The 55,733-nt window shown below is 74.9% G+C and carries 52 protein-coding genes and 1 pseudogene (1 of these 53 running past the window's edge); 29 read left to right on the top strand and 24 right to left on the bottom strand.

Annotated features, from left to right (window positions below; translation table 11 throughout):
• Positions 1-128: 128 nt before the first annotated feature.
• The gene (locus tag ACFVN3_RS18195) at positions 129-1,034 is read right to left on the bottom strand and encodes a hypothetical protein (protein WP_378234365.1); all 906 of its coding nucleotides are present in this window, start codon (positions 1,032-1,034) and stop codon (positions 129-131) included.
• A gap of 180 nt (positions 1,035-1,214) precedes the next feature.
• Between ACFVN3_RS18195 and nhaA the strand changes: the two genes are divergently transcribed.
• On the top strand, positions 1,215-2,534 hold the full coding sequence (gene nhaA, locus ACFVN3_RS18200) for a Na+/H+ antiporter NhaA (RefSeq protein ID WP_378234366.1): 1,320 nt from the start codon (positions 1,215-1,217) through the stop codon (positions 2,532-2,534).
• 126 nt (positions 2,535-2,660) lie between these two features.
• Here nhaA and ACFVN3_RS18205 read toward each other — a convergent pair whose 3' ends face one another.
• The gene (locus tag ACFVN3_RS18205) at positions 2,661-4,154 is read right to left on the bottom strand and encodes a PHB depolymerase family esterase (RefSeq protein WP_378234367.1); all 1,494 of its coding nucleotides are present in this window, start codon (positions 4,152-4,154) and stop codon (positions 2,661-2,663) included.
• 260 nt (positions 4,155-4,414) lie between these two features.
• Here ACFVN3_RS18205 and ACFVN3_RS18210 point away from each other — a divergent pair, with 260 nt between their 5' ends.
• Genes ACFVN3_RS18210 through ACFVN3_RS18275 form a run of 14 tightly spaced genes read left to right on the top strand, consistent with a single transcriptional unit; the run spans position 4,415 to position 19,268 of the window.
• Positions 4,415-5,629, top strand: a complete 1,215-nt coding sequence (locus tag ACFVN3_RS18210) for a substrate-binding domain-containing protein (protein WP_378234368.1) — start codon at positions 4,415-4,417, stop codon at positions 5,627-5,629.
• Between the two features lies 1 nt (position 5,630).
• Positions 5,631-6,443, top strand: a complete 813-nt coding sequence (locus tag ACFVN3_RS18215; RefSeq protein ID WP_378234369.1) for an ABC transporter ATP-binding protein — start codon at positions 5,631-5,633, stop codon at positions 6,441-6,443.
• On the top strand, positions 6,440-7,237 hold the full coding sequence (locus tag ACFVN3_RS18220; protein ID WP_378234370.1) for an ABC transporter ATP-binding protein: 798 nt from the start codon (positions 6,440-6,442) through the stop codon (positions 7,235-7,237). The genes ACFVN3_RS18215 and ACFVN3_RS18220 overlap by 4 nt, the downstream gene beginning before the upstream one ends.
• Complete coding sequence (locus ACFVN3_RS18225) at positions 7,234-8,109, top strand: branched-chain amino acid ABC transporter permease (protein WP_378234372.1); 876 nt, start codon at positions 7,234-7,236, stop codon at positions 8,107-8,109. Before ACFVN3_RS18220 ends, ACFVN3_RS18225 begins: the two co-directional genes overlap by 4 nt.
• Positions 8,106-9,263, top strand: a complete 1,158-nt coding sequence (locus ACFVN3_RS18230) for a branched-chain amino acid ABC transporter permease (RefSeq protein ID WP_378234373.1) — start codon at positions 8,106-8,108, stop codon at positions 9,261-9,263. Before ACFVN3_RS18225 ends, ACFVN3_RS18230 begins: the two co-directional genes overlap by 4 nt.
• On the top strand, positions 9,260-10,876 hold the full coding sequence (locus tag ACFVN3_RS18235) for a class I adenylate-forming enzyme family protein (RefSeq protein WP_378234374.1): 1,617 nt from the start codon (positions 9,260-9,262) through the stop codon (positions 10,874-10,876). Before ACFVN3_RS18230 ends, ACFVN3_RS18235 begins: the two co-directional genes overlap by 4 nt.
• Positions 10,873-11,571: a TetR/AcrR family transcriptional regulator gene (locus ACFVN3_RS18240; RefSeq protein WP_378234375.1), complete on the top strand. Its 699-nt coding sequence runs from the start codon at positions 10,873-10,875 to the stop codon at positions 11,569-11,571. The genes ACFVN3_RS18235 and ACFVN3_RS18240 overlap by 4 nt, the downstream gene beginning before the upstream one ends.
• The gene (locus ACFVN3_RS18245; protein WP_378234376.1) at positions 11,568-12,362 is read left to right on the top strand and encodes a 3-hydroxybutyrate dehydrogenase; all 795 of its coding nucleotides are present in this window, start codon (positions 11,568-11,570) and stop codon (positions 12,360-12,362) included. The genes ACFVN3_RS18240 and ACFVN3_RS18245 overlap by 4 nt, the downstream gene beginning before the upstream one ends.
• A complete protein-coding gene (locus ACFVN3_RS18250; protein ID WP_378234377.1) occupies positions 12,359-13,468 on the top strand; it encodes an alpha/beta fold hydrolase in 1,110 nt (369 codons plus the stop codon). Before ACFVN3_RS18245 ends, ACFVN3_RS18250 begins: the two co-directional genes overlap by 4 nt.
• A complete protein-coding gene (locus ACFVN3_RS18255; RefSeq protein WP_378234379.1) occupies positions 13,465-14,349 on the top strand; it encodes a CoA transferase subunit A in 885 nt (294 codons plus the stop codon). The genes ACFVN3_RS18250 and ACFVN3_RS18255 overlap by 4 nt, the downstream gene beginning before the upstream one ends.
• 3 nt (positions 14,350-14,352) lie before the next feature.
• Positions 14,353-15,057, top strand: coding sequence for a CoA transferase subunit B (locus ACFVN3_RS18260; protein ID WP_378234380.1), 705 nt, complete (start codon positions 14,353-14,355; stop codon positions 15,055-15,057).
• Positions 15,054-16,226, top strand: coding sequence for an alpha/beta hydrolase (locus tag ACFVN3_RS18265; protein WP_378234381.1), 1,173 nt, complete (start codon positions 15,054-15,056; stop codon positions 16,224-16,226). The genes ACFVN3_RS18260 and ACFVN3_RS18265 overlap by 4 nt, the downstream gene beginning before the upstream one ends.
• Positions 16,223-17,452, top strand: coding sequence for an acetyl-CoA C-acetyltransferase (locus ACFVN3_RS18270; protein ID WP_378234382.1), 1,230 nt, complete (start codon positions 16,223-16,225; stop codon positions 17,450-17,452). Before ACFVN3_RS18265 ends, ACFVN3_RS18270 begins: the two co-directional genes overlap by 4 nt.
• 55 nt (positions 17,453-17,507) lie before the next feature.
• Positions 17,508-19,268: an alpha/beta hydrolase gene (locus ACFVN3_RS18275; RefSeq protein ID WP_378234384.1), complete on the top strand. Its 1,761-nt coding sequence runs from the start codon at positions 17,508-17,510 to the stop codon at positions 19,266-19,268.
• Here ACFVN3_RS18275 and ACFVN3_RS18280 read toward each other — a convergent pair.
• Positions 19,222-20,742, bottom strand: coding sequence for an MFS transporter (locus ACFVN3_RS18280; RefSeq protein ID WP_378234385.1), 1,521 nt, complete (start codon positions 20,740-20,742; stop codon positions 19,222-19,224). The two genes, ACFVN3_RS18275 and ACFVN3_RS18280, sit on opposite strands and share 47 nt — an antisense overlap.
• Positions 20,743-20,832: 90 nt before the next feature.
• On the opposite strand from ACFVN3_RS18280, the gene ACFVN3_RS18285 reads away from it, so the two are divergent.
• On the top strand, positions 20,833-21,519 hold the full coding sequence (locus tag ACFVN3_RS18285) for a helix-turn-helix domain-containing protein (protein ID WP_378234386.1): 687 nt from the start codon (positions 20,833-20,835) through the stop codon (positions 21,517-21,519).
• Positions 21,520-21,549: 30 nt separating this feature from the next.
• Here the strand turns inward: ACFVN3_RS18285 and ACFVN3_RS18290 are convergent, their stop codons facing one another.
• Positions 21,550-23,046 (bottom strand): helix-turn-helix domain-containing protein, encoded by a 1,497-nt coding sequence (locus ACFVN3_RS18290; protein ID WP_378234387.1) that lies wholly within the window; start codon positions 23,044-23,046, stop codon positions 21,550-21,552.
• A 180-nt stretch (positions 23,047-23,226) separates the two neighbouring features.
• On the opposite strand from ACFVN3_RS18290, the gene aceA reads away from it, so the two are divergent.
• The 4 genes from aceA to ACFVN3_RS18310 all read left to right on the top strand — a co-directional run bounded on the left by aceA (position 23,227) and on the right by ACFVN3_RS18310 (position 29,579).
• On the top strand, positions 23,227-24,654 hold the full coding sequence (gene aceA, locus ACFVN3_RS18295; RefSeq protein ID WP_378234388.1) for an isocitrate lyase: 1,428 nt from the start codon (positions 23,227-23,229) through the stop codon (positions 24,652-24,654).
• Between the two features lie 133 nt (positions 24,655-24,787).
• Complete coding sequence (gene aceB / locus ACFVN3_RS18300) at positions 24,788-26,551, top strand: malate synthase A (RefSeq protein ID WP_378234389.1); 1,764 nt, start codon at positions 24,788-24,790, stop codon at positions 26,549-26,551.
• Positions 26,552-26,906: 355 nt separating this feature from the next.
• Positions 26,907-27,701 carry a hypothetical protein gene (locus ACFVN3_RS18305; protein ID WP_378234390.1) on the top strand — a complete coding sequence of 265 codons (795 nt, stop codon included), beginning with the start codon at positions 26,907-26,909 and terminating at the stop codon, positions 27,699-27,701.
• 102 nt (positions 27,702-27,803) lie between these two features.
• Complete coding sequence (locus ACFVN3_RS18310; protein ID WP_378234391.1) at positions 27,804-29,579, top strand: SulP family inorganic anion transporter; 1,776 nt, start codon at positions 27,804-27,806, stop codon at positions 29,577-29,579.
• A 52-nt stretch (positions 29,580-29,631) separates the two neighbouring features.
• Here ACFVN3_RS18310 and ACFVN3_RS18315 read toward each other — a convergent pair whose 3' ends face one another.
• Positions 29,632-30,072: a winged helix-turn-helix transcriptional regulator gene (locus ACFVN3_RS18315; RefSeq protein WP_378234393.1), complete on the bottom strand. Its 441-nt coding sequence runs from the start codon at positions 30,070-30,072 to the stop codon at positions 29,632-29,634.
• A 154-nt stretch (positions 30,073-30,226) separates the two neighbouring features.
• On the opposite strand from ACFVN3_RS18315, the gene ACFVN3_RS18320 reads away from it, so the two are divergent.
• A complete protein-coding gene (locus tag ACFVN3_RS18320) occupies positions 30,227-30,592 on the top strand; it encodes a DoxX family protein (RefSeq protein WP_378234394.1) in 366 nt (121 codons plus the stop codon).
• 68 nt (positions 30,593-30,660) lie between these two features.
• Here the strand turns inward: ACFVN3_RS18320 and ACFVN3_RS18325 are convergent, their stop codons facing one another.
• From ACFVN3_RS18325 to ACFVN3_RS18355, 7 genes are all read right to left on the bottom strand, one after another.
• Positions 30,661-31,521 (bottom strand): phosphotransferase, encoded by an 861-nt coding sequence (locus ACFVN3_RS18325; RefSeq protein ID WP_378234395.1) that lies wholly within the window; start codon positions 31,519-31,521, stop codon positions 30,661-30,663.
• A 56-nt stretch (positions 31,522-31,577) separates the two neighbouring features.
• On the bottom strand, positions 31,578-32,363 hold the full coding sequence (locus ACFVN3_RS18330; protein ID WP_378234396.1) for a YidC/Oxa1 family membrane protein insertase: 786 nt from the start codon (positions 32,361-32,363) through the stop codon (positions 31,578-31,580).
• Between the two features lie 122 nt (positions 32,364-32,485).
• The gene (locus tag ACFVN3_RS18335; protein ID WP_378234397.1) at positions 32,486-32,770 is read right to left on the bottom strand and encodes a DUF6412 domain-containing protein; all 285 of its coding nucleotides are present in this window, start codon (positions 32,768-32,770) and stop codon (positions 32,486-32,488) included.
• A 40-nt stretch (positions 32,771-32,810) separates the two neighbouring features.
• A complete protein-coding gene (locus ACFVN3_RS18340; protein ID WP_378234398.1) occupies positions 32,811-33,245 on the bottom strand; it encodes a DUF779 domain-containing protein in 435 nt (144 codons plus the stop codon).
• Between the two features lie 108 nt (positions 33,246-33,353).
• Entirely contained in the window at positions 33,354-34,877 is a 1,524-nt protein-coding gene (adh, locus tag ACFVN3_RS18345) for an aldehyde dehydrogenase (protein WP_378234399.1), read from the bottom strand.
• A gap of 170 nt (positions 34,878-35,047) precedes the next feature.
• Positions 35,048-36,364, bottom strand: coding sequence for a transcriptional regulator (locus ACFVN3_RS18350; RefSeq protein WP_378234400.1), 1,317 nt, complete (start codon positions 36,362-36,364; stop codon positions 35,048-35,050).
• A 60-nt stretch (positions 36,365-36,424) separates the two neighbouring features.
• Positions 36,425-37,378 carry a LysR family transcriptional regulator gene (locus ACFVN3_RS18355; RefSeq protein ID WP_378234401.1) on the bottom strand — a complete coding sequence of 318 codons (954 nt, stop codon included), beginning with the start codon at positions 37,376-37,378 and terminating at the stop codon, positions 36,425-36,427.
• Between the two features lie 107 nt (positions 37,379-37,485).
• Here ACFVN3_RS18355 and ACFVN3_RS18360 point away from each other — a divergent pair, with 107 nt between their 5' ends.
• The gene (locus ACFVN3_RS18360) at positions 37,486-38,874 is read left to right on the top strand and encodes an aspartate aminotransferase family protein (RefSeq protein WP_378234403.1); all 1,389 of its coding nucleotides are present in this window, start codon (positions 37,486-37,488) and stop codon (positions 38,872-38,874) included.
• Positions 38,875-38,885: 11 nt separating this feature from the next.
• Here the strand turns inward: ACFVN3_RS18360 and ACFVN3_RS18365 are convergent, their stop codons facing one another.
• A complete protein-coding gene (locus ACFVN3_RS18365; RefSeq protein WP_378234404.1) occupies positions 38,886-39,413 on the bottom strand; it encodes an SAM-dependent methyltransferase in 528 nt (175 codons plus the stop codon).
• A gap of 76 nt (positions 39,414-39,489) precedes the next feature.
• On the opposite strand from ACFVN3_RS18365, the gene ACFVN3_RS18370 reads away from it, so the two are divergent.
• The 3 genes from ACFVN3_RS18370 (at position 39,490) to ACFVN3_RS18380 (ending at position 41,522) form a co-directional block, all read left to right on the top strand.
• Positions 39,490-39,882, top strand: a complete 393-nt coding sequence (locus tag ACFVN3_RS18370; protein ID WP_378234405.1) for a hypothetical protein — start codon at positions 39,490-39,492, stop codon at positions 39,880-39,882.
• 111 nt (positions 39,883-39,993) lie between these two features.
• Entirely contained in the window at positions 39,994-40,905 is a 912-nt protein-coding gene (locus ACFVN3_RS18375) for a sulfurtransferase (RefSeq protein WP_378234406.1), read from the top strand.
• Between the two features lie 158 nt (positions 40,906-41,063).
• Positions 41,064-41,522 carry a SufE family protein gene (locus ACFVN3_RS18380; protein WP_378234407.1) on the top strand — a complete coding sequence of 153 codons (459 nt, stop codon included), beginning with the start codon at positions 41,064-41,066 and terminating at the stop codon, positions 41,520-41,522.
• A gap of 25 nt (positions 41,523-41,547) precedes the next feature.
• Here the strand turns inward: ACFVN3_RS18380 and ACFVN3_RS18385 are convergent, their stop codons facing one another.
• The 6 genes and pseudogenes from ACFVN3_RS18385 to eda form a co-directional block, all read right to left on the bottom strand.
• Entirely contained in the window at positions 41,548-42,531 is a 984-nt protein-coding gene (locus ACFVN3_RS18385; RefSeq protein ID WP_378234409.1) for a bile acid:sodium symporter family protein, read from the bottom strand.
• 21 nt (positions 42,532-42,552) lie between these two features.
• Positions 42,553-43,321: pseudogene (locus ACFVN3_RS18390) on the bottom strand (SDR family NAD(P)-dependent oxidoreductase).
• Between the two features lie 25 nt (positions 43,322-43,346).
• Complete coding sequence (locus ACFVN3_RS18395) at positions 43,347-43,820, bottom strand: zf-TFIIB domain-containing protein (protein WP_378234411.1); 474 nt, start codon at positions 43,818-43,820, stop codon at positions 43,347-43,349.
• A gap of 98 nt (positions 43,821-43,918) precedes the next feature.
• Positions 43,919-44,314, bottom strand: a complete 396-nt coding sequence (locus ACFVN3_RS18400) for a hypothetical protein (RefSeq protein ID WP_378234412.1) — start codon at positions 44,312-44,314, stop codon at positions 43,919-43,921.
• 86 nt (positions 44,315-44,400) lie between these two features.
• Positions 44,401-45,534, bottom strand: coding sequence for a PfkB family carbohydrate kinase (locus tag ACFVN3_RS18405; protein WP_378234414.1), 1,134 nt, complete (start codon positions 45,532-45,534; stop codon positions 44,401-44,403).
• 3 nt (positions 45,535-45,537) lie between these two features.
• Positions 45,538-46,197: a bifunctional 4-hydroxy-2-oxoglutarate aldolase/2-dehydro-3-deoxy-phosphogluconate aldolase gene (gene eda / locus ACFVN3_RS18410; RefSeq protein WP_378234415.1), complete on the bottom strand. Its 660-nt coding sequence runs from the start codon at positions 46,195-46,197 to the stop codon at positions 45,538-45,540.
• A 70-nt stretch (positions 46,198-46,267) separates the two neighbouring features.
• Here eda and ACFVN3_RS18415 point away from each other — a divergent pair, with 70 nt between their 5' ends.
• The gene (locus tag ACFVN3_RS18415; protein WP_378234416.1) at positions 46,268-47,149 is read left to right on the top strand and encodes an IclR family transcriptional regulator; all 882 of its coding nucleotides are present in this window, start codon (positions 46,268-46,270) and stop codon (positions 47,147-47,149) included.
• Between the two features lie 45 nt (positions 47,150-47,194).
• Positions 47,195-47,578, top strand: a complete 384-nt coding sequence (locus ACFVN3_RS18420) for a universal stress protein (RefSeq protein ID WP_378234417.1) — start codon at positions 47,195-47,197, stop codon at positions 47,576-47,578.
• Between the two features lie 63 nt (positions 47,579-47,641).
• On the opposite strand, the gene ACFVN3_RS18425 is transcribed toward ACFVN3_RS18420, so the two are convergent.
• Complete coding sequence (locus ACFVN3_RS18425) at positions 47,642-48,520, bottom strand: SDR family oxidoreductase (RefSeq protein WP_378234418.1); 879 nt, start codon at positions 48,518-48,520, stop codon at positions 47,642-47,644.
• A 140-nt stretch (positions 48,521-48,660) separates the two neighbouring features.
• Between ACFVN3_RS18425 and ACFVN3_RS18430 the strand changes: the two genes are divergently transcribed.
• Complete coding sequence (locus ACFVN3_RS18430) at positions 48,661-49,071, top strand: winged helix-turn-helix transcriptional regulator (protein ID WP_378234419.1); 411 nt, start codon at positions 48,661-48,663, stop codon at positions 49,069-49,071.
• Positions 49,072-49,113: 42 nt separating this feature from the next.
• Here the strand turns inward: ACFVN3_RS18430 and ACFVN3_RS18435 are convergent, their stop codons facing one another.
• Together ACFVN3_RS18435 and ACFVN3_RS18440 are read right to left on the bottom strand one after the other, a co-directional pair.
• The gene (locus tag ACFVN3_RS18435) at positions 49,114-50,190 is read right to left on the bottom strand and encodes a hypothetical protein (protein ID WP_378234420.1); all 1,077 of its coding nucleotides are present in this window, start codon (positions 50,188-50,190) and stop codon (positions 49,114-49,116) included.
• Positions 50,191-50,192: 2 nt separating this feature from the next.
• The gene (locus tag ACFVN3_RS18440; protein ID WP_378234421.1) at positions 50,193-51,362 is read right to left on the bottom strand and encodes an SPFH domain-containing protein; all 1,170 of its coding nucleotides are present in this window, start codon (positions 51,360-51,362) and stop codon (positions 50,193-50,195) included.
• A 247-nt stretch (positions 51,363-51,609) separates the two neighbouring features.
• Between ACFVN3_RS18440 and ACFVN3_RS18445 the strand changes: the two genes are divergently transcribed.
• Complete coding sequence (locus ACFVN3_RS18445) at positions 51,610-52,281, top strand: NTP transferase domain-containing protein (protein WP_378234422.1); 672 nt, start codon at positions 51,610-51,612, stop codon at positions 52,279-52,281.
• Between the two features lie 51 nt (positions 52,282-52,332).
• Here ACFVN3_RS18445 and ACFVN3_RS18450 read toward each other — a convergent pair whose 3' ends face one another.
• Both ACFVN3_RS18450 and ACFVN3_RS18455 read right to left on the bottom strand, forming a co-directional pair.
• Positions 52,333-55,332 carry a molybdopterin-dependent oxidoreductase gene (locus ACFVN3_RS18450; protein ID WP_378234423.1) on the bottom strand — a complete coding sequence of 1,000 codons (3,000 nt, stop codon included), beginning with the start codon at positions 55,330-55,332 and terminating at the stop codon, positions 52,333-52,335.
• Positions 55,329-55,733, bottom strand: the end of a protein-coding gene (locus ACFVN3_RS18455; RefSeq protein WP_378234424.1) for an FAD binding domain-containing protein. It continues 462 nt past the right edge of the window; the window shows 405 of its 867 coding nt (coding positions 463-867); its start codon lies beyond the right edge, outside the window; it ends in the stop codon at positions 55,329-55,331. Before ACFVN3_RS18455 ends, ACFVN3_RS18450 begins: the two co-directional genes overlap by 4 nt.

Genomic DNA, 55,733 nt, shown 5'->3' on the forward strand with positions numbered 1-55,733 from the left:
GCCTGGCGGGAGCCGCGAGGAACGAGCGGCGGATGGTAGACGCGGCACCACCACCCACCCCGACCACCCAGGGCGACCACACGCCGTCGAGCACAAGAACCAGGGTTCTACCTCGCGCGACCAGGGCTCTACCTCGGCGGGGTGGCCGGGCGCCAGTGCTGGACCTTGTCGACGTCGCGCACGACGACGTCGAGGCGGGCGAGCTCGCGCCGCAGCTCCGCGGCGTCGGCCGTCTTGTCGGACCGGAGCATGGCGGCTCGGGCGCGCAGGACGGCGTCGGCGCTCGGCGGCAGCGACGGGTCGCCGGGGACCCAGCGTCGGAACTCGTCTGCCCACGGGTCGTCGTCGTGCCACGGCCAGCCGTGCGAGCGGAACGCGGCGGCGAGACGGCCGGTCGCGAGCTCGGTGCGCACGTGCAGGAGCTCGACGACCGGCACGTCATGAGGGGTGCCCTCCGCGGTGCCGGCATCAGAGGTCGAGGCGGGAGCCGCGGGCGACCGGGGCGACGCCTGCCGGTCGGTAGGGGCCGGCGCACGACGGCCGAGCACGACGAGGTCCTTGCGGTCGACGAGGACGGCGGTGACGTGGTCTCGGTCCAGCTCGGCGCGGTCGTCGCGCAGGATGACGGTCACGTGCTCGGGGTCGACGGTCACGACCGCGATGTCCCGCACCGCGTGCGCGGCGAACGCCAGCCCGGCGACCGCTCCGACGGCGAGGCAGATCCCGGCGCCGAGCGCGCCGCGCTCGCCGAGGAGCTCGTCGATGGCGCGCGCGAGACCTTGGAACGGCGCCCACGGCAGGCCCGCCACCCATCGGGCGAGGTGCAGCACCCCGAACGCGACGACGGCCCCCACGACCGGCGACCCGCCCCACAGGAGCCAGCGGTCGAGCGCCGTCGGTCCGACGGCGGTCGGCACGTCCGGCGATGCCGACCCGTCCGGGGACGACGTCGGGGGAGGTGTCGTGGCCGGAGCAGAGCCGGCGTGGGCTGCCGGCGTGAGGTCGGGCGCGGGGCGAGGGACGGCGTCGGGCACCCGCAGATCCTCACGTGCGCTGGCCGCGCACGGCGTCGCCCGAGAGGATGATCGCGAGCCGGGCACGTCGGCCGCGAGGGGTACGCCCCCGTAGAATCGAGGACGGTGTGCCGGGAAGTCTGGTCGGCCACGGTCTCGCGTCCGCGGGCCGTGCGACGCGACAGCGACCCCGGGAGCACGATGACCCACGCCACCCCGCCCTCCGGCACCCACCCCACCCCGCCGGCCGATCGGCCGTCGCCTCGGGCGCGGCTGCGCCGCTGGGTAAGCCGCGAGACGACGGGCGGCGCGCTCCTCATCGGCGCGGCGTTGCTCGCGCTGCTGTGGGCGAACTCGCCGTGGCGGGACGCGTACACGACCCTCTCGGAGACGGTGGTCGGGCCGGCCTCGATCGGCCCGCTGCCTCTGCACCTCGACCTGAGCCTCGAGACCTGGGCCGCCGACGGGCTGCTCGCGATCTTCTTCTTCGTCGTGGGCGTCGAGCTCAAGCAGGAGTTCGTGGCGGGCAGCCTGCGGAGCCCGCGCCAGGCCGGGGTACCGATGCTCGCCGCGGTCGGCGGCATGGCGGTGCCGGCGGTGATCTTCACGACGGTGGTGCTGCTCGCGGGCGACGACGGCGCGCTGCACGGCTGGGCGATCCCGACGGCCACGGACATCGCGTTCGCGCTCGGCGTGCTCGCCGTCTTCGGGCGCGGGCTCCCCGCCGCGATCCGCACGTTCCTCCTGACGCTCGCGGTCGTGGACGACCTGCTCGCGATCGTCGTCATCGCGGTCTTCTACACGGCCGACCTGCGCATCGGCTTCCTCGGCCTCGCGCTCGTCGCCGTCGCGCTGTTCGCCGTCCTCGTCCGGTCCCGACGCACGCGCTGGTGGCTCCTCGTGCCCGTGGCGGTGGTCGCGTGGGTGCTGGTCCACGAGTCCGGCGTGCACGCGACGATCGCGGGCGTCCTGCTCGGGTTCACCGTCCCTGCGCTCGTGATGCACGGCGAGACCGAGTCGCGCACGCACCGGTTCGAGCACGCCCTGCGCCCCTTCTCCCAGGGGATCGCCCTGCCCGTGTTCGCGTTCTTCGCCGCGGGCGTGACGTTCGTCGGCGGCGGGGGCGACGTCCTCGGGCAGCCGGTCGTGCTCGCGATCGTCCTCGGCCTGGTGCTGGGCAAGCTCGTGGGCGTGCTCGGGGTGACGGCGCTCGTCACGCGGTTCACGCCGCTGCGCCTGGCGCCCGGCATCGGGGTGCGCGACCTGCTGCCGGTCGGCCTCCTGGGCGGCATCGGGTTCACCGTCTCGCTCCTCATCGCGGAGCTGTCGTTCCCGGACTCGACGCACACCGACGCGGCGAAGATCGCCGTCCTCGCCGCGTCGACGATCGCCGCCGCCCTCGCGGCGGTCGCGCTGCGCTGGGACGCCCGGCGTGCGCGCACCAACGACATGAACCTCGACGACCTGCCGGACGACATCACGGATCACATCGGCGACGCGAAGGACCGCCTCGAGCACTGACCCGACCGCCCCTGCGCCGGCCGTCCCGCGGCACCGGGGCGCGCTCCGGCGTCGCCGAACCCGGGGTTGCAGGCGAGAGAACCGGCCAGCCTGCCCGTATCCCCGGGTTCGGCACAGAGGGGCCCGTCAGCAGGTCGTCGCGACCTCGTAGCGGCCCGGCGCGGCCTCGCGCAGCGTGGTGACCGTCGCGTCGCCCTGGCCGAGGTACGCGAGCGATCCCACCGCGTAGTACGGGTTGTACGGGTTCACGCCGTAGGAGATCGCGCGGCCGGCGGCCTGGTGCTGGGCGTTCGTCGCCGTCCCGCACCACGGGCCGGACGGCGCCTGGACCGTGACGGTGACCTGCGCCGTCGTCGCGTTGCCCGCGGCGTCGACGGCCCGTGCGGTGACGACGTGCGCGCCCGCGCCGAGCGCCGCCGTGTCCCAGTCGTACGTGTACGGGGCGGTGCGCAGCGTCGCGAGCGCCGCGCCGTCGACGCTCAGCTCGACCCGGTCCACGCCGCGGTCGTCCGACGCCGCGACACCGACCCGGACGGTCCCGGTCACGGTCGAGCCCGCGGCCGGCGACGTGATCGCGACCGTCGGGGCGACGACGTCCGGGTCCGGTCCGGTGCCGGGGTCGCGCTCCACCCGGCGGTTGTTCGCGAACAGGAAGCCGGTGAGGTACGCCGGGTAGTCGACGCTGTTGGTCGCGACGTACGACCCGCCCGGGCCGCCGCCCGCGGGCCACGCGTGGGCGAGCCCGGTGTTCCGGATCAGCGAGACGCGCGGGCCGTCCGCGTCGGACCACAGCGAGCCGGAGCCCGCGGTGTTCGCCCCCGCGAGCCCGGCGAGGGAGAACGACGACGTGGCCCCCGCGCCGTAGAGGTCGGCCATGACCTGGGCGTTGAGCGTCCCGTACCCGGTCGCGACGGTCGTGTCGGCGCTGCCGAAGACGACGGACGTCACCTGCGAGCCGAAGTCTGCCGCGTGCGTCCCGGCGAACGTCCGGCACGTCGTGCGGGCCTGTGCGAGCGATGTCGCCACGCTCCCGATCTGGCCCGACGTCGTCCCGACGGTCGGACCGGCCGCGATGCCGACGCCGGCGAACACGTCGGGGGCGAGACAGCCCATGACCATCGCCTGGCCACCGCCGGACGACAGCCCGCTGACGTAGACCTGGTCCGGGTCGATGCCGAGCGAGGTGTCGGCGAGGAGGGCCGAGGCGAGGTCGAGCAGGTTGTCGTCGTGCCGCGCGGGGTTGGTGCGGCTGTGGTTCGTGTCGTAGTAGTCCCAGCAGCCGAGCAGCACGCCACCGTTCGGCGCGGCGGGGATCGCGACGACCATGCCGTGGTCGTCGGCGGTCGCGGCCCAGTTGCCCGCGTTCTTGATCACCTGCGAGGTCTGGACGCAGCCGTGCAGCGAGATCATGAGGGCCCGACCGCCGGGGAGGGCGGGCTCGGTCGTGGGCCGGTACAGCTCGACCGTCATACCGCCCGCCGAGCGCTGGGACCAGGAGCCGGCCGCGGACGCCGGCGCCGTGACGAGCGGCGCGAGCACGACGGCGAGCGCCGTGCCGAGCGCGAGCGCGGCCGCGGACCGGCGGGCGCGACCCTGGCGCCTGAGGGAGTGCCTGACCATCTGAACCTCCACGTCGAGGTCGGGTCGCCGTCGGCGCTGGAGGCACCGCGGCGCGCACCGTCGCGCGCCGGACCCGGGCGAGACCGGACGTTACGTGTGACCTGAATCACCTGTCAACATCCCCTCGTCGGCCCCGTGGCCGGATCGTGACCGGCGCGGGTTGACACCGCGTCGGTCGCGGATCCATGATTCCCGCAACCTGAATCGCCTCTCATGTTTGAGCGGCGCTCCCCCAGGACCACCCAACGAAGGGCGAAGTCATGCGGACGAAGAAGTCCCAGCGGCCGGCACTCGCCGTCGCCGCGCTCGCGGCCGCGAGCCTCGTGCTCGCCGCGTGCGCGCCGACCGACGCGACCGGCGGCGACACGACCGGAGGCGAGAGCAGCGCGAGCGCCGACCCGGTCGACGTCGGCATCATCTACTCCAAGACCGGGCCGCTCGCGGCCTACGGCGAGGCCTATTACGAGGGCTTCCAGGCCGGACTCGACTACGCGACCGACGGCACCGGCGAGGTCGACGGCCGCCCGGTCAACGTGACGTTCCACGACGACGGCGGCGACCCCGACAAGGCGGTCGGCCAGGCCAAGGACCTCATCGGCAAGGGCTACCAGATCCTCGGCGGCACGGTCGTGTCCGGCGTCGCGCTCAAGCTCGCCGAGCAGGCCGAGCAGAACAAGGTGCTCTACATCTCCGGCCCGGCCGCGGTCGACGCGCTCACGGGCATCAACGACTACACCTTCCGCTCGGGGCGCCAGTCGCTCCAGGACGTCGCGACGGCGGGGACGTTCGTCGACCCCGACGGCGCGAAGGTCGTCGTGTTCGCGCAGGACAACGCGTTCGGCCAGGGCAACCTCGCCGCGGTCGAGGCGGTCCTCGGCGCGCAGGGCGCCGAGGTGACGAGCGTGCTCGTGCCCGAGGACGCGACGGAGTTCACGCCGTTCGCCCACCAGATCGTCGACGCCGCGCCCGACCTCGTGTTCGTGGCGTGGGCCGGGGCGACGTCGGGCGCGATGTGGCAGGGCCTCGACCAGCAGGGCGTGCTCGACTCGACGACGGTCGTCACCGGCCTCGGCGACGTCGCGACGTACGGCGCGTACGGCGGCGCCGCGAGCAAGGTCGACTTCCTCAACCACTACTTCCCGGGCGCGGCGGGCACCGAGGTCGAGGCCGCGATGCTCGCGTCGGTCGAGGAGGCCGGCAAGCAGGCGGACCTCTTCACGCCCGACGGCTTCGTCGCGGCGCAGATGATCGTCCACGCGATCGAGGAGGGCGGCGACGACGTCGAAGGCATGGTCGACGCGCTCGAGGGCTGGAGCTTCGAGGGCCCCAAGGGCACGACGACGGTCCGCGCGTCCGACCACGCCCTGGTCCAGCCGATGTACCAGGTCAAGCTCGTGGCCGACGGCGACGCCTGGGTCCCCGAGCTCGTCACCGAGGTGCCGGGCGAGGACGTCGCGCCGGCCGAGGCGGGCTGACGTGGGCGAGCCGCACACCCTCCCCGCGCTCGAGGTCCGCGACCTCGGCCTCCAGATCGGCGGCGCGCGCATCCTCGAAGGCGTGAGCCTCGCCGTCGGGCGGGGCGAGATGCTCGGGGTGATCGGGCCGAACGGCGCGGGCAAGACGACGCTCTTCAACCTGGTCTCGGGGATCCACCGCCCGACCAGCGGGTCGGTGCTCCTCGAGGGCGCGGACGTGACGACCACCTCGGTGGCCGCGCGCGCCCGCGCCGGGCTGGGCCGCACGTTCCAGACGTCGAGCCTGTTCCCGCGCCTGAGCGTCCGGGAGAACGTGCGGCTCGCCGCGCAGGGGCGCCTCGGCGGCGCCCTGTCCGTGCTGCGCTTCCCGCGCCGTGGCGACGCCGCGACGCGGGAGGCGGACCGGCACCTGGAGACCGTGGGCCTCACCCGTCGCGCCGAGGTCGCCGCGGGCGACCTGTCCCACGGCGACAAGCGCAAGCTCGAGATCGCCGTGCTGCTCGCGACCAAGCCGCGCGTCGTGCTGCTCGACGAGCCCATGGCGGGCGTGTCGTCGGCCGACGTGCCGGGACTCGTCGAGGTCATCCGCGACCTGCACGCCACGGGCTGCACGGTCCTCATGGTCGAGCACCACATGGACGTCGTCCTGGGGCTCGTGGACCGCGTCGCCGTCATGCACCACGGCGAGCTGCTCGCGTGCGACACCCCCGACGCCGTCATGGCGGACCCGAAGGTGCAGAGCGCCTACCTGGGCGTCACCGCCGGGGAGAGCACCACCGAGAGCGTCACAGAGAACGCAGGAGACGCCGCATGAGCGCCACGACACCCGCAACCACCTCGGGCGCAGACCCGGGCACCACCCCCGCCGTCGACCCCACGCCGGTCCTCGAGGTGCGCGGGCTGTCCGCGCGCATCGCCGGGCAGCAGGTCGTCGAGGACGTGACCTTCTCGGTCCCGTCGTCGGGCGTCATGGCGGTGCTGGGGCGCAACGGCGTCGGCAAGACGTCGACGCTCAAGGCGGTGCTCGGCCTGATCGAGCGCCGGGGCGAGGTGCGGCTCGCGGGCGAGCGGGTCGACGGCGAGCGCACGGATCGCATCGTGCGCCGCGGCGTCGGGTACGTGCCCGAGGACCGCGAGGTGTTCGCCGGCCTCACGGTCGCGGAGAACCTGCGGCTCGCCGAGCGCGACGCGCACCCGCGCCGCGAGCTCGTCGCCGAGCTGTTCCCCGACCTCGTGCAGCGCTCCGCGCAGCGCGCGGGGACGCTCTCGGGCGGCCAGCAGCAGATGGTGTCGCTCGCGCGCGCCCTGCTCAACGCCAACCGCCTGCTCCTCGTCGACGAGCCGACCAAGGGCCTCGCGCCGCGGATCGTCGGCGAGGTGTCCGACGCGCTCGCGGAGGCGGCGCGCACGGTGCCGATCTTGCTCGTCGAGCAGAACCTCGAGGTCATCGAGCGCCTCGCCGAGCGCGTGGTCGTCATCGACGCGGGCCGCGTCGTGCACACCGGCCCCGCGCACGAGCTCCTCGACGACCCCGACCGCGTCCAGCAGCTCCTCGGCGTGCACGCCGGGGACGCACACCACGAGAACGAAGGGGCGGCTGCCCGGTGAGCACGATCGTCCTCCTCCTCGTCACGGGGCTCGGCCTCGGGGCGCTGTACTTCCTCGTCGCGTCCGGTCTGTCGCTCATCTACGGGCTCATGGGCGTCCTCAACTTCGCGCACGGGTCGTTCCTCACGCTCGGCGCCTTCGGCGGCTGGTTCGTCGCGCGGTCGCTCGGCGCGGACTCGTGGGGCGTGTTCGCGCTCTCGCTGGTCGCCGGGGCGGTCGTCGGGGCCGGTGCCGCGGCGCTCACCGAGCTGCTGCTCATCCGCCCCCTCTACGAGCGGCACATCGAGCAGGTGCTCGTCACGGTCGGCCTCTCGCTCGCGTCCGTCGCGCTGTTCGAGGGCATGTGGGGCTCGGACCCGGAGTTCATCTCCGGCCCCGCGTGGCTCAAGGGCACGACCGACCTCGTGGGTGCCCCGGTGCCCAACGACCGGTTCGTCGCGATCGCCGCGGCGGCGCTCGTGCTCGGCGCGATCGTGCTGTTCCTCAAGCGCACGCGCTACGGCCTCATCATCCGCGCGGGCGTCGAGAACCGGTCCATGGTCACCGCGCTCGGCATCGACGTGCGCAAGGCGTTCACGCTCGTGTTCGCCGTCGGCGGCGCCGCCGCAGGCCTCGGCGGGGTCCTCGCCTCGCAGTACTTCGGCTACGTCTCGCCGCACCTCGGCGGGTCGCTGCTCATCTTCGCGTTCATCGTCACCGTCATCGGCGGTCTCGGCTCGCTGACCGGAGCCGCGATCGCGTCCGTGCTCGTCGCGGTCCTGCAGCAGTTCGCGAACTACTACCTCGGCTACGGCGACCTCATCGTCGTGCTGCTGCTCGCGCTCGTGCTCCTCGTCCGTCCCACCGGCCTCCTCGGGAGGGCAGCCGCATGACCACCCAGACCGCTCCCCCGGCCCCCGCGGCCCGCGCCGACGACGCCCCCCAGGACGAGCGCCCGGCCCGCCGGGCGCCGTCGGGCACGCTGTTCCGCACCCTCGCGGGCGTCGCCCTCGTCGCACTGCTCGCGTGCCTGCCCCTGCTCGCGATCCACGTCCCGGGTGTCCTGCCCGGCCCCACGTACACGCCCGGCGCGCTGCAGATGATGGCGCTGTGCTGGCTCATCGGCGCGCTCGCGCTGAGCTACCACCTGCTGTTCGGCGTCGCGGGCCTGCTGAGCTTCGGCCACGCGCTGTACTTCGCCGCCGGCGTCTACGGGCTCGCGATCGTGCTCGACACGACCGAGATCCCGCTCCTGCCCGCCGCGGCGCTCGTGCTCGTCGGCGGCATCGTGCTCGCCCACGTCGTCGGCGCGATCTCGCTGCGCGTCACCGGCATCTCCTTCGCCATGGTCACGCTCGCGTTCGCGCAGGCGGGCAACGTGCTCGTGCGCCGCAACCCCGGTGGGGCGACCGGCGGCGAGGAGGGCCTCGCGCTCGCGACCGGGAACGTCCCCGACGCGTTCGTCGGGGTGCTCAACACGCGCAACCTCTACTGGCTCGCGCTCGCCGTGCTCGTCGGCGTCTACCTGGTCGTGCTGTGGGTCGAGCGCTCGCGCGCCGGGCACGTCGCGGCGGCGACGCGGGAGAACGAGATGCGCGTGCGCGTCATCGGCGGGCGGCCCTACCTCGTCAAGCTCCTCGTGTTCGTGCTCGCGGCGACGCTCGCGACCGTCGTCGGCATGGCGTACCTGCTGCTCCAGTCCGGGGCGGTGCCGCGCGCGACGTCCGCCGACTTCACGCTCACGCTGCTCGTCATGGTCGTGCTCGGCGGCGTCGGCTCCCGGTGGGGCGCGATCGTCGGCGGCGTGCTCTACACGGTCCTCGACCAGCGCCTCGGGACGCTCGCGAGCTCCGCGGCCGTGGCCGACCTCCCCGCGGTGCTGCGCGTGCCGCTGAGCGAGCCCCTGTTCCTCCTCGGCACGCTGTTCATCCTCGTCGTGATGTTCCTGCCCGGCGGGATCGCCGGTGCCGCGTCGCGCCTCGCCGCGCGCCGCCGCCCGCGGGAGGATCGGGAGGGAGCCCGCGAGCGCCTCGAGGAGGTGGCATGACGACGACGCAGCACCGGCCCGGCGCGCAGGACGGCCTGCACACCCTCGGGCGCTGGACCCGCGACCGCGCGCTCGCGACGCCGGACCGCGTCGCGGTCGACGACCGGGGCGTGACCCTGCGCTACCGCGACCTGCACGAGCGCGCGAGCACCCTGGCGGCGGCGTTCCGCGAGGCGGGGTACGGCATCGGGGACCGCGTGGCCACGGTGACGGGCAACAGCGCCGACCAGGTCGTGCTGTTCTTCGCGTGCGCGCAGGCGGGCCTGGTGCTCGCGCCGCTCTCGTGGCGCCTGTCGCCCGGCGAGCTCGCGGCCCAGCTCGAGCAGGCCGACCCCGCGCTCGTGCTGGTCGAGCAGGAGTTCTCCGCGCTGGCCGACGCCGCCCTGGACCGGCTCGTCCTCCCGCCGCGGCGCACCGAGCTCGGCCGCAGCGGCGTCGAGGCGCGGGTCCCCGCGCCGTCGCGCCGCCCGCGGCTGACCGACGGCGCGCGGGGCACGGGCGGCGCAGACCGGGCCGCGGTCGCGTCCTCCCCCGAGCGCCGGCCCGTGCGCGACGACGACCCGCTGCTGCTCGTCTTCACGTCCGGGACGCAGGGCACGCCGAAGGGCGCGCTGCTCACGCACGCGAACTGCTTCTGGACCAACCTCTCGCTCTCGCGCACGGTCGAGCTCACGAGCCACGACGTCGTGCTGAGCGTCCTGCCGCAGTTCCACGCGGGCGGCTGGAACATCCAGCCCCTGCTCGCGTGGTGGACCGGTGCGACGGTCGTCCTGGAGCGCACGTTCGAGCCCGAGCGCGTGCTCCAGCTCGTCGCGGAACGCCGCGTCACGACGATGATGGGCGTCCCGACGAACTACCTGCTCCTCGCGGAGCACCCCGGCTTCGCGGACGCCGACCTGTCGTCGCTGCGGCACGCCGTCGTGGGCGGCGCGCCCATGCCGGAGCCGCTGCTGCGCACGTGGCACCGCCGCGGCGTCGCCCTCTCGCAGGGCTACGGCCTCACGGAGGCCGGCCCCAACGTGCTGTGCCTGCCGGACGACCAGGCGCGCGAGCGCCTCGGGTCGGCCGGGACGCCGTACCCGCACGTCGAGGTCGCGGTCGCCGACCCGGTCACCGGCAAGGTGCTCGACGGGCCTGCGTCGGGCGAGCTGCTGGTCCGCGGGCCCGGAGTGTTCGCCGGGTACTTCCGCGACGACGCCGCGACGGCCGCCGTCCTGCACGACGGCTGGTTGCGCACCGGGGACCTCGTCGAGCGCGACGCCGACGGGTACTACCGCGTGGTGGACCGGATCAAGGACGTCTTCATCGTCGGGGGCGAGAACGTCACGCCATCCGAGGTGGAGGCCGTGCTCCGGCGCCACCCCGGTGTCGCGGACGTCGCGGTCGTCGGCGTCCCCGACGACCGGTGGGGCGAGGTCGGCGCGGCGTTCGTCGTCCCGCGCCAGGGCTTCCCCACCGACGCCGAGGACCTCGAGGCGTTCTGCCGCCGCGAGCTCGCGCACTTCAAGGTCCCGCGCCGCTTCGACCTCGTCCCGTTCCTGCCCCGCACGTCGCTGCACAAGGTGTCGCGCCGCTCGCTCGCCGAGCGCGTGACCGTCCCGGAGGACTCATGAGCACCCAGCCCCGCACCGCCCGCGGCAACCGCACGCGGGCGAAGATCCTCGCCGCGGCCGAGCAGGTGTTCGCCGAGGTCGGGTACCACGACGCGTCGATCGTCAAGATCACCGAGACCGCGGGCGTCGGGCAGGGGACGTTCTACCTGTACTTCGGGTCGAAGATCGACGTGTTCGACGAGCTCGTCGACGACCTCAACCGCCGCGTCCGGCACGCGATGATCGAGGCGAGCTCGCAGGCGGACACTCGACTGGCCGCCGAGCGCGCGGGCTTCGAGGCCTTCTTCCGCTTCACCGCGGAGCACCCGGCGCTCTACCGGATCGTGCGGCAGGCCGAGTTCGTCTCCCCCGGGGCCCTGCGCCGGCACTACTCGCGCATCGTCGAGGGCTACATGACCGGCCTGGACAAGGCCCGCGCGAACGGCGAGGTCGGCCACGACGTCGATCCGGAGGTCGCGGCGTGGGCGCTCATGGGCATCGGCGAGATCGTCGGCATGCGCTGGGTCCTGTGGGGCGGGCGCTGGGACGAGTGCGCCGAGCCGCCGTCGTACGACACCGCCGCCGCCGAGGTCCCCCCGCACGTCTTCGAGCAGACCATGCAGTTCATCGAGCGCGCGCTCGCCGCGCCGCGGCCCGCTCCACCGACCGGGACCGGAACCGCCAGCTCGACCGACACCGAAGGAGACGCGCGATGACCGTCGCCGCCACCGTCCCCCCAGGCATCCCGGCCGGACCCGGCGCCCCGACGCTCGCCGGGCGCCGCGCGCTCGTCACGGGCGGCGCGAGCGGCATCGGCGCGGCGTGCGCGCGCGAGCTCGCCGCCCGGGGCGCGCACGTGACCGTCGCCGACGTCGACCCCGACGGGGCGAAGCGCCTCGCGGACGAGCTCGGCGGCGAGGCGTGGGTCGTCGACCTCGCCGACACGCGCGCGCTCGACGACCTCACGCTCGACGTCGACGTGCTCGTCAACAACGCGGGCGTCCAGCGCGTGAGCCCTATCGAGGCCTTCCGGCCCGACGACTTCCGCCTGCTGCACGCGATCATGCTCGAGGCCCCGTTCCTCCTGGTCCGGGCCGCGCTCCCGGGGATGTACGCGCGCGGGTTCGGGCGCGTCGTCAACGTCTCGTCCGTGCACGGTCTCGTCGCGTCGCCGTTCAAGTCGGCGTACGTGTCCGCGAAGCACGGGCTCGAGGGCCTGTCCAAGGTGACCGCGCTCGAGGGTGGCCCGCACGGCGTGACGAGCGTGTGCGTCAACCCGGGGTACGTCCGCACGCCGCTCGTGGAGAAGCAGATCGCGGACCAGGCGCGCGTGCACGGCATCCCCGAGTCCGAGGTGCTCGCGGCCGTGCTCCTCGCCGAGTCCGCGGTCAAGCGGCTCGTCGAGCCGGAGGAGGTCGCGTCGCTCGTCGGCTGGCTCACCGGCCCGGACGCGTCGATGGTCTCGGGCGCCTCGTGGACGATCGACGGCGGCTGGAGCGCGCGATGACCGCGGGCACGACGGCGACCCCCACGTCGGCACAGCCCGACGTCACCGCCGCGACCCACACCTACGCGACGCTCGACGTGCCCGTCGCCGGCGGGCGCCTGCGCGTCGGCGTCTGGGACCCGGTCCCCGCACCCGGTGCACGGCCCGACGACGGTGCGCGCGGCGGCGAGCACGCACGGCCCGACCACGCGAGGCCCGACGCGACGCCGGACACGGCGACCGTCCCGACCGTCCTCGCGGTGCACGGCATCACCGCGTCGCACCGCGCGTGGCCGGCGGTCGTCGCGGCCCTGCCGGGCGTGCGCGTCGTCGCGCCCGACCTGCGGGGCCGCGGGCGCAGCAACACCCTGCCCGGCCCGTTCGGCATGGGCGCGCACGCCGACGACCTGGCGACCGTCCTCGACGCGCTGGGGATCGACCGCGTGGTCGCGCTCGGGCACTCGATGGGCGCGTTCGTGTCCGTCGTGCTCGCGCACCGCCACCCCGGTCGCGTGTCGCGGCTCGTGCTCGTCGACGGCGGGATCCCACTCCCGCCGCCCGTGGGTCTCCCCCCGGACGCCGACCACGACCAGGTCCTGCGCGCCCTGCTCGGCCCGGCCGTCGAGCGCCTCGAGCGCACGTTCGCCGACCGCGAGGAGTACCGCGGCTTCTGGCGCGCGCACCCCGCCTTCGCGAGCGCGTGGGACGAGCCGTGGGGCGACGTCGTCGCGGGGTACGTCGACTACGACCTCGTGGGCGAGGCGCCCGCGCTGCGCCCGGCGTCGTCCGGTGCCGCGGTCTCGGCCGACTCGCTCGAGCTCTACGAGGGCGGACCGCTCGCGGACGCGCTCGCCGGCGACCACCCGCTCGACGTCCCGCTCGTGCTCCTGCGCGCGCCGCGCGGCCTGCTCGACGAGCCCGAGGCGCTCTACTCCCCCGGGCACCTCGCCGCGTGGCGCGCGCGGCTGCCGGGGCTGCGCACCCGCGACGTAGCGGGTATCAATCACTACACGATCATCATGAGCCCGCCCGGCGTCGAGGCCGTCGCGGGCGAGACCCTGCAGGCCCTGGCCGCCGTCACGAGCGGCGGACCCGGACCGGCGAGTGACGAGGAGGTCACGGCATGAGCCCCACGATCGCGTCCCCACGAGGGACCGGGCTGGACAAGGTGGTCGCGTCCGCGGCCGAGGCCGTCGCGGACGTGCCCGACGGCGCGTCGCTCGCCGTCGGCGGGTTCGGCCTGTGCGGCAACCCCATCGCGCTCATCGAGGCGCTGCTCGCGCAGGGCACGCGCGACCTGTGGGTCGTGAGCAACAACTGCGGCGTCGACGACTGGGGCCTGGGCGTCCTGCTCGGGGCGGGCCGCATCCGCAAGATGACGAGCTCGTACGTCGGGGAGAACAAGGAGTTCGAGCGGCAGTTCCTCTCGGGCGAGCTCGAGCTGGAGCTCACGCCGCAGGGCACGCTCGCCGAGAAGCTGCGCGCCGGCGGCGCGGGCATCGCCGGGTTCTGGACCCGCACGGGCGTCGGCACGCAGGTCGCCGAGGGCGGCCTGCCCCAGCGGTACGACGGCGCGGGCGGCGTCGCGCAGGCGAGCGCACCGAAGGAGGTCCGCACGTTCGGCGTCGGCCCGCGCGGCCGTGACGGGTCGTACGCCGGCGAGGCCGAGTTCGTGCTCGAGGACGCGATCACCACGGACTTCGCGCTCGTGCACGCGCTGCGCGGCGACCTGCACGGGAACCTCGTGTTCCACCGGTCGGCGCGCAACTTCTCGCCGCTCGCCGCGATGGCGGGCCGCGTGTGCGTCGCGCAGGTCGAGGAGCTGGTCGAGCCCGGAGAGATCGACCCCGACGAGGTGCACCTGCCCGGCGTGTTCGTGCACCGCGTCGTCGAGGTGGGCCCCGACGTGCCCAAGCGCATCGAGCGCCGCACCGTGCGCCCGGCCGCCGAGACCGACCAGCCCGCGCCCGCGACGCCGGGTACCGCGACCAGCACGAAGGAGGGCTGAGACATGCCGCTCACCCGCGACGAGATGGCCGCGCGCGCCGCGCGCGAGCTCCAGGACGGCTGGTACGTCAACCTCGGCATCGGTCTGCCGACCCTCGTGCCCAACTACGTGCCGGAGGACAAGCACCTCGTGCTCCAGTCGGAGAACGGGATCCTCGGCGTCGGGCCGTACCCGACCGAGGACGCGGTCGACCCCGACCTCATCAACGCCGGCAAGGAGACCGTCACCGTGCTGCCTGGCGCCGCGTTCTTCGACTCCGCGCTCAGCTTCGGCATGATCCGCGGCGGCAAGATCGACGCCGCGATCCTCGGCGGCATGCAGGTCTCCGAGGCGGGCGACCTCGCCAACTGGATGATCCCCGGCAAGATGGTCAAGGGGCCGGGCGGCGCGATGGACCTCGTGCACGGGGCGGGCCGCGTGATCGTCCTCATGGAGCACGTCGCGCGCGACGGGTCGCCCAAGATCCTGCGCTCGTGCTCGCTCCCGCTCACCGGGCGCGGGGTCGTGCACCGCATCATCACCGACCTCGCGGTGATCGACGTGACGCTCGACGGCCTCGTGCTGCGCGAGACCGCGCCCGGCGTGAGCGTCGACGACGTGCGCGCCGCGACCGAGCCCGAGCTCACCGTCGCGCTCGACGACGCCCCGCTCGACGTCACCGACGCCGGTCCGGGACCGTCGACCCAGGCCGCCGGGACGCCGTCGTGACGCGCGACGTGCTGCGGCGTGACGTGCTGCACCGCGACGTCGCGACCCCGCGCGGGCGTGAGCACGTGCGCGAGGTCGCCGCCGTCGACGCGGCGCGCGCGACGGTCCTGCTCGTGCACGGCAACTGCTCGTCGTCGGCGTTCTTCGACCCGCTGCTGCGCGCGCTGCCCGCCGACGTGCGCGGCGTCGCCGTCGACCTGCGCGGGTACGGCGACGCCGAGGTCCGGCCCGTCGACGCGACGCGCGGCGTGCGGGACTACGCGGACGACGTCGCGGCGGTCGTCGACGCGCTCGACCTCGCGCGCCCCCTCGTCGCCGTCGCGCACTCCGCCGGGGCGGGGGTCGTGCTCCAGCTCGCGACCGACCGGCCCGACCTGTTCGACGCGATCCTCCTCGAGGCGCCGATGTCGCCGTACGGGTTCGGCGGCACGCGCGACGTCGACGGCACGCCGCTGTCCCCCGACTTCGCGGGCTCGGGCGGCGGGACGGCCAACCCCGCGTTCGTCGCGGCGCTCGCCGCGGGCGACCGCAGCGAGGACGCGGGCTCGCCCCGCGACGTGCTGCGCCGGTTCTACGTCGCCGACCCGGCGTCGCTCGGCGAGCCGCTCGGCGAGCTGGAGGAGCTCCTGCTCGACTCCGTGCTCTCCACGCGCACGGGCGACGGCAACTACCCGGGCGACCGGACGGCGTCGGGCACGTGGCCCGGCGTGGCGCCCGGGACGCGCGGCATGAACAACGCGATCAGCGCGCGGTACTGCGACCTGTCCGGCTTCGCGACGTCCGGCGCGACGGCACCCGTGCTGTGGGTGCGCGGCGACGCCGACGCGATCGTCTCGGACGCATCGCTGTTCGACCTCGCGCAGCTCGGAGCGCTCGGCGCCGTCCCCGGCTGGCCGGGCGCCGAGACGCACCCGCCGCAGCCCATGGTCGCCCAGACCCGCGCCGTCCTCGACGCCTACGCGGCCGCGGGCGGGCGGTACCGTGAAGAGGTGCGGCCCGGCGTCGGGCACAGCCCCCACCTCGAGGAGCCGGACGTGTTCCTCGGGCTCCTGCTCGGGCTGGTCGACGGTGCCGTTGCCGTCGTCGATGCCGCCGCCGCACGAGCGGGCGCCACATCCCCGGCGCCCGCGCAGACACCGCCGTCCGCACCCCTGGAGGTCCAGCCGTGAGCACCACCACCCCCGTCTCCCCCGACGTCTCCCCCGCCGCCCGCCCGGACGACGTCGTGATCGTCGCCGCCGCCCGCACCCCGCAGGGGCGGCTCAAGGGCTCGCTCGCCGCGCTCACCGCGGTCGAGCTCGGCGCCGTCGCCGCACGCGCCGCGATCGAGCGCTCGGGCCTCGGCGCGGACGCCGTCGACGCCGTGGTGCTCGGCCAGGTGCTCCAGGCCGGGGCGGGCCAGAACCCCGCGCGCCAGACGGCGGCCGGCGCCGGCGTCGGCTGGGACGTGCCCGCCGTGACCGTCAACAAGGTGTGCCTCTCCGGCCTGACCGCCGTCATCGACGGGACGCGGATGATCCGGTCCGGGGAGGCGGAGGTCGTGCTCGTCGGCGGCCAGGAGTCCATGACCAACGCGCCGCACCTGCTGCCCGGGTCCCGGGCAGGGTTCGCGTTCGGCGACGCGACGCTCGTCGACGCCGTCGCGCGCGACGGGCTCACCGACGCGTTCGACCGCGCCTCCATGGGGGTCTCGACCGAGCGCACCAACGTGGGCGACGTGTTCGTCTCGCGCGAGGAGCAGGACGCCGTCGCGGCGGCCTCGCACCAGCGCGCCGCGGCCGCGGCGAAGGACGGCCTGTTCGACGCCGAGCTCGCGCCCGTCAGCGTCCCGCAGCGCCGGGGCGATCCCGTCGAGGTGCGCGACGACGAGGGCGTGCGCCCCGACACGACCGTCGAGACCCTCGCGCGCCTGCGCCCCGCGTTCGACCCCGAGGGGACCCTCACCGCGGGCAACGCGTCGCAGATCTCCGACGGCGCCGCCGCGCTCGTGCTCACGACGCGCGCCCGCGCCGAGTCCGCGGGCGCCCCGGTGCTCGCGACCGTGCGCGCCTGGGGTCAGGTCGCCGGCCCGGACACGTCGCTGCACTCCCAGCCCGCGCGCGCGATCCGCCAGGCGCTCGACCGCGCCGGCTGGACGGTCGACGACCTCGACCTCGTCGAGATCAACGAGGCGTTCGCGACCGTCGTCGCGGTGTCCACGCGCGTGCTCGGCGTCTCGCCGGACGTCGTCAACGTGCACGGCGGCGGCATCTCGCTCGGCCACCCCATCGGCGCGTCCGGCGCCCGCCTCGCCGTCCACGCGGCGCACGAGCTCGCGCGCCGCGGGGGCGGACGCGTCGCGGTCGGGCTGTGCGGCGGCGGCGGCCAGGGAGAGGCGCTGCTGCTGGAGGCGTGACCACGCTCGACCGGCTCGACAGGACGGCGCGGAGCACCTCGCCTACGCTCGCGACGTGCAGCCGACCGTGACGGAGACCCGCGCCCCCGATCTCGTCGACGAGAAGCCCGCGAGGCACGGTGTGTGGGGGCGGTGGCTGCGGCGGTTCTCGGCGACCGGGCTGGTGCTCGCGCTGCTGTGGTTCTGCCTGTCGTTCACGCCGTCGCTCATCCCGCGCGCCTGGTACTACCAGGCCGTGATCTCCGGGGTGAGCGCGGTCGGCGGCTACGGCGTGGGGGCGTTCGTCGAGTGGTTCGCGCTCAAGGTCGGGCTGCGCATCCGGTGGACGGCGCGGGCGAGCCGCGTCGCGTGGTGGGTCCTCGCAGGAGCGACCGTCGTGCTCGTGCCGCTCTCGCTGGTCCTCGGCGCCCGCCGCCAGATCGAGCTGCGGCACCTGTTCGGTATGTCCGAGGACGTCCCCGGACGTGAGGTCGTGACGCTCCTCGTCGCGCTCGTCGTCGCGCTGCTCGTGCTCCAGGCCGGGCGCGGGCTGCGCCGCGTCGCGCGCTGGGTCGCCCGGCTCGTCGGCCGGGTCGTGCCCGCCCCGGTCGCGCGGTTCGTGAGCGGCGTCGCCGTCGCGGTCGTCGTGGTGCTCGTGTTCAACGGGGTCGTCTGGTCGGGCGCGATGAGCGCGCTCAACGCGATCTACGCGGCCGCGAACGCCGACGTCGACCCGCGCCTGTCGCCACCTGCTCAGCCCGAGCGGTCCGGGTCGGACGCGTCGCCCGAGACGTGGGACTCGCTCGGTGCCGAGGGGCGCAAGTTCGTCGTGTCCGGCCCGACGCTCGACGAGCTGACCGCGTTCGCCCAGGCGGGCGACGTCGTCGACCCCGCGGACGTGCGCGAGCCGATCCACGCGTACGCGGGCCTCGACCCCGACGGCGACCTCGACGCGACGGCGGCCCGCGTCGTCGACGAGCTCGACCGCACGGACGCCTGGGACCGGTCGGTCCTCGTCGTCGCGACGACCACCGGGACGGGCTGGGTGGACCCGGGCATGGTCGAGGCGCTCGAGCTCATGCACGGCGGCGACACCGCGATCGCGAGCATGCAGTACTCGTACCTGCCGAGCTGGATCAGCTTCGTCGGCGACCGCTCGACCCCGCCCGCGGCCGGCAAGGCGCTGTTCGAGGCCGTGTACGCGCGTTGGTCGGAGCTGCCCGAGGACGACCGCCCGCGACTGCTCGCGTTCGGCATCTCGCTCGGGTCGTTCGGCATGCAGGGCGCGTTCAGCGGGGTGCAGGACGTCGAGGCGCGCTCCGACGGCGCGATGTTCACGGGGACGCCGGGCTTCACCCCGCTGTGGCGCGAGCTCACCGACGCGCGCGACCCCGGGTCGCTCGAGTACGCGCCCGTGCTCGACGACGGCCGGCAGGTCCGGTGGGGCGACCCCGTCGAGACCGGGGTCGCAGACCTCTGGGGTCCTGGCCCCCGGTGGGACGAGCCGCGCGTCGTCTACCTCCAGCACGCGTCCGACGGCGTGACCTGGTGGGGCCCCGAGACGCTGTGGTCCGAGCCCGACTGGCTCCGCGAGCCGCGCGGGCCCGACGTGCTCGGCGACGTGCGCTGGTACCCCTTCGTCACGTTCTGGCAGCTCACGGGCGACCTGTTCGTCGCGGCCGCGTCGGACATCCCGCCCGGTCACGGCCACGTCTACAAGCTCGAGTACGCCGACGGGTTCGCCGCCCTGCACGCTCCCGAGGGCTGGTCGGCCGCCGACACCGCGCGCCTCAAGGACGCGATGGACGCGCCGACGCAGGGCGGCTCGATCGGCTGAGGACCGTGAGCGCCACGGCGACCAGGACGCCGGCCGCGCTCACGGCCGCGGCGACCCAGAACGACGCGGCGAACGGTCCTGCGGGGTCGCCGTCCGTCGTCGCGCCCGCGAGCAGCGCCGCGACGACCGGCGCGGCGGCCGCCGAGCCGACCGTGCGGATCACGCTGTTGAGGCCGGTCGCAGCGCCGATCTCCTCCGGCGGTGACCACGTCACGACGAGCTGCGCGCAGATCGCGTAGCCGATCCCGTTGCCGAGCCCCAGCACCGAGAACGCGACGACGACCGCCCACGGCACCGTCGGCCACAGCGCGAGCCCGACCGACCCCACGAGCATCACCCCGACCGCGACGCCGGACGTGGCGGCCGCGCCCACGCGCGCCACGAGGAGCGGGGTGGACCGGCCGCCGAGGAAGACCAGGACGGCGCTCGGCAGCATCGCGAGGCCCGACGCGGTGACGTCCAGCCCGTGCCCGTAGCCGGTGGTCGCGGGCGCCTGCATGAGCACCGGGAGCGCGACGTAGCAGACGTACGGCACGAACCCGACGGCCACGGTGAGGACGCTCACGAGCGCGAGCGGCCCGTGGCGGAACGTGCGCACGTCCACGAGCGGCGCCTCGGTGCGCCGCTCGACGAGCACGAGCGCGACGAGGAGGATCACGCCGACCGCGCCGACGCCGAGCGTGCGGGGCGACGACCATCCCCACGCGCCGCCCTGCGACACCGCGAGCAGGACCCCGACGAGCCCGCCGGCGAGCAGCACGATGCCCGGCCAGTCGGTGCGGCGCCGCTGGGACCGCGCGCTCACCGCCGGGACCCACAGGAGCACCAGCAGGGCCGCGACCGCGATCAGGACGGCCGCGAGCACGAACATCCACCGCCACGACAGCGCCTCGACGATCACGCCGCCGAGCACGAGCGCCGCGCCCGCGCCGAGGCCGATCATCCCCGAGATCCAGCCGAAGGCCGCGGCGACGCGGGGCGGCGGCAGCAGGTTCCGCGCGAGCGCGAGCGCCAGCGGGAACGTCGCCGTGCTCACGCCCTGCACCACCCGGGCGCCGAGGAGCACCCCGAGGCTCGGCGCCGCGGCGGCGACGAGCGTCGCGGCGGCGAAGACGGCGAGCGTCGCGAGGAGCACGCGCCGGTGGCCGAACCGGTCGCCGAGGTTCCCGACCACCGGGGCGAGCACGGCGCCGGCGAGGAGGAAGGCGGTGAGGATCCACCCCGTCCCCTGCGGACCGGCGCCGAGCTCGCGCCCGAGCGTGGGGAGCGCGGGCACCACGAGCGTCTGCATGAGCGAGAACGCGAGCACGACGAGGCTGAGCGCGGCGGTCACGAGGGCCGGGCGCGACGCCCGGCCGTCCGCGTCGCCGTGGAGCGCGAGAGGGGCGTCGGCCGGATCCGGCGCGCGTGGCGCGTCAGGTGTCGGTGCATCGAGGGTCGTCGTGTCGGAGGTCGTGGTGCGGCGGGTGGGCACGGGGGCTCGCTCTCGGACGGGGATCGGCCTATCGGAACGGAGATTCCGTTCCGACTCGCGATCGTACCCCCTCGGGGCTACGGTGACGCCATGCCCGACGTCTCGCCCACCCCGCCCCCGCTCCCCGGTCGCCAGCGCGAGGCGCGGGCCAACGACACGGCGATCCTCGCCGCGGCGCGCGAGGTCTTCGCGCTCCAGGGCCACGGGGCGCCGATCTCGGAGATCGCGGAGCGCGCGGGCGTGGGCGTGGGCTCGGTCTACCGTCGCTACCCGACCAAGGAGGCGCTCGTCGAGGCCCTCCATGTGGCGGCGGTCGCGGAGGTCGCGGACCTCGCCGTGTCGGTCGCCGACGCACGACAGCCGGCGACCGGCCCCGACGTCGCGCGCGACGACCCTCGCGACGACGGAGCGGTCGCGTCCTTCCTCGCACGGCACATCACGGGCGCCACCGGCCCCCTGCTCCGCCCCCCGGGCGCCCAGAGCCCCATCCCGCCCGAGCTCGCGGCGGCGTCGGACCGGCTCCGCGCCGGGCTGGAGCGCCTCGTCGCCCTCGACCGCGCGGAGCGCCGCGTCCCCGAGGGCTTCACCCCGGCGGACGTCATGCAGCTCGTGGTCCACCTGCGTCCGCCGCTCCCGCTCCCCCGCGCGGAGTCGGACGCGCTGCACCTGCGCTACCTCGGGCTCGTGGTGCGCGGCCTGCGCGAGCAGGCCGCGGCAGGCGCCCGGCTCGCGGACGGGCCGGGCTGGGACGAGTGGGTCGGCGCCTGGCACGACTGACGGCCGGCCGCACCTGCCCGCCGCGGTCCCCTACCCGGCCGGCGCGTGCCGGTCGAGGAACGCGTACACCTCCGTGGTGTCGACGCCGGGGAACGCGCCGGTCGGCATCGCGGCGAGCATCGACGCGTGCGGTCGGGCGCTCGGCCACGACTGCCCGGCCCAGCGGTCCGAGAGCGCGTCCGGCGGGCGGCGGCAGCACGCGCCGTCGGGGCACCGGGAGACCAGGCGCTCGGTCGTGTCGCGGCCCAGGAACCACTTCACGTGCGCGAACGGCACGCCGACGCTCACCGAGAACTCGCCGTCCGCCGAGGCCTGGACCCGCGACGTGCACCAGTAGGTGCCGCTCGGGGTGTCCGTGTACTGGCTGAACGGGCTGAGCCGGTCCTCGACCGCGAACACCGTGCGCGCGGTCCAGCTCCGGCACACGTACTGCCCCTCGACGGCGCCGAGCGGGTCCGCCGGGAAGCGCACGCCGTCGTTCTCGTAGGCCTTGTGGATGACGCCCGACTCGTGGACCTTCATGAAGTGCACCGGGATGCCGAGGTGCTTCGTCGCGAGGTTGGTGAACCGGTGCGCGGCCGTCTCGTACGACACGGCGAACGCGTCGCGCAGGTCCTCGATCGAGATCTCGCGTGCGTCCTTCGCGGCCCGCAGCGCCTTGACCGCGTGCCGCTCCGGCAGGAGCAGCGCCGCCGCGAGGTAGTTGGCCTCGACGCGCTGGCGCAGGAACTCGCGGTAGTCGCGCGGCTCCGCGTGGCCGAGCACGTGCGGCGCGAGCGCCTGGAGCAGCGCAGAGGTCGCGTTGGACCGCCCGCGCATCCCGTTGCTCGGCAGGTAGACGCGGCGGTGCCGCAGGTCGAGCACCGAGCGGGTCGAGTGCGGCAGGTCGCCCACGTAGTGCAGCGTGAAGCCCAGGTGGGCCGCGATGTCCGCCGCGACCCGCTGGGGCAGCGGGCCGCCCGCGTGCCCGACGCCGTCGAGCAGCTCGGCCGCGGCGTCCTCGAGCTCCGGGAAGTAGTTGTCCTGCGCGCGCATCGTGGAGCGCAGCTCCGCGTTCGCGCGCCGCGCCTCCTCGGGCGTCGCCGCGCGCTCGGTGTGCAGCCGCTGGAGCTCGCGCTCCAGCGCCACGATCGTCTCGAGCGCGTCCGTGGGCAGCGACTTGCCGACCCGCACCGGGCGGAGCCCGAGCGCGTCGAAGAGCGGGCCGCGCTGGGCGCGCTCCAGCTCGATCTCGAGCGCGTCCCGGCGCGACGGCGCCTCGGGCGACAGCAGGTCGTCGAGGCTCGCGCCGAGCGCCCGCGCGACGGCCTGGAGCTGCGCGAACTTGGGCTCGCGCTTGCCGTTCTCCAGGAGCGACACCTGCGACGGCGCGCGGCCGATCGCGGCGCCGAGCTCGTCGAGCGTCAGGCCCCGCGCGGTGCGCAGGTGCCGGATCCTGCGGCCGATCGTCAGGGCGTCGGGCTCGCTCTCCAGCGGGATTTCCGCATGTTCCGCGATTCCGGCTGGTCGCGTCGTCGGGATAGCCATGACCGAGAGTGACACGCGCCACTCCTTCCGCGCAAGAGAAGAATGATGATTCTTTCGCTCGATCTGGCTTGAGACGGGGTCGTCGGCGGGAGGAAGGTCGAAGCACGGACCTCGCCGAGGTCCACCGACCGGCCCGTCCGGCCCGCGCAGAGCGGGCCGGCGCACCACCAGGAGGCACCCGTGAACAGGCCCACCATCGTCAGCCGCCGCTCCCCGTCCGAGTACGCGGGCGGCGCCCGTCCGCTCGGCGCCGTCGCGACGACGGCGGACGTCGCGGGCCGCACCCCGGACCGCCCCGGCAACGCCGGTCGCCGACCCGGCGACCAGACCCAGACGGCCGCCGAGCTCGCGCAGCAGTGGGCGACCGACCCGCGTTGGGCCGGGCTCGAGCGCGACTACACCGCGGAGGACGTCGTCGCGCTGCGCGGCTCGGTGCGCGAGGAGCACACGCTCGCGCGTCGCGGTGCCGAGAAGCTCTGGGAGCAGATCCACACCGAGGAGTGGGTCGCCGCGCTCGGCGCGTTCACCGGCAACCAGGCCGTGCAGCAGGTCCGCGCGGGCCTCAAGGCCATCTACCTGTCCGGGTGGCAGGTCGCGGCCGACGCCAACCTGTCCGGCCAGACCTACCCCGACCAGTCGCTCTACCCCGCCAACTCGGTGCCCGCCGTCGTGCGCCGCATCAACAACGCGCTGCTGCGCGCCGACCAGATCGAGACGGCGGAGCGCTCGGGGAGCGACGACGAGCCGCGCCGCGACTGGCTCGCCCCGATCGTCGCCGACGCCGAGGCCGGGTTCGGCGGCCCGCTCAACGCGTACGAGCTCATGCACTCGATGATCGCCGCGGGCGCCGCGGGCGTGCACTGGGAGGACCAGCTGGCGTCGGAGAAGAAGTGCGGCCACCTCGGCGGCAAGGTGCTCGTGCCCACGAGCCAGCACATCCGGACGCTCAACGCCGCGCGCCTCGCGGCCGACGTCGCGGGCGTGCCGTCCGTGATCATCGCCCGCACCGACTCGCTCGCCGCGGACCTGCTGACGTCCGACGTCGACGAGCGCGACCAGCCGTTCCTCACGGGCGAGCGCACGTCCGAGGGCTTCTTCCGGGTGCGCCCAGGCCTCGACGCGGTGGTCGCGCGCGGCCTCGCGTACGCGCCGTACTCCGACCTCATCTGGGTCGAGACGGGCGAGCCCGACCTCGAGCTCGCGCGCACCTTCGCCGAGACGATCCACGCGCAGTACCCGGACAAGAAGCTCGCGTACAACTGCTCGCCGTCGTTCAACTGGAAGAAGCACCTCGACGACGCCCAGATCGCGAGCTTCCAGAAGGAGCTCGCGGCGATGGGCTACGCGTTCCAGTTCATCACGCTGGCCGGCTTCCACGCCGTCTCGCACTCCATGTTCGAGCTCGCGCGCGGCTACAACGAGCGCGCGATGTCCGCCTACGTCGAGCTGCAGGAGGCCGAGTTCGCCTCCGAGGCCGACGGCTACACCGCCACCCGCCACCAGCGGGAGGTCGGCACCGGCTACTTCGACCGGGTCGCCACGGCTCTCAACCCCGACGCCGCCACCCTCGCGCTCGCCGGGTCCACCGAGACCGCGCAGTTCCACTAAGCCCCTCGCGAGGTAGAGGAGCGGTCCCGCGAGGTAGAGGCCTGGTCATGACCACGCCTCTACCTCGCGAGGCCAGGTCTCTACCTCGGCCTACCAGAGCTCTACCTCGCGACATCGACCTTCGGAGCACGCCATGACCACGCTGACCACGACCACCTCTCCTCCCTCCCCCTCGAGCACGCCCGAGGCCGGGCCCGACGGCGGCATCCGCCCCGGGTCCTCGTCCCACCCCGGCCGCCCCTCGCCGTCGGGCGCGCTGCGGGTCACCGGCACGCTGGGCGAGCGGTACCGCGAGATCCTCACGCCCGAGGCGCTCGACTTCCTCACGCTGCTGCACGACCGGTTCGTCGCCCGCCGCCACGAGCTGCTCATGGACCGGCAGCAGCGCCGGCAGGACGTCGCGGACGGGATCGACCCCGACTTCCGCGCCGCGACGCGGCCCGTGCGCGACGACCCGTCGTGGCGCGTCGCGGGCTCGGCGGGCGCGCCGGGCCTCGAGGACCGCCGCGTCGAGATCACCGGTCCGACCGACCCCAAGATGACGATCAACGCGCTCAACTCCGGCGCCAAGGTGTGGCTCGCGGACGCCGAGGACGCCTCGAGCCCGACGTGGCGCAACGTGATCGAGGGCCAGCTCGCGCTGCACGACGCGATCCGCGGCACGCTCGAGCACGCGACCGGCTCGGGCGAGCAGCGCAAGGAGTACCGCCTGCGCTCGACGACGCTCACCGACCTGCCGACGATCGTGTTCCGCCCGCGCGGGTGGCACCTCATCGAGAAGCACATGCGGTACGTCGACCGGGCCGGCGTGAGCGTGTCGGCGTCGGCGTCGCTCGTCGACTTCGGGCTGTACGTCTTCCACAACGCGCGCGAGCTCGTCGAGCGCGGCCGCGGGCCGTACCTCTACCTGCCCAAGCTCGAGGGCTACCGCGAGGCGCGGCTGTGGAACGACGTGTTCGTGCTCGCCCAGGAGTACCTGGGGCTGCCGCAGGGCACGATCCGCGCGACCGTGCTGATCGAGACCCTGCCCGCGGCCTTCGAGATGGAGGAGATCCTCCACGAGCTGCGCGACCACTGCGCGGGGCTCAACGCCGGTCGGTGGGACTACCTGTTCTCCGTCATCAAGGCGTTCCGCACGCGCGGCGACTCCTACGTGCTGCCCGACCGCGCGCAGGTCACGATGACCGCGCCGTTCATGCGGGCGTACACCGAGCTGCTCGTCGCGACGTGCCACAAGCGCGGCGCGCACGCGATCGGCGGGATGAGCGCGTTCATCCCCGACCGCCGCCGACCCGACGTCACCGAGCGTGCGTTCGAGCAGGTGCGCGCCGACAAGCGCCGCGAGGCGACGGACGGGTTCGACGGGACGTGGGTCGCGCACCCCGACCTCATCGAGGTCGCGCGCACCGAGTTCGACGCGGTGCTGGGGGACGCGCCGAACCAGGTCTCCCGGCAGCGCGACGACGTCCGGGTGGGCCAGCACGAGCTGCTCGACATCGGCTCGGCCCGCCGCGCCGGGGCGACCGTGACCGCCGCGGGCCTGCGGTCCAACGTGTCCGTCGGCGTGCGGTACCTCGAGTCGTGGCTGCGCGGTGTCGGCGCCGCGGCGATCGACCACCTCATGGAGGACGCCGCGACCGCCGAGATCTCGCGGTCGCAGGTCTGGCAGTGGATCGCGTCGGGCACGCGCACCGAGAACGGCGTGCCCATCACGCGCGACCGCGTCGAGGCGCTCCTCGCCGAGATCGTCGACGACCTGCCGCGCACCCCGGGCAACCGCATCGACGACGCGGCGAACGTGTTCCGCGCCGTCGCGCTCGCCGAGGACTTCCCGACGTTCCTCACCATCGGGGCGTACTCGCAGTTCCTCGTGGGCTCCGAGATCGACCAGCCGTAACGGGGCCTGCCGAGCACGACCTGGGGGTCGTCGTCCGCAGGTTGGCGACCCCCATGTCGTGCTCGCGGGTGGGTGGAGTCGTGCTCGGCAGGTCGTGGCGTGCACGACGACGGTCCGCGTCCCCGGCCGTCCGTCGGACCCGCTCCTGGTGCTGACAGGCCGAGATGTGGGAGCATCCGGCCACGCACGGCGACACGGTCGTCCGGGCGCTCGCCCGCACGACCCCGGAGCAGCCATGAGCAACCCCTTCGCGCCACCGAACCAGTCGACGCCGGGCACGGCCCCCGCACCGTCAACGGCTCCCGCCGCGCCGACGGCCCCGGCCCCGACGGCGCCACCGGCGACGTCGGCTCCGATGCCGACGCCCGGGTACCCCGCTCCCCCGCAGGCCACCCCGCCATCGCCCCCGACCGGGCCCGGTCCGGCCCCGGTCGGCTACGGTCCCGTCCCGCCAGGGCCGCTCTCACCGGGGCCGACCTACCCCGTCGCCGGGCTCCCCGGCCCGCCTCCGCCCGCCACGCGCCGCGGGCTCTCGCGCACCGCCGTCGGGCTGATCGTGGGCGCCGCGTGCCTCGCGGTGGGCGGCGGCGTCGGCTTCGCCGCCGGCGTCGCGAGCGACGCAGGCGGGCGGATCGCCGACTGGTACACCGCGCCGGTCGAGGACGAGTGGTCCGAGGACTGGTCGGACGAGGACTGGTCCGAGGGCGAGTGGGAGGGCTCCGGGACGCGGGCCGACCCGTGGTTCTTCGACGGCTACACCGTCGCCGGTGAGGAGTGGGAGGTCCTCCTCGACCCGCCGTACGAGGCGACCGCGGAGATCCTCGCGCACAGCGACGTCAACGTCGCACCGCCGGAGGGCACGGAGTACTGGATCGTCCCGGTGACCGCCACGTACTACGGCCCCAGCTCGCAGGTGAGCGCGTGGGGGGCGATCGACGTCGGCTTCGTCGGCGACGACGGCGTCCATGAGGACGGGCAGTGCGGCGCCGTGCCCGACGCCCTCGTCGGGGCGGGCCTCGTCGGGACCGACGACACCGTGTCGGGCAACGTGTGCGTCGCGGTCCCCGCGGGTGCGCCGGGGCTGTGGACGCTCTCGCTCGAGGGGTACGAGCCCTGGTATCTCACCGCGGACGACCCCCTCGCGGGCTGACCCGCACACGTCCCCGAGCGCGGCGACGGCGCCGTCCGTTGCTGTGGTCGGCCGGCGCGCACCGTGCCAGAGTCTCCCCATGGCGCACCCGCGGGAGACGCGATGAGCCCGCGGCCCCTCCGCGCCGTCCGAGGCTGGTGGGACGGAGTCCGGCCCGCCCCGGGGACGTTCTGGCGCTCGGCCGGCGCGGGCGTCCCCGGAGCCGTCGGCGGGGTGCCCGACGGCATGGCGACGGCGACGCTCGTCGGCGTCAACCCCATCCACGGCCTCTACGCGACGGCCGTCGGGCGCATCGCGGGCGGGCTGACCGTCGACTCGCGGCTCATGATCGTCACGACGACGAGCGCCGCCGCTCTCGCCGCCGGCTCGGCGCTCGAGGGCGTCGCCGACGAGGACCGGCTCGCCGCGCTCATCCTCCTCACGACGCTCGCCGGGGCGTTCATGGTCGTCGCCGGGCTCGTAGGGCTCGGCCGGCTCACGGGCTTCGTGTCGCACTCCGTGATGACCGGGTTCCTCACCGGCGTCTCCGTCAACATCCTGCTCGGCCAGCTCGACGACCTCACCGGCGCCGACCCCACCGCGTCGCTCGCCGTCGGGCAGGCGTACCAGGTGCTCCGCTCGCCCGGAACGTGGGACGTGCCGACGCTCGTGGTCGGCCTCGGTTCGGTCGTCCTGCTCCTGCTCCTCGGCCGGACGCGCGTCGCCCCGTACGCGGCCGTCGTCGCGCTCGTGGCGTCCGCCGTCGGCGTGTGGGCGCTCGGCGCGACGTCCGTCCAGCTCGTGGGGGACGCGGGCGCGATCCCCGCCGGCCTGCCCTCCCTCGCGCTGCCCGACCTGGGATCCGTCTCGGTCGACGTCGCCGTGGGCGCGCTCGCGGTGGCAGCGATCGTGCTCGTGCAGGGTGCGGGGGTCGCCGAGTCCGTCCCGAACCCCGGCGGGCGCCGCGCCGACCCGAACCGCAACTTCGTCGGACAGGGCATCGCGAACCTCGCAGCGGGGTTCTTCCGCGGCATCCCGGTCGGCGGCTCGGTCAGCCAGACGGCGATCAGCACCTCGGCCGGGGCGCGCGACCGCTGGGCGGGCATCATGTCGGGCGTGTGGGTGCTCGTCGTGCTCGTCGCGCTGTCCGGGCCGGTCGGGGCGGTCCCGTCGGCGACGCTCGCGGCGCTGCTCGCGGTCGCGTCGATCGGGTCGATCCGCCTCTCGGCGATGGCCACCGCGTGGCGCACGGGCAGCCAGTCCCAGGTCGCGATGGCGACGACGTTCCTCGCGACCCTGCTCCTGCCCGTCGCGGCCGCGGTCGGCATCGGGGCCGCGCTGTCGATCCTGCTCCAGGCCAACCGGGAGTCGCAGGACCTGCGGATCGTCCGTCTCGTCCCCCTGGAGGGCGGCCGCTACCGCGAGGAGCCGGCGCCCCGCCGTCTCGAGGACGCGACGGTCACCGTGCTCGACGTCTACGGGAGCCTGTTCTACGCCGGTGCCCGCTCGCTCGAGGCGGCGCTGCCGGAGCCCGCGCGCACGCGCGACGCCGTCGTGGTGCTGCGCCTGCGCGGCCGCGCGAGCCTCGGAGCGACCGCGTTCACCGTGCTCGCGCACTACGCGGACCTGCTCGGCGAGCACGGGGGCCGGCTCTACGTGAGCGGAGTGGACCCTGCGCTCGCGGAGAAGTTCGACCAGGTCATCGATGTGCGCCTGCACGAGCGGATCGCGGTGTTCCCGGCACGACCCGTGGTCGGCGAGTCGACCGCGGACGCGATGCGGCACGCCGACGCGTGGCTCGTGCGCGGGGTCGAGACGACCCAGATCCCCGTCGTGCGCCCGGACGGGCCGATGAAGCGGCTGTGGTCGCGCGTCCGCTCGGCACTGCACCGCGATTGACCGGACGCCGTCGCGGAGACGTCGCGGAGACGTCGCCGCGCGGCCCGGTGGCTCAGCCCGCGGTGCCGCCGCGCGCGTCGAACCGGTCGCGGTGGTCGCGGATCGTGGTCGTGTTCTCGAGCGCCCACTCGACGAGCGCGAGCACGGGCGGCAGGAGGGTCGCGCCGAGGTCGGTCAGCGCGTAGTCGACGCGCGGCGGAACGACGGCGTGCACCGTGCGGCTCACGAGCCCGTCGCGCTCGAGCTGCCGCAGGTTGAGCGTGAGCATGCGCTGCGAGATCCCGTCGATGCCGTGCAGGAGCTCCGTGAACCGCTGCGGCCCGCCCGAGAGCATGCCCAGGATGAGCACGCTCCACTTGTCCCCCACCCGGTCGAGCACCGACCGCACCTCGCTCGTGGCCTCGGCCGCGGCGCAGCCGCCCTCCGCCGGGAGGCCGTGCCGCTCGGCGAGCTCGCGCACCACGGGCACGTCGGTGGTCGGCGTCGTGGTCATGGGGTCTCCGTCTCCTCGGCGTGCTGCTCCGTGTGCCTCTCGCACACGGGTGTGCCTTTTGTAGCCGCCCCCATGGTTACCCATGATGTGCCCAGGCACAAAGAGTGACCGGCCGCCTCGGCCGTCGCCGCCGTACCCCTCGAAGGACTCACGCATGAACGTCGCCCTGTGGATCGCCTCCGGTCTGCTCGCCGCCGCCTTCCTCGGCGCCGGGCTCATGAAGGCCCTGCGCCCGATCCCCGTGCTCCAGGAGCAGATGCGGTGGGTCACGCCGGAGCGCACCGCGGGCGTTCGCGCGATCGGCTGGCTGGAGGTCGCCGGGGCGGTCGGTGTGATCCTCCCCTGGGCGCTCGGCATCGCGCCCGTGCTCACCCCGATCGCCGCCGTCGGGCTCGCGCTCACGCAGGTCGGCGCGATCCCGCTGCACGTCCGGCTCGGCGAGGCGAAGGCCGTACCGGCCAACGTCGTCCTGCTCGCCCTGGCCGTGTTCGTCGCCGTGGGCCGGTTCGCGGCCCTCTGAGCGCACCTCGCCGGCCACGACGGCGCACGCCCGCGCCGTGAGCGCGACCCGCCGCCGGCGGGGTGCGCTCAGCCCAGCGCGTCCACGAAGTCGACCCGCTGGGCTGCGAACCACGCCTCGTCGTCACGGATGGCGTCCCCTGCGCCGTCGTCCCACATGCGCTGCCAGCCGCCGCCGCGCGTCTGCGCCGCGTGGCGCATCGCGTACCAGCTCCGCGCGAACCGCTGCGCGAGCACGTCGAGCAGCGCGAGCCGCTCCGAGCGGTCCAGCCCGTACGCCTCGGCGAGGATGCGCGCGCGACGTGGGGCGTCGAGGTCGCGCAGGACCTCCGGCCGCCTCTCGGGCGCGCTCACGGGCGCCCAGTAGCGCAGGGTCGTCGCCACGTCGAGCAACCGCGTGGTCGGCGCCGCGAGGTCGAAGTCGATCACCCCGACGAGCCGGTGCGGACCCCGCGGGTCGTCGCCGGCCGGGACGAACAGCGCGTTCTCGACCGTGAGGTCGTTGTGCCCGACGACGTCCGGCACGTCGAACACGTCCGGCACCTCCGGGAACTGCGCCCGCTCGGGCCACGCGACGCCGTCAGGCAGCACGACGTCGTGCGACACGGCGTGGAGGTCCCGCAGCCACTCCCCGAGCTGGACGAGCACGTCCTCGTCGGTCGCCCACGCGTGCGGCGGGCGACCGCCCATCTCGCCCGGCAGGAACGTCACGACCTCCCGGCCGTCGTCGTCGATCCCGAGGAACCGAGGCGCGCGCTCGAATCCCGCGCGCTCCAGGTGCAACAGGTACGCCTCGACGGCGGGGCTGTGCGGACCGCGCGGACGGCGGACGGTGTCGCCGCGCCGGACGATCCCGTCCGACACGTCACCACCGAGCAGGGGGACCTCGACGTCGTCCGCGTCGTCGCGGTACGGGAGCAGATCGGTCATACCCGACACCCTCGCACGCGCGGCGGGCCCGTGGCCAGGCCCGCCGCGCCGTCGCGCTACGCGACCGCCTCGAACGGGTACCGGCGGCGCAGGACGAGCCGCTGCACGAGCGTCCACGTCACCGTCACGAGCAGGTACACGCCCGCGGCGAGCGGGACGAAGCACGCGATCACCGCGGTCATGAACTGGAGCGCGCCGAGCGCGTTCTGCAGACCCGGCGCGGCCAGGGGGCCGGCACCAGGGGCGCCGGGGCCGGTCGACGTCCGGGGCACGGCGAGACGACCACCGGGCTGGGACGCCCGGCGCGTGAGCTCCCCGACGAGCGCGACGAGAAGCACGACCGCACCCCCGACCACCAGGGTCGGGACGCCCGCCGCGCCCGCGCCGAACGAGCCGACGAGGCTCGTGCCGAGGGGCGCTCCCCCGAGCGTGTGGTCCAGCAGCGCGTTCGCGTGACCGGCGATCTGGGCGTGCAGGAACAGCGCGTAGACGACGGCGACCACGGGTGCCTGGGCGAGCATCGGCAGGCAGCCGGCGAACGGCGTCGTGCCCTCGCTGGCATAGAGGTCGAGGGTCGCGCGCTGGAGCTTCTGCGGGTCGTCCCGGTGGCGACGCTGGAGCTCGGCGAGCCGGGGCGCGAGGCGCGCGCGGTCGCGCTCCGCCTTGGCCTGCGAGACGCCGACGGGGACGAGCAGCGCGCGGACGGCGAGCGTCACCAGGACGACGGCGGCCGCGGCCGCAGCGCCTCCGGCGACGGGTTCGAGCAGGTCGGACAGGCCCATCAGGGCGCGGTAGGCGGCGTCGAGCACCGTGGAGACGAGCGGGAGGTCGAGCAGGTTCATGGTGGTGTCCTCGGTCGAACGTGCGGGGTACGCGTTCGCCGATCACCCTGAGCCGGGCAGGCAGGGGCACGCCGCAGCGTCGTGCGTGCGGGGTGTGCGGTGGAGAGACCTCGGCCGGGTGATCAGCCGAGGGGTAGGCCGGGCGCGCGTGGCCGGGCACGGCCAGGGGCGTCGGGGTCGCTCTGCGTGACGGCGGGACCGACGTCGACCGTGTCCCGCAGCCGGCCCGCCGGGCGCGCGGCGACGCCGAGCGAGAGCGGGGCGCCCCAGCGCGCGGTCATCGCGGCCACGGCCGCGACGAGGGCCGTGGCGCCGAGGAGGAAGAGCGTGGCCGTGAGGGTCGACGTGCCGAGCAGGAGCGCGAGCGCCGACGCGACGTCGCGCGCGACGACGAGCAGGTCGTTCATCGCGCCCTCCTCTCCGTTCACGGGCGGCCGTGGCCCCAGCCTAGGCCACGCCGAGCGCCGCCCACTCGTCGTCGGTGAGCAGGCGCGAGCGGATGATGAACCGCACGCCCTCGGGCGCCTCGACGCTGAACCCGGCGCCGCGGCCGGGCACGACGTCGATCGTCAGGTGCGTGTGCTTCCAGTACTCGAACTGCGCGCGGCTCATCCAGACCGGGACGGCGAACGCGTCGGCCCGGTCCCCGTCGGCGCCGCCGACGACCAGGTCGCCCAGGTGCACGTCCGCCTCGCCGAGCAGGAAGTCCCCCTGCGGGTAGCACATGGGCGACGACCCGTCGCAGCACCCGCCGGACTGGTGGAACATGAGGTCGCCGTGGACCGGTCGCAGCCGCGCGAGCAGCGCCGCGGCGTCGTCGGTGAGCGCGACCCGCGCCGGGGCCGCGCCGGCCGGGCCGGGCGAGGGGACGTCGTCGAGCACGGAACCTCCTGGGGTGGGCCGAGCATGCGCTTGCTGCCGCCGAGCATGCGGTTGTCTCCTGTCGACGCTCTCGGACGGGAGACAACCGCACGCTCGGCGGGGAGCGACCTAGAAGAAGCCGAGCTTCTGGGCCGAGTAGGAGACGAGGAGGTTCTTCGTCTGCTGGTAGTGGTCGAGCATCATCTTGTGGTTCTCGCGCCCGACGCCGGAGCCCTTGTAGCCGCCGAACGCCGCCGCCGCCGGGTAGGCGTGGTAGCAGTTGGTCCACACGCGACCGGCCTCGATGGTGCGGCCCGCGCGGTAGGCGGTGTTCCCCGACCGCGACCAGACGCCGGCGCCGAGCCCGTAGAGGGTGTCGTTGGCGATGGTCATGGCGTCGTCGAAGTCGGAGAAGTCGGTGACCGCGACGACGGGGCCGAAGATCTCCTCCTGGAAGATCCGCATCGAGTTCTTGCCCTCGAAGATCGTGGGCGTCACGTAGTACCCGCCCGCGAGGTCGCCGCCGAGCTCGGCACGCGTCCCGCCCGTCAGGACCTTCGCGCCCTCGGCCTTGCCGATCTCGATGTACGACAGGATCTTCTCGAGCTGGTCGTTGGACGCCTGGGCGCCGATCATCGTGGCGGTGTCGAGCGGGTTGCCCTGCTGCACGGCCCGCGTGCGCTCGACCGCGTCGCCGAGGAACGTGTCGTAGATCGACGACTGGATGAGCGCGCGCGACGGGCACGTGCACACCTCGCCCTGGTTGAGGGCGAACATCGTGAACCCCTCGAGGGCCTTGTCGTAGAAGTCGTCGCGCGCGTCGGCGACGTCGGAGAAGAAGATGTTGGGCGACTTCCCGCCGAGCTCGAGCGTGACCGGGATGATGTTCTGGCTCGCGTACTGCATGATCAGCCGGCCGGTCGTCGTCTCGCCCGTGAACGCGATCTTGCGGATGCGCGGGCTGGAGGCGAGCGGCTTGCCGGCCTCGACGCCGAACCCGTTGACGACGTTCACGACGCCTGGGGGCAGCAGGTCCCCGACGATGTCCAGGAGGAAGAGGATCGACGCGGGCGTCTGCTCGGCCGGCTTGAGCACGACGCAGTTGCCTGCCGCGAGCGCCGGGGCGAGCTTCCACACCGCCATGAGGATGGGGAAGTTCCACGGGATGATCTGCCCGACGACGCCGAGCGGCTCGTGGAAGTGGTAGGCGATCGTGTCCTCGTCGATCTCGGAGATCGACCCCTCCTGCGCGCGGATCGCACCCGCGAAGTAGCGGAAGTGGTCGATCGCGAGCGGGATGTCGGCCGCAAGCGTCTCGCGGACCGGCTTGCCGTTCTCCCACGTCTCCGCGACGGCGATCCGCTCGAGGTTCTCCTCCATGCGGTCGGCGATCTTGTTGAGGATGTTGGCGCGCTCGGTCGCGCTCGTGCGACCCCACGACCGGGCGGCGCCGTGCGCGGCGTCGAGCGCGCGCTCGACGTCGTCGGCGTTGCCGCGCGCGACCTCGGTGAAAGCGCGGCCCGTGACGGGGCTGGGGTTCTCGAAGTACTGCCCGCTCGACGGCGCGACGTACTCGCCGCCGATCCAGTGGTCGTACCGGGACTTGTACTCGGCGATCGCCCCGTCCGTGCCGGGGGCTGCGTAGACCGTCATCGTCTGCCTCCTCGTCGCGCCGACTCGCGGCGCTCGATCTCGCCGCGCTCCTGGGAGGTCGCCTCCGGGCGGGGAGTGCCCGACGGCGGTGCACGGCACGGCGCCTCGTCGCGCCGTGGCACGACGCTAGGCACCTGGGGGTTGCAGGACCGTTGCAGCGACGATGACGGTCAGGCGAGCTCGTCGTCGAGCAGGTCGAGGTGGGCGCGGGCGCGCACCCAGAGCGGGCTGCCGTGGTCGGCGACGCGCTGGAGGCGCGTCCACGCGGCGTGGTCCTCGGCGCCGTCGTCGGTGCGGGTCCACGCGTCGAGGACGGCGGCGTCGCCCGCCGACACGACGGCCGCGCGGAGCTCCGCCGCGAGCTCGGCGCGCAGGTGCTCGACGGCGGGCGCGCCGGAGCGCGGGAGGAGCGGTGCGCCGTAGGCGGCGACCGCCCCCGGGACGTCGCCGACCGCGAGCCGGTCGCGCACGACGTCGGCGTCCGTCCGCAGCGGTCGCGCGAGCCGGTACGGGCGGGAGCCGGCGAGGAGCGGGCCGGCGACGCGGCGCAGGCGCGAGACCTCCGCGCGCACGGTGACGTCCGAGAGTGCACCGGGGTGCAGGAGCACGGCGAGCTCGTCGGCGGCGAGGCCGCGCGGGTGCGCGGCGAGGAGCAGGAGGATCTCCGCGTGCCGCAACGACAGCCGGTGCTCGAAGCCGTCGGGGGCGCGGAGCACGGGCGTCGTGCCGAGCACGAACAGCTCGGGTCCTCCGTCGGGCGGCGGCACGGGGAGCGTTCCGGCGCGGTCGGTCGCCGTCGTCGCGGCAACCGCACGCTCGGCCAGCTCGCGCTCGAGGCTCAGCACCGTGGCGCGCACGAGCGAGAGCACGACGCCCGAGGCTGCCGACTGCCGGCCGGTGACGTCGAGGACGCCGAGGACCCGGCCGGTCCCGGGCTCGTGGATGGGGACGGCCGTGCAGCTGAACGCCTGCACGGGCCGGGAGAAGTGCTCCGCGCCGAGGACCTGCACCGCTCGGCGTGCGGCGAGCGCCGTCCCGGGGGCGTTGGTCCCGACGCGCTCCTCGCGCCACACCGACCCCTCGACGAACCCGACGCGGTCGACGGCGTCCCGCAGGGAGCGGCTGCCCTCGACCCACAGGAGGCGACCCGCGTCGTCGGACACGGCGACGGCCAGGCCGTCGTCCGCCGCGGCGTCGACCACGAGCTCGCGCACCACGGGCATCACACCCGCGAGCGGGTGGGCCTGGCGGTAGGCGACGAGGTCGTCGTGGGCGAGCGCGGACTCCGTGCGCGGGCCCTCGGGGTCGACGCCGCTGTGCACGGACCGGCGCCACGAGTCGGCCACCACCGGGTGGACGCCGGACGGGAGCACGCCGTCGGTGAGGAAGGACCGGTAGGCCGCGCGGACGGAGCGGGCGTCGCGGCGCGCGTCGGGGCGACGCGGGTGCGCGTCCGAGCGCAGCGGCGGTGCGAGGGTGCGCGACACGGGACCTCCCACGTCGTCGTGCGGTGCTGGGCCCCAGTGTAGGGCTCGCCCGTCGGCCCGCTACCGCGGCGGCGGGGCGGTCGCCCGCCCCACCGCGGCCGTCGCGGCCGTCGCGTCGGCCGCGACGCGGCGCAGCCCGGCGAGGACGACGCTCGTCGCCGCGGTGGGCGGGGCGCCGCGGCGCACGGCGGCGTACACCGGCCGGGTCCGCGGCGAGCGCAGCGGGCGGGCGACGACGTCGTAGCGCGGGTCGACGGCGAGGCCCGGCAGCAGCGCGACGGACAGCCCCGCCTCGACGTGGGCGAGCAGCAGCTCATAGCTGGGCAGCCGCGCGACGACGCGCGGCTCGAACCCGGCGTCGCGGCACGCGCTCTCGACGAGGGTCGACAGGTACCGGCCGGGCAGGTCCGCCGCCCACCGCGCGTCGGCGAGACCGGCGAGGTCGACCGGCCCCTCCCCCGCTGCCTCGCTCGCCGACGCACCCGCCGGCGCGACGAGGACGACCGGGTCCTCGAGCAGCGAGACGGTCGCGACGTCAGGCCCGGCGAGCCGCGCGCCGTCGAGCAGGTCGGCGGTCACCGCGACATCGACGTCCGCGCGGCGGAGCGCGGGCCCGCTCTCGCGGGGGTCGAGCTCGACGACCTCGACCTGCACCCGTGGGTGCTCGACGGCCAGCCGCCGCGCGAGGGGGATCACGAGGGCGCGGACGCCGCTCGAGAACGCCGCGACGCGCACGACCCCGGCCGGCTGCCCGTCGGGGTGGGCGAGCTCCGCCTCGGCGAGCGCCATCTGGTCGAGGATCACGCGCGCGTGCCGGGCGAGCGTGCGCCCCGCGGGCGTGAGGCGCACCCTCCGCCCGGTCCGCTCGACGAGGCGCGCCCCGGTCTCGGCCTCGAGCGCCGCGAGCTGCGCGGACACCGCGGACGGGCTCAGGTGCAGCGACGCACCGACCGCGCGCACGGTCCCGAGGCTCTCCAGTCGGGCGAGGATCTGAAGCCGGGAGGCGTTGAGCACGCGGTCCTCCGTTCCGTGCGGTCGTCGTCGGTTGTGCGGGTTTCCCGCACAGACTGTACGAGAAATCGTGCTGTACGCGCACAGTGCTCCGTCCCTACGCTCGACCCATGACCGCGCCTTCCCCTGCCCTCGCCTCGTCGTCCGCCGCCGGGCCCGTCCCCGAGCGGGCGGGGGACGACGCCGCGACCTTCTGGGCCGACGCCGACCGGCACCTCGTGCGGTACGGCGGGCCGTTCACGCCGGAGATCGTCGAGAGCGCGTCGGGCAGCTTCGTCACGACGGCCGACGGCCGGAAGGTCCTCGACTTCACGTCGGGGCAGATGAGCGCGATCCTCGGGCACAGCCACCCGGCGATCGTCGAGACGGTGCGGAGCCAGATCGGCACGCTCGACCACCTCTTCTCGGGGATGCTCTCGCGCCCCGTCGTCGACCTCGCGCGGCGCCTCGCGGGCACGCTGCCCGACCCGCTCGAGAAGGTCCTGCTCCTCACGACGGGCGCCGAGTCGAACGAGGCCGCGATCCGGATGGCGAAGCTCGTCACGGGTCGACACGAGGTCGTCTCGCTCGCCGGGTCGTGGCACGGCATGACGCACGCGGCAGCCGCGGCGACGTACAGCGCGGGACGCCGCGGCTACGGCCCGACGGCGCCCGGCAACCTCGTCATCCCCGTGCCGAACGCGTACCGCCCTGACCACCTCACGCCCGACGGCGCGCACGACTGGCGCCGCCAGCTCGACCTCGCGTTCGACCTCGTCGACGTGCAGTCCACGGGGAGCCTCGCGGCGTGCATCGTCGAGCCGATCCTCAGCTCGGGCGGGATCGTCGAGCTGCCGCCCGGCTACCTCGCGGCGCTGCGCGACAAGTGCCACGAGCGCGGGATGCTCCTCATCCTCGACGAGGCGCAGACCGCGCTGTGCCGGACGGGCTCCTGGTACGCGTTCGAGGGCCGCGACGGCGAGGAGCCCGTGGTCCCCGACATCCTCACGATCTCCAAGACGCTCGGCGCCGGCCTGCCGCTCGCCGCGGTGATCACGAGCGCCGAGATCGAGGAGCGCGCGCACGAGCGCGGCTTCCTGTTCTTCACGACGCACGTCTCGGACCCGCTCGTCGCGGCGGTCGGCAACACCGTCCTCGACGTGCTCGAGGCCGAGCGGATGGACGCCCGGGTGCGCGTGCTGGGCGACCGCCTGCGCGCCGGGCTGCTCGACCTCCAGGACCGCCACGCCACGATCGGCGACGTACGCGGGCGGGGTCTGCTCCAGGGCATCGAGCTCGTGCTCGACCGCGAGACGAAGGAGGGCGCCGACGCGCTCGGCGCCCTGGTCACCCGGCGGGCGCTGGACCTCGGGCTGCACATGAACGTCGTGCAGCTCCGGGGCATGGGCGGCGTGTTCCGCATCGCGCCCCCGCTCACGGTGAGCGAGGAGGAGCTCGACCTCGGTCTCGACCTCCTCGACCGCGCGCTCGGCGAGGCGGAGCGCGAGCTGCTCGGCTGAGCGCGCCCGGGTCACTCCCCGGCGGGCGTGCGGCGTGCGCCGACGGCCACCACGCCGTCGCGCACGACGACCGGCGCGCCCATCCCGGGGACGGCGAGCGACGCACGGACGCCGTCGACGACGCGGCCGTCGTCCCCGCCCGGCGTCTCGTAGACCAGCCAGAGCACGCCGCCCGGGACGAGCAGGGCCGCGAGCGCGCTCGACTCGGCGTGCGCGGCCCGGGTCCAGAAGACGTTGACGTTCACGGCGAAGGCGACGTCGAACGGACCACCGAGCGTGTCGGCGAGGTCGGGGTCCGAGACGTCCCCCTGACGCACGACGAGCCGGCCGTCGTCGACCGCGGCGCGGTTGCGGGCCGTCGTGCGGGCGACGGCCGTCGCGGACCTGTCGAGCGCGACGTAGCGCACGCCGGGGTGACGCGCGAGGACCAGCTCCACGGCCGCGCCGGGGCCGGGCCCGATCTCGAGCACGGCCGCGTCGCCGCGCAGGTCGAGCAGCGCGACGGCACGCTGGACCCGCTCAGGGACGGCACCCACCACGCCGTCAGTCTGGACCGACGGGCGAGCAGCGGCGAACGGCGAGCACGGCGAGCGGCCCGGGCGTACGGTCGGAGGCATGGCCGGTGCCGGGGCCGTCGTCCTCGCCTACGCCGCCGCCACCGCCCTCGGGTCGTGGACGGCGGTCCGCCACGACCTGCACTCCGAGCCGTTCGGACGCGACCCCCTCCCGCTGCCCGCCGCCCGCACCGTCGCGCTCGGGCTGGGCGGCGGCACCGCGATCCCCGTGGCCGTGACCGCGCTCGTGGCCCTCGCCGCGCCCCGCGCGGGCCGCGCGCGCGGCTGGGCGCGCACGTGCGTCGCGCTCGGCTCGACCTCCCTCGCGGGGACGCTCGTCGAGCCCGCGGCGTGGGGCCGTCGGGCACCCGGGGCGGACGTCCGGGCGGCCACCGCGCTCAACCTGGGGGCGTCCGTGCTCCTGCTGCGGCACGGCCTGCGGCACCTGGCGTAACACCGTCTCAGCATGCGCGACGGGCCTTCCGTGATGCGGACAGCCGACCTAGCCTGACGCTCGGACGGACCACCACCTCGGACACCCAGCTCCCGCCGCACGGAGGACACCATGCCCGCACCGCTCGACACCACCGAGAAGATCACCCAGTACGCCCACCCCGACCGCCTCGTGAGCACGGACTGGCTCGCCGAGCACCTCGGCCAGCCGGGCATCGTCGTCGTCGAGTCCGACGAGGACGTGCTGCTCTACGAGACCGGTCACATCCCCGGTGCGGTGAAGATCGACTGGCACACCGACCTCAACGACCCCGACACGCGCGACTACATCGACGGCAAGGGCTTCGCCCAGCTCCTCGGCGGCAAGGGCATCGGCCGCGACACGACGATCGTCGTCTACGGCGACAAGAACAACTGGTGGGCCGCGTACGCCGCGTGGGTCTTCACGCTGTTCGGCCACGAGGACGTGCGCCTGCTCGACGGCGGCCGCGGCAAGTGGATCGCGGAGGGCCGCGAGGTCACGACCGACGTCCCCGCGCCGGAGGCCGTCGAGTACCCGGTCGTCGAGCGCGACGACGTGACGATCCGCGCGTTCAAGGAGGACGTCCTCGCGCACATCGGCAACGGGCCGCTCGTCGACATCCGCTCCCCGCAGGAGTACACGGGTGAGCGCCTGCACATCCCGGACTACCCGGAGGAGGGTGTGCTGCGCGGCGGCCACATCCCGACGGCGCGCAACGTCCCGTGGGCGACCGCGGTCGCCGAGGACGGCACGTACAAGTCGCGCGAGCAGCTCGAGGCGATCTACCAGGAGGGCGGCCTCGGCCTCGCGACGGACGACGAGGTCGTCACGTACTGCCGCATCGGCGAGCGCTCGAGCCACACGTGGTTCGCGCTGACCTACCTCCTCGGCTTCGACAAGGTCCGTAACTACGACGGCTCGTGGACCGAGTGGGGCAACGCGGTGCGCGTCCCGATCGTCAAGGGCGAGGAGGCCGGCGCGGCCCCTGCGTCGCTCAACTGACGCACCCCTCGCACCGCACGCCCGACGGCGCGCGGCCGGCCCTCGTGGGCCCGCCGTGCGCCGTCGGCGTCTGCCGCGGGCATACGTCGCGCGCGCCGGGCGTTCCGCACGGTGGGACCAGCTCCCGGCCGCACGTCCCCGATGCAAGGATCGACATCATGAGCTCCTCGTCCGACACCTCGTCCCTGCCCGCGGCCCTCGCGGAGATCCGCGAGGACTTCCTCGCGCTGCCGGAGCGCGAGCGCCTCCAGCTCCTGCTCGAGTTCGCGAACGAGCTGCCCGACCTCCCGGAGCGCTACGCGAGCGCACCCGGGATGCTCGAGCGCATCGAGGAGTGCCAGTCGCCCGTGCGCGCGTTCGCCGAGGTCGACGCGGACGGCGTCGTGCACTTCTTCGCGACCGCTCCCGCCGAGGCGCCGACGACGCGCGGGTTCGCGTCGATCCTCGCCCAGGGCCTCTCGGGCCTGACCGCGCAGCAGGTGCTGGACGTGCCGGACGACTTCCCCATGTCGATCGGTCTCACGCGGGCCGTGAGCCCGCTGCGCATCGGCGGCATGAACGGCATGCTCACGCGCGCCAAGCGCCAGGTGCGCGAGCAGGTCGCCGCGCGCCCCTGACCCAGGGTCCCGCCGGCACCGACGGTCAGTCGCGGAGCGCGAGGCGGCGCGCGAGGACCGCGCAGACGACGAGCTGGAGCTGGTGGAACACGATCACCGGTACCGCGACGACGCCGGCGACGGCGACCGGGAACAGCACGCTCGCCATGGGCAGACCCGTGGCGAGCGACTTCTTGGACCCGCACATGAGGAGCGCGATCCGGTCCTCGGTCGAGAGTCGCAGGGCGGCCCCGCCCCACCATGTGAGCGCGAGCATCGCAGCGAGGACGAGCGCGCTCACGACGAGCAGCGCGACGATCGACCAGCCGGACACGCTCGACCACACGCCCGCCGAGGACGCGGCCGCGACGGCGCCGAACACGACGACGAGGATCGTGCCGCGGTCGACGCCGAGCGTGAGCCAGCGCCGCGCGCGGACCCAGTCGCCGACCCACGGCTGGAGGAGCTGCCCGACGACGAACGGCAGCAGGAGCTGGACCAGCACGGTCCGGAGCCCGCCGAGCCCGCCCGTGGGACCGTCGGCGCCGGCTGCCCCGCCCGGGCCGCTCATGAGCCACAGCACGAGCAGCGGGGTGATCACCATGCCGGCCACGTTCGACACCGTGGCGCCGCAGATGGCCCCCGCCACGTTGCCGCGCGCGACCGACGTGAACGCGACGGACGACTGCACCGTCGAGGGCAGCAGGGACAGGTAGAGCACGCCCGCGGCCAGGGGCGCCCCGACGAGCGGCTCGATCGCCCATGCCGTGACGAGCCCGAGCACCGGGAACGCGACGTACGTCGCCGCGAGGATGCCGCCCTGGAGGCGCCAGTTCCGCAGCCCGGCCCACACCTCGCGCGTCGACAGGCGCATGCCGTACACGAGGAACAGGACCGTGACCGCGACGTCCGCGACGGCGTCGACCACGCGCTGCGCGCCCGGCCCCACCGGCACGACGAGCCCGAGCACGAGCACGACGAGCAGCGTCACGACGAACGGGTCGACCCACCGGCTCAGGACTGCGCGCACGGGGACCGAGCCTAGCCCCGGTCAGAAGAGGGTGTAGCCGCCGTCGACCGTGACGACCGCGCCGGTCATGAAGCTCGACGCCGCGCTCGCGAGGAACACGACGGGCGGGCCGACCTCCTCCGGCTCGGCCCACCGGCGCATGGCGGCGGGCGCGACGCAGTCGTCGTAGTACTCGGGCTGGTCGACGGGCGACGCCTCGGTGCGCACGTACCCGGGCGCGACGGCGTTGACGCGGATGCCGTGCGGCGCCCACTCCGCGGCGAGACCCTTGGTGAGCTGGTGCACCGCCGCCTTCGAGGCCAGGTAGGCCGGCTGCCAGCGGGGCCGGTTGACGATCGACGCCGACATCGAGCCGACGTTGACGATCGTCCCCGGGCGACCGTCGGCGACCAGGGCGCGCGCGACCGCGCGCGAGCAGTACCAGACACCGTCGAGGTTGGTCGCGAGCGTGCGGTGCCACACGTCGTCGTCGATCTCGAGCGCGGCTCCCCCGACCGAGACCCCCGCGTTGTTGACGAGCAGGTCGATCGTCCCGAGGTCCGCGGCCACGCGCCCGACGACGTCGCCGACCTGCGCGCGGTCCGTCACGTCGAGCACGTACCCGCGCGTCGATCCCGTCCTCCCGCAGCGCGGCGGCCGCGTCCTCGGCGGCAGGTACCGTCGTCGCCGTGAGCGCGACCCGGGCGCCGGCCTCGCCGAGCGCGCGGGCGACGGCGCGCCCGATCCCGCGGCTCCCGCCGGTGAGCAGGGCCGTGCGGTCGGCGAGCGAGAACGAGTCGAGGACGGTCACGCGGGACAGTCGACCACGGGGCTCGTCAGAAGTCGAAGAGGTCCTCGAGCCACGACTCCTTCTTCTTCCGCTTGCGGTAGCGGGGGTCGTAGCCGTCGCGCCCGTCGTAGCGGCGGTCGCGGTCGTCGCGGTAGCGGTCGTCCCGGTACCGGTCGTCGCCGTACTGGTCACCCCGGTAGCGGTCACGGTCGTCGTAGCGACGGTCGTCCCGGCGCTCCTCGCGCCGCTCGCCGTAGCCGGGCGTGCCGTAGTCCACGGCGGGCGCCGGCGGGTACGACGTCGGCGCGGGGGCAGGCGGAGCGGCAGGGGCCGGAGGGGTGGGTGCGGCAGCGGTCGGTCCCGCGGCCTCGGCGGCGATCTCGCTCTCCAGCGAGCGGTCGATGATCTTGTCGAGCTCCCCGCGGTCGAGCCACACGCCGCGGCACGTCGGGCAGTAGTCGATCTCCACGCCCTTGCGCTCGGTCATGACGAGCACGGTCTGGTCGGTGGGGCACAGCATGTCTGCCTCCTCGCGAGATGGGCCGGGCACGGTCGGCGCCCGCACGGTACTGCGGAGTCCAACGCGGCTGCCGCGCGCGCGGTTCCCGCCCGGCCGCGTCAGCCGGTGCGACGCTCGTTCGCGAACCGGTCGCGCAGCTCGTCGGCGCGGTGCACCTCGTCGTCGAGCGCGGCGAGCGCGTCGGCGACCCGCGGAAGGAAGTCGGCCCCGGCCCGGAACCACTCGACCCCTTCGAGGAAGCGTTCTGCCGCGGCGTCGTCGTGCAGGGCGAGCGCGAGGTCGGCGCGGAGCACGAGGGCGCGGAACCGGACACGCTCGGCGACGCTGCGGGTCCGCACGCCCTCTGCGGCGAAGGCCCGGTCGAGGACCTGGGCGGCGCCACCCGGGTCCCCTGCCGCGCGGAGGATGCGGGCGTGCTCCAGAGCGCGGCTCAGGTCCGGCGGTTCCTCGGCGCCGCGGCGTGGCAGCCCGGGCACGAAGGCCCCACCAGCCACGCCGCACCTCCCGCCTCCCGCCGACAGCCCGACCACACTAACCCTGGTGGTGCGGCCCGGCACGGCGGGAGACAGGAGGCGGGTCGTCAGCGCTGCACGCGCGCGCTGCCGCCGGAGGCGAGCTTGCGGACCTCGGCGAGCGACGCCGTCGAGGTGTCGCCCGGCGTGGTCATCGCGAGCGCGCCGTGCGCGGCCCCGTACTCGACCGCCTCGTGGATCGAGCCGAGCTCCAGGAGCCCGTACGCGAGGCCCGACGCGAACGAGTCGCCGCCGCCCACGCGGTCGAGGATCTCCAGCCCGGGGCGGTGCGTCGCCTCGGCGAAGCCCTGCACGCGCGACCACGCGATCGCGCCCCAGTCGTTCACGGTCGCCGTCCTCACGCCGCGCAGCGTCGTCGCGATGACCTGGAAGTTGGGGTACTCCTCGGCGGCCCGCGCGATCATCGCGCGGAAGGCCCCGGTGTCGAGGTCGGTGAGGTTCTCGTCGACGCCCTCGACCTCGAAGCCGAGCGAGGCGGTGAAGTCCTCCTCGTTCCCGATCATCACGTCGACGTACCGGGCGAGGCGGCGGTTGACCTCCTGCGCGCGCTCGACGCCGCCGATGCCCTTCCAGAGCGAGGGCCGGTAGTTGAGGTCGTAGGACACGACCGTGCCGTGGCGGCGCGCGGCGGCCATGGCCGCCTCCGCGACGTCGGCGGACGACTCCGACAGCGCGGCGAAGATGCCGCCGGTGTGGAACCAGCGCACGCCGCGGCCGAACACGTCGTCCCAGTCGACGTCGTCGGGCCGGAGCTGGGCGATCGCGGTGTTGCCGCGGTCGGAGACGCCGACCGCGCCGCGCACGCCGAAGCCGCGCTCGGTGAAGTTGAGCCCATTGCGCACGGTGCGCCCGATGCCGTCGTACTCGCGCCACTGCACCCAGCGCGTGTCGAGCCCGCCGGTGAGCATGAGGTCCTCGACGAGGCGGCCGACCTCGTTGTCCGCGAGCGCGGTGACGACCGCGCCGCGCAGCCCGAAGGCGCGGCGCAGCCCGCGCGCGACGTTGTACTCTCCGCCACCTTCCCAGGCGTCGAAGCTGCGGGCGGTCTTGATGCGGCGCTCGCCCGGGTCGAGGCGGAGCATGACCTCACCGAGGGCGACGACGTCGTAGGCGCACTCGTCCGCGGGCCGCAGGGCGAGCGGGGGCTGGTCGGTCGAGGGGGTCGCGGTCGTGTCGGTCACGGGTCAGGCTCCTTCGGCGGGACGGGGGGCCGTGGCGGCGAGCTCGACGGCCTCGCGCGTGCGGCGGGTGATCTCGGCGGTGTCGCCCGCGCGCACGAGCGCGGCGTCGACCATCCACGAGCCGCCGGCAGCGAGCACCGACGGCAGCGCGAGGTAGTCCAGGAGGTTGGCGGCGCTCACCCCGCCGGTCGGGACGAAGCGGAGGCCGGGGAACGGCGCGGAGAACGCCTTGACCGCCGCCGGCCCGCCGACGACGTTCGCCGGGAACAGCTTGACGGCGTCCAGACCGAGGTCGAGCGCGGCGATGACGTCCGACGGCGTCGCGACCCCGGGCAGGATCGGCACCCCGACCTCCTGCGCGCGGCGCACGACGGCGGCCGACAGCCCCGGCGAGACGAGGAAGCGGGCTCCGGCCTCGACGGCCTCGTCCACCTGGGCCGCGTTGACGACGGTCCCCGCGCCGACGAGCACGTCCGGCACCTCGCGCGCGATCGCCTCGATCGCGGCGCGCGCACCCGCGGTGCGGAAGGTCACCTCCGCGACGGGAAGACCGCCGTCGCGCAGCGCGCTCGCGACGAGCACGCCCTGCTCCGCGTCGTCGACGACGACGACCGGCACGACGCGGGCGCGTGCGATCGCCTCCAGGGGTCCGTGGGATGACATCCTCGCTCCGTTTCGCTATGGTGAACGCCTGTTGTTCACTACGGAACGCACTCTAGGCGAAGGAGCGACGATGGCGGAAGCCGGGGCCACGTCGTCGGGCACCCCCGAGGACGACGCGCACGCGACGACCGGTCCGGGCGGCAGCCCGCTCGGGAGCGTGGACAAGGCGCTGACCGCGCTCGAGGCGCTCGCCGGGGCCGGCCCCGCCGGGGTCGCGCTCGGCGACCTCTCGCGCTCGCTCGGGCTGCACAAGGCCTCGCTGCACCGCACGCTCGCCGCGCTGCGCTACCGCGGCTACGCCGAGCAGGACGCCACGACGGGCGACTACCGGCTCGGCCCGGCGGCGACCGCCCTCGCGACGGTGTACCTCGGCGAGGAGAACCTGCCCGCGCTCCTGCACCCGGTGCTCGTCGCGGTGTGCCGGGAGACCGACGAGCTCGTCCACCTCGGCGCCCTCGCCGGGACCGAGATCGTCTATCTCGACAAGGTCGAGCCCGCGCGCGCCGTCCGGGTCTGGTCGGCCGTGGGCCGTCGCCGACCCGCGGCCACCACCGCGCTCGGGCGTGCGCTGCTCGCCCACCGGCCGCTCGACGACGGCGCGCTCGCCTGGTACGCCGCGGCGGCCCCCGGCGAGCGCCCCGTCTCGGCCGCCGCGCTCCGCGCGACGTGCGACGCGACGCGGGCGAGCGGCTTCGCGACGGAGACCGAGGAGAACGAGCCGGGCATCAGCTGCGTCGCCCTCCCGATCCTGCGAGGCGGGCAGTCCGTGGCCGCCGTGAGCGTCACCGCGCCGGCCGAGCGCCTGGGCACGCGCCGGCGGCGCGAGATCGAAGCGGTCCTGCGCGACGTCGTCCCGCCGCTGCTGCCGCCGACGCTCGCCGTGCCGGAGGCGGCGCTCGCAGGCGCCCCGCTCTCGGGCGCGCGTCGACCGGCGACGGGGCGCGCCCTGTGAGAGAGTTCAACCGCAGCACGACGGAATGACGGAAGGGCCCGCGCGATGACCGTCCTCGTGGCGTACAACGACTCCCCGCAGGGCGAGACCGCGTTCCGTGCGGCGGTCGCCGAGGCGGTCCACCGCTCGACCGCCCTCGCGGTCCTCGTCCTCACCCCGCAGGACGCCGACGCGGGCGTCCCCGCGACCCTCGCGCACCTGCTCGACACGCTGCCCGCCGAGCTCGCCCGCCCCGAGATCTCCTACCGCTCGGAGCACCTCGACCCCGCCGAGGCGATCATCGACGAGGCCGCGCGCACGGCACCCGACGTCGTCGTCGTGGGCGCGCGCAAGCGGTCGCCGGTGGGCAAGTTCCTCCTCGGCAGCACCACGCAGCGCGTGCTCCTCGACTCGCCCGTCCCGGTCCTCGTCGTCAAGGCGTCCCACTGACGCCCTCCTGACGGGTGCTGCGACGCGGCCGCCCGGTCCTCCGGACGGCCGCGTCACGACCGCTCAGCCCTGCGAGACGGCGGCGCGCAGCCCGTCGACGAGCAGCGTCGTCGGGCGGCCCAGCAGGCGGGTGAGCTCGCCCGACGTCTCGGCGAGCAGCCCGTCGCGGATGTTGCCGTCCAGCGCGACGACGAACCCGGCCGTGCCCTCGTCCAGCCCCGCCCCCAGCAGGGACGCGCGGTGCTCGTCCGGGCTCACGCGCCGGTAGGCGACGGGCCGTCCGAGCACCTCGGAGGCCGCGGCGGCGAGGTCGTCGAACGTCCACGCGACGTCGCCGCTCAGCTCGTACACGTCCCCCGCGTGCGCGGCGGCGTCCCCCTGCGCGGCGAGCGCCACGACCGCGGCGGCCTCGGCGTAGTCGGCGCGGCTCGCGCTCGCGACGCGGCCGTCGCCCACGCTCGACACGAGCTCGCCGGACTCCCTGGCGCCCAGCACGTCGCCGACGTAGTTCTCGGTGTACCAGTTGTTGCGCAGGATCGTGGTCGCCAGGCCAGAGGCCGCCAGGAGCTCCTCCGTGGCCTTGTGCTCGGGCGCGAGGACGAGGGCCGAGGTCGTGGCGCGCGGCGCGCTCGTGTAGATCACGCGGGAGACACCGGCCGCCCGCGCGGCGTCGATCACGTTGCGGTGCTGCTCCACGCGCTGCCCGACCTCCGAGCCCGAGACCAGCACGAGGACGTCGACGCCCGCGAGCGCCGCGGCGAGGGTCTCCGGGCGCGCGTAGTCGGCCTCGCGGACCTGGACGCCACGGTCGGCGAGGTCGGCGACCGTGGCGGTCGTGCGGGCGGTGGCGACCACCTGGGCCGGGTCGGCGCCGCGGGCGAGGAGGGACTCGACGACGAGGCGGCCGAGGTGACCGCTGGTTCCGGTGACGGCGATGGACATGCGGGGGCTCCTTCGGTGCGTGGGCACGGCCAGGCGGCCGTGCCATCCCAGCATGCGCTTACTTTTCGAAAGTGCCAACCGTGAGCATGTGCGTTCTATCTCACAGTGCTTCCCCTCCGCGGGCGCCGTATCCTGGGGCGATGACGACCGACGCCCGCCCCGTGGAGGACACCGGACCCACCGACGCGATGGTGGCCGACGTCTTCCAGCGCGGCTGCACGTCACGCCACGTCCTCGAGGCCGTGACCGGGCGGTGGGGCGTGCTCACGGTCGCCGGTCTGCGCGACGGCGCGGTGCGCTTCAACGCGCTCCGTCGCCGCATCGACGGGGTCAGCGAGAAGATGCTCGCCCAGACCCTCCAGTCCCTCGAGCGCGACGGCATCGTCGTGCGCGAGGTGCGCGCGACCATCCCGCCGCACGTGGAGTACTCCCTCACCGACCTCGGGCGCCGCGTCGCCGACAGCCTGACGGGCCTGCTCGACGTCCTCGAGGGCTCGGTCGCGGAGGTGACGGCGTCCCAGCGCGCGTACGACGCGCGCCGGGACGGCTGACTCTCGCCGTCGGGAGTCAGCCCGACCGCGGGCCGCGGAGGGTCACTGCTGCGACCGGACGTACCAGAACACGAGCGCGGCGACCACCAGCAGCCCGGCCACCACGGCGAGCACGATCTTGCCGACGCTGTACGGGCGCCGCCCGATCACCTGGCCGGTGTTCGCGTTGACCATGACCTGCCACTGCTTGCCCGCGTACACGTAGGTCGCGATCCACAGCGGCAGCAGCACGAGCTTGAACATCACGGCGGCGTAGGCCGTGCTGATCGAGGAGACCCGCTGCTCGTCGCCCCCGATGTCGCGTTCGACGTCGTCGTTGATCACCGGCGCCATCTTCTGCTTGGCACGGTCCAGGCCCGCCGGCGGCTCGACGTCGTAGCGCGCGGCCGAGAAGCCGGCGAGATACTCCGCACGGAACGGCACGGCCCGCTCGACGTGCCACGGCCCGAGCCGCGCCAGGTCCCGCTCGGCGACCTGCGAGGACGCGGGGACGAGCACGTCGTCGAAGTCGCGGGCCACCCGTCCGAAGGCCGGCGACCAGCGCACCCGGCGCTCCTGACGTTCCTCGTCACCGTGCTTCACGGTGACGTAGTAGGCGTCCCCGCGCTGCCCGACGTAGTCCGACGTCGTGCTCGCGTCGAACGTCCAGTGCGGCACGTACGACCCGTGCAGGGACTCGGTGTCGCCGACCTTCTTCAGCTCGCGCGGGGCGAACCACCGGGAGCGGACCCAGCGCCGGAACGACTCGCGCGCCTGCGCCTGCTCGACGGCGAACGGCACGACAGCCTCGGGCTGCACGAGCCCGTCGGCCTCGACCGCGGCGACGAGGTGCCCACCGCAGAACCGGCACGCGACGGACAGGTCGGTCCCCTGCGTCGTCGCACCGCAGCCGTCGCACGTGAGGACCCGCGTGTCGAGGATCCCGGCGCGCACCCCGCCCTGCGCCGCGGCCCACGCGTCGAACGAGTGCTCGTCGACGGCGTCCCCGGGCGCGTGCACGATCGCGACGGTGCCGCCGCACGCGACGCAGCGCAGGTGCTGCGTGCCCGGCGCGTACGCGAGCTGCGACCCGCACGCCTCACAGCGGGTCCGGACGAGCTCGCTCTGGGCGTCGCTCACCGTCAGCCCGCCACCGGACCGGACGAGGCACCGGTCGGGGGCAGCGGCGGCGGCGTCGCGGCGAACAGCGACGCGAGCGCGGGCACCTCGCCCGCGGCGGTCCACGCGGCCATGCCCTGCTGCCACACGAGCGACTCGCGCGTCACCTCGCCGGACCGGACCCGGCCCGCGAGGTCCGCCGTCGTGCCCGGACCTGCCTGAGTCCCACCGACCGCCCAGTACCAGGGCGACTCCGCGGCGGGCAGCGGCGGCGGCCCGGCGGCCGGCGCGGCCGACTGGGCCGGCGCGGCGGCCGGTGCCGGCGCAGCCCCGCCCAGCGACTGCGCGAGCTGCTGCCCCATGGCCGCCCCGAGGCCCATACCGGCGCCGAGCCCGAGCCCGTCGCCCGCGCCTCCGGGGTTGGCGGCGGCGGTCTCGATCGCGTTCGCTGCCTGGAACTTCGTGTACTGGTCGAGGTTCCCCACGACGGCCATCTGCGTGCGCTTGTCGAGCGCCGCCTCGACCTCGGGCGGGAAGGAGACGTTCTCGAGGACGAACCGCGGGACGGCGATGCCGTACTCCGACAGGTCCTCCGAGAGCTGCCCCGCGAGCCGCGTGGCGATCTCGCGCTGGTTCGCGGCGAGGTCGATCGCGGCGACCCCCGCCTCCGCGAGCGCCGGGCCGAGCTGACCGACGACGAGTCGCCGGAAGTAGTCGCCGATCTCGTCGGTGCGGAACTGCGGGTCGGTCCCCACGAGCTGGCGGAGCAGCGCGGACGGGTCCACGACCTGGAGCGCGTACGTCCCGAACGCCCGGATGCGGACCGCGCCGAGCTCCGGGTCGCGCAGGATCACGGGGTTCTGCGTGCCCCACGTGAGGTCAGTGAACTGGCGCGTCGCGACGAAGTACACCTCCGCCTTGAACGGTGAGCTGAACCCGTACTTCCAGCCCTGGATCGTCGACAGGATCGGCAGGTTCTGGGTCTCGAGCGTGTACGTGCCCGGCCCGAACACGTCGGCGAGCCGGCCCTCGCTGACGAAGACGGCGCTCTGCCCCTCGCGGACCACGAGCTTCGCCTGGTTCTTGATCTCGTTGCCCTGGCGCGGGAAGCGCCAGACGATCGTGTCCCGGCTCTCGTCGAGGAACTCGATGATGTCGATCAGCTGGCCGCGCAGCTTCTCCATGAAGCTCATCCGGACTCCTTCGCTCGTCGTGCGGGACGGCCGTGGGCGACCTGGCGTGCGGGGCGCTCGGCCCGCCGCGGTCCCCCGGCGCGCCGAGCATAGCGGCATCCCAGCCCGCCGATGAAACCCCCAAGGGTTGGTAAAACCGACTGGTCGCCGCAGGGTCCCTCCCAGGGCGTCGAACCCGGGGTCGCTCCCCACGGACGCCGTCGGCTCAGGAGAGACGCCGAGCTCGGCGGCGACCTATCCTGGCCGCGTGCCGACCTCGCCGACGACCGCGCCCGCGACGCCCACCGTCGCCGTCCTGCTCGCGGCCGGGGCAGGGACCCGGCTCGGGCGCGGGCCCAAGGCGTTGCTCCCCCACCGCGGCGGCACGCTCGTCGAGCACGCGACCCGGGTGCTGCTCGCAGGCGGGTGCGACGCGGTCGTCGTGGTCCTCGGCGCCGAGGCCGAGCGCGTCCGAGCGGGGTCGAGGCTCGACGACCCCCGGGTTCGCGTCGTCGACAACCCCGGCTGGGCGACCGGCATGGCGACCTCGCTGCGCGTCGGCGTCGCCGCCGCTCTCGACCTCGGGCCTGCCCGGGTCGTCGTCGCGCACGTGGACCAGCCCGGCGTCGTGCCCGACGACGTCGCGCGCCTCCTCGCCGCCCACCGCCCCGACCGCGTGGCCGCGTCCCGCTGGACCGCCGCCGTCGGCCCCGAGGCCCCAGCGGGACGAGGCCGACCCCGCTGGGCCCATCCGCTCGTCCTCGACGCCGGGCTCGCCGCGCCCGCGGTCGCGAGCGCCCAGGGCGACCACGGCGCACGCGAGTACCTGCGCGCCCACGCCGACCTCATCGACGTCGTCGACCACCCGGGCGACGGCCGCGACCTCGACACCGAGGCCGACCTCGACCTCCTCGCCCCCGACCCACCCGCCCCTCGCTGAGTGCATGAAATAGTCGCGTCCGAGGCCGTTCGGCGCGACTATTTCATGCACTCAGCGGGCGGTGGCGGCCTTCAGACCCAGGTAGACGCGGTCGCGGGCGAGCGGTAGCTCCGTGAAGCGCACGCCCGTCGCGGCGCGGATCGCGTTGGCGAGCGCGGGGGCCACCGGGTTGAACGGGCTCTCGCTCATGGACTTCGCGCCCATCGGGCCGACCGTGTCCGACGTCCGTGCGAAGTAGACCTCGCTGCGCGGGGTGTCCGCGAAGGTGGGCAGGTGGTACTGGCGGAAGATGTCGGTCGTGACGCGGCCTGTCTCGTCGACGACCACGTTCTCGTAGAGCGCGGCACCGAGGGCCTGCGCGATGCCGCCCTCGACCTGGCCGCGGCACTGGCGCGGGTTGACGACCTCGCCCGCGTCGGCGGCCTGGACGGACTGGAGGATGCGGATCTCGCCCGTCCCGCGGTGCACGGCGACCCGGAAGCCGTGGACGTTGAACGCGACGGAGCGCGGCGTGCCACCCCAGCGGCCCTCGGCGACGAGCGCGATCCCGGCGTCGGCGGCCGCGCGGGCGACGTCCACGAGCGGCAGCACGGCCCCGGCGCAGTCGACGCCGCCGGGCACGAGCCGGCAGTCCCCCGGCGCCGCGCCGGCCATCCCCGCGGCGACCTTGAGCAGCGCCTCGGCGAGGTCCTGCGCGGCCGCGAGCGACGCCTTTCCCGCCACCACGGTGCCGGTGGACCCGAACGCGCCGGTGTCGTGCTCGACGAGGTCCGTGTCCGACTGCCGCACGACGACGTCCCCGGCGTCCTGCCCGAGCGCGCTCGCGACGAGCTGGGCGTGCACGGTCGTGGTGCCGTTGCCGAACTCGGCGGTCCCGACCTCGGCCTCGACGACGCCGTCGGCCCGCAGCCGCACGCGCGCGTGGGAGTAGTGCCCGCGCGGCGGCACCGTGTCGATCATGGAGAGCGCGGTGCCCTCGCCGACGCCCCACTCGGGGCCCAGGTCCGGCAGGACGTCCGCACCCGACCCGGCTCCCGCCCCGTACGCGGCGACGTCGCGCGCCCGACCGCGCGCGAGGGCCTCGGCGGCGAGGTCGAGGCACTGGTCGAGGCCGTAGCTGCCGTAGAGCACGTCCTCCTCGGGCGTCGGGTGCGTGGAGAGCATGGGGTCGCCGTCGAGCACGACGTTGCGGCGCCGCAGCTCGAGCGGGTCCATGCCGAGCTGCTGCGCGAGCTCGTCGACGGCGGACTCGACGGCGAAGATCATCTGCGACAGCCCGTACCCGCGGAACGCTCCCGCGGGCACCGTGTTCGTGTAGACGCAGTGCGCGTCGACCTTCTTGTTCTCGCACCGGTACACCGCGAGAGACTCCCCGCACCCGTGGAACATGACGCCCGGCCCGTGGTTGCCGTACGCCCCCGTGTTGCTCAGCACGTCGAGGTGCAGCGCCGTGAGCGTGCCGTCGCGGCGCGCGCCCGCGCGCACCCGGATGCGGAACGGGTGGCGCGTCGTCGCCCCGACGAACTGCTCGGTGCGCGTGAGCTCGAGCTGGACCGGCCGCCCGAGGCGCAGGGTCGCGAGCGCCGCGACGTCCTCGGTGAGCACCTCCTGCTTGCCGCCGAACCCGCCGCCCACGCGATCGCAGTGCACGCGCACGCGCTCCGGGTCGAGGTCGAGCACGCGCGCGAGGTGGCGCCGCGCGAGGAACGGCACCTGCGTCGACGACCGCACGACGAGTCGCCCCTCGTCGTCGAGCGACGCGATGGCGCAGTGCGTCTCGAGGGCCGCGTGCTGCACGCGGTGGGTGCGGTACGTGGCCTCGTGCACGACGTCGGCCTCCGCGAGACCGCGCTCCACGTCGCCGAGCTCGCTGTGCACCTCGGCCACGACGTTCGCGTCGGGACGCGAGACGCGCGCCTCGGCCGGGTCGAGCTCGGGGTGGACGAGCGGCGCGCCGGGCACCATCGCCTCCTCCGGGTCGACGACGGCGGGCAGCACCTCGTACTCGACGCGCACCTGGCGCACGCCCTCCTCGGCCGCCGCGACCGTGTCGGCGACGACGGCCGCGACGCGCTGCCCGACGTGGCGCACGACGTCGTCGAGGACCCGCGTGTCGTCGGGGTCGTCGGTGAAGAGCTCGTGCTGCGCGGTCGAGAACCGCGTCGCGGGCGCGTCCTCGTGCGTGAGGACGGCATGCACGCCCGGCACCGCGAGCGCCGCCGTCGTGTCGATCGCGACGACGCGCGCGTGCGCGTGCGGCGACCGCACGAGCTTCAGGTGGAGCAGCCCTGGATAGTCCGCAGGGTCCACGTCGAGCGTGTACCGCACCGTCCCGGTGACGACCCCGCGCCCCGCGGGCGCGGGCACGTCGCGCCCGAACGCCTGGTCTCGCGAGGTAGAGCCCTGGTCCGCCGAGGTAGAGCCCTGGTGTCGCGAGGTAGAGCCGTGGTCTCGCGAGGGGGAACCGCCGCCCGACGACGCGCGCTCACCCGTGCCGGGCGCGGTGCCCGTCGTGTCCCCACGACCGAGGACGGCGTCCTCGATCGCGCGGTAGCCCGTGCAGCGGCACAGGTTCCCCTTGAGGTTGCGGGGCAGGTTCGCGCGCTGCGCGTCGTCGAACGTCGCGGCGGTCATGATCATCCCCGCCGTGCAGAACCCGCACTGGAACCCCTGCGCGTCGAGGAACTGCTGCTGCACGGGGTGCAGCGCGTCCTGCGGCCCGTGGGGGTCGTGGTCGCACGCGCCCGCGGGCTCGTCCCCGGCCGCGTCCGCGGTGGCACCGCCCCGGCACGCCGTCGCCGCGAGCCCCTGGATCGTCGTCACCTCGCGGCCCGCCGCGCGACGTGCCGGGTAGACGCACGAGTGCACGGGGACGCCGTCGACGTGGACCGTGCACGCGCCGCAGTCGCCGCCGTCGCAGCCCTTCTTGACTCCCAGCGCGCCCTGCTCGCGCAGGTACGTGCGCAGGCACTGTCCGGCGCGTGGCTCGGTCTGCGCGGTGCGACCGTCGATCGAGACGGGTGGGGTCGGGCGGGGGTCGATCGCGGTCATCGGGGGGCTCCGTCCGTGCCGTCGACGAGCAGCTCGCAGCGGATCTCCTCGCCGAGGCGGTAGGTCATGTCCCGGCGCCAGGCGGGCAGGCCGTGGATGTCGTCGTGGTAGAGGTCGAGCGGGATCGCGGCGTCGAGCGCGGCGGCGAGGTCGGCGGCCGAGGGAGGCGCGTCGGCGGCGAACCGCAGCTGCACCGGCCGGCGCGTCGCGGCCGTGACGGTCAGGACGAACCCTCCCCCGGCGTCTGGCGGGTCGACCCGGCCGATCAGCAGCACGCCCGAGCGGCCGAGGTTCGAGAGGGACAGACGCCGGAACGCGGTGCGCGAGCGCAGCGCATGGTCGGGCACGCGGATCGCACGCAGGAGCTCGCCCGGCGCGAGCGTGTTGGCCAGCTCGCCCGT

The organism is Cellulosimicrobium sp. NPDC057862, assembly GCF_042797035.1.
GTDB lineage: Bacteria > Actinomycetota > Actinomycetes > Actinomycetales > Cellulomonadaceae > Cellulosimicrobium.

What these genes read in the sequence shown, in the direction of transcription:
- nhaA (WP_378234366.1), top strand. Translation starts at nt 1,215, where the DNA reads ATGACCCACGCCACCCCGCCCTCCGGCACCCACCCCACCCCGCCGGCC.
- ACFVN3_RS18205 (WP_378234367.1), bottom strand. Translation starts at nt 4,154, where the DNA reads ATGGTCAGGCACTCCCTCAGGCGCCAGGGTCGCGCCCGCCGGTCCGCG.
- ACFVN3_RS18210 (WP_378234368.1), top strand. Translation starts at nt 4,415, where the DNA reads ATGCGGACGAAGAAGTCCCAGCGGCCGGCACTCGCCGTCGCCGCGCTC.
- ACFVN3_RS18220 (WP_378234370.1), top strand. Translation starts at nt 6,440, where the DNA reads ATGAGCGCCACGACACCCGCAACCACCTCGGGCGCAGACCCGGGCACC.
- ACFVN3_RS18230 (WP_378234373.1), top strand. Translation starts at nt 8,106, where the DNA reads ATGACCACCCAGACCGCTCCCCCGGCCCCCGCGGCCCGCGCCGACGAC.
- ACFVN3_RS18235 (WP_378234374.1), top strand. Translation starts at nt 9,260, where the DNA reads ATGACGACGACGCAGCACCGGCCCGGCGCGCAGGACGGCCTGCACACC.
- ACFVN3_RS18240 (WP_378234375.1), top strand. Translation starts at nt 10,873, where the DNA reads ATGAGCACCCAGCCCCGCACCGCCCGCGGCAACCGCACGCGGGCGAAG.
- ACFVN3_RS18245 (WP_378234376.1), top strand. Translation starts at nt 11,568, where the DNA reads ATGACCGTCGCCGCCACCGTCCCCCCAGGCATCCCGGCCGGACCCGGC.
- ACFVN3_RS18250 (WP_378234377.1), top strand. Translation starts at nt 12,359, where the DNA reads ATGACCGCGGGCACGACGGCGACCCCCACGTCGGCACAGCCCGACGTC.
- ACFVN3_RS18255 (WP_378234379.1), top strand. Translation starts at nt 13,465, where the DNA reads ATGAGCCCCACGATCGCGTCCCCACGAGGGACCGGGCTGGACAAGGTG.
- ACFVN3_RS18260 (WP_378234380.1), top strand. Translation starts at nt 14,353, where the DNA reads ATGCCGCTCACCCGCGACGAGATGGCCGCGCGCGCCGCGCGCGAGCTC.
- ACFVN3_RS18285 (WP_378234386.1), top strand. Translation starts at nt 20,833, where the DNA reads ATGCCCGACGTCTCGCCCACCCCGCCCCCGCTCCCCGGTCGCCAGCGC.
- ACFVN3_RS18290 (WP_378234387.1), bottom strand. Translation starts at nt 23,046, where the DNA reads ATGGCTATCCCGACGACGCGACCAGCCGGAATCGCGGAACATGCGGAA.
- aceB (WP_378234389.1), top strand. Translation starts at nt 24,788, where the DNA reads ATGACCACGCTGACCACGACCACCTCTCCTCCCTCCCCCTCGAGCACG.
- ACFVN3_RS18305 (WP_378234390.1), top strand. Translation starts at nt 26,907, where the DNA reads ATGCCGACGCCCGGGTACCCCGCTCCCCCGCAGGCCACCCCGCCATCG.
- ACFVN3_RS18310 (WP_378234391.1), top strand. Translation starts at nt 27,804, where the DNA reads ATGAGCCCGCGGCCCCTCCGCGCCGTCCGAGGCTGGTGGGACGGAGTC.
- ACFVN3_RS18315 (WP_378234393.1), bottom strand. Translation starts at nt 30,072, where the DNA reads ATGACCACGACGCCGACCACCGACGTGCCCGTGGTGCGCGAGCTCGCC.
- ACFVN3_RS18320 (WP_378234394.1), top strand. Translation starts at nt 30,227, where the DNA reads ATGAACGTCGCCCTGTGGATCGCCTCCGGTCTGCTCGCCGCCGCCTTC.
- ACFVN3_RS18325 (WP_378234395.1), bottom strand. Translation starts at nt 31,521, where the DNA reads ATGACCGATCTGCTCCCGTACCGCGACGACGCGGACGACGTCGAGGTC.
- ACFVN3_RS18330 (WP_378234396.1), bottom strand. Translation starts at nt 32,363, where the DNA reads ATGAACCTGCTCGACCTCCCGCTCGTCTCCACGGTGCTCGACGCCGCC.
- ACFVN3_RS18335 (WP_378234397.1), bottom strand. Translation starts at nt 32,770, where the DNA reads ATGAACGACCTGCTCGTCGTCGCGCGCGACGTCGCGTCGGCGCTCGCG.
- adh (WP_378234399.1), bottom strand. Translation starts at nt 34,877, where the DNA reads ATGACGGTCTACGCAGCCCCCGGCACGGACGGGGCGATCGCCGAGTAC.
- ACFVN3_RS18360 (WP_378234403.1), top strand. Translation starts at nt 37,486, where the DNA reads ATGACCGCGCCTTCCCCTGCCCTCGCCTCGTCGTCCGCCGCCGGGCCC.
- ACFVN3_RS18370 (WP_378234405.1), top strand. Translation starts at nt 39,490, where the DNA reads ATGGCCGGTGCCGGGGCCGTCGTCCTCGCCTACGCCGCCGCCACCGCC.
- ACFVN3_RS18375 (WP_378234406.1), top strand. Translation starts at nt 39,994, where the DNA reads ATGCCCGCACCGCTCGACACCACCGAGAAGATCACCCAGTACGCCCAC.
- ACFVN3_RS18380 (WP_378234407.1), top strand. Translation starts at nt 41,064, where the DNA reads ATGAGCTCCTCGTCCGACACCTCGTCCCTGCCCGCGGCCCTCGCGGAG.
- ACFVN3_RS18395 (WP_378234411.1), bottom strand. Translation starts at nt 43,820, where the DNA reads ATGCTGTGCCCCACCGACCAGACCGTGCTCGTCATGACCGAGCGCAAG.
- eda (WP_378234415.1), bottom strand. Translation starts at nt 46,197, where the DNA reads ATGTCATCCCACGGACCCCTGGAGGCGATCGCACGCGCCCGCGTCGTG.
- ACFVN3_RS18415 (WP_378234416.1), top strand. Translation starts at nt 46,268, where the DNA reads ATGGCGGAAGCCGGGGCCACGTCGTCGGGCACCCCCGAGGACGACGCG.
- ACFVN3_RS18420 (WP_378234417.1), top strand. Translation starts at nt 47,195, where the DNA reads ATGACCGTCCTCGTGGCGTACAACGACTCCCCGCAGGGCGAGACCGCG.
- ACFVN3_RS18425 (WP_378234418.1), bottom strand. Translation starts at nt 48,520, where the DNA reads ATGTCCATCGCCGTCACCGGAACCAGCGGTCACCTCGGCCGCCTCGTC.
- ACFVN3_RS18430 (WP_378234419.1), top strand. Translation starts at nt 48,661, where the DNA reads ATGACGACCGACGCCCGCCCCGTGGAGGACACCGGACCCACCGACGCG.
- ACFVN3_RS18440 (WP_378234421.1), bottom strand. Translation starts at nt 51,362, where the DNA reads ATGAGCTTCATGGAGAAGCTGCGCGGCCAGCTGATCGACATCATCGAG.
- ACFVN3_RS18450 (WP_378234423.1), bottom strand. Translation starts at nt 55,332, where the DNA reads ATGACCGCGATCGACCCCCGCCCGACCCCACCCGTCTCGATCGACGGT.